The sequence below is a fragment of the Thauera butanivorans genome (assembly GCF_048398245.1).
Lineage (GTDB): Bacteria > Pseudomonadota > Gammaproteobacteria > Burkholderiales > Rhodocyclaceae > Thauera > Thauera butanivorans.
On sequence record NZ_CP183038.1, the window covers coordinates 2,780,385 to 2,836,829 of the forward strand.

A 56,445-nucleotide genomic window follows, 5' to 3' on the forward strand; every position below is an offset into this window, starting at 1 on the left:
GCCGCCGGATGCCGCCCGGCTCGAAGACGAACTGGACGCCGCCCTCGAAGCCGCCGACACGGCCGAGGAAGCGCGCGGCGCGCTGGAAGCCGAAGCCGCGCGCCTGAAGATCCGCATCGCCGAACTGGAAAAGGCGGTCGCCCTCGGCGGCGACCAGCGCCTGGCCGATGCGCTGGCCGAAATCGAGCGCCTGGCGCTGGCGCTGGAGGCTGCGCGGAAGGAGATCGAGACGCTGAGATCGGACCAGCGCAACGCCGCCGTGCTCGCCAATGCACTCGAAGCCACCAGCGCGCAGATCGACAAGTTGAAAGCCGATCTCGACGCCGCGCGCGCCGAGATCGAGCGCCTGAAGACGGCCGCCTCGCCAATCGACGAGACGGTGAAGCGGCGCATCGACGAGCTTTCCGGGATGCTCGACGACGAACGCGCCCGATCCGCCGCGCTGAACAGGGAAGGCTCCACGCTTGCCGCCCAGTTGAAGGCCTCGCAACTGCAAATCGCCCAGCTCGAGGCCGAACTGAGGGAGGCCAGGATCAGGCTGGAAACGGCAGGCGGTACCGATGCCGATCTGAAGGCCGCGCGCGAGGAAATCGACAAGCTGAAGGCGGACATCGAAGCCGCGCTCAGGACGCAGGACAGCACCGGTGCCGAACTCGCCGATGCGCGCACCCGGCTCGAAGCCAGCCTCGAACGCGAAGCCAGGGGCAGTACGCGCATCGCCGAAATGCAGGCCGCGCTCGACAAGGCGGCAAGCGACAACAAGGCCCTGGGCGCCGAACGCACGGCACTGGAAGGCCGGGCGACCAAAGCGGAAGCGGAAGCCGAGAAGCTGAAGCTGGAGGCCGCGCGCGCGCCCGACCTGCAAACCATGCTGTCGCTCGAAATCCTCGCCCGGACGCGCGGCGCGGACGAAGCCGGCATCAAGGCCGCCGCCGCTGCCGACGCGCTGATCGGCGCCGACGGCAGCGCGCGCCTGGCCGCGGTGCAGATCGTCGGCCTGGCCGAACGCCGCACCGAGCGGGCGCTGTGGCCGAGCATGCAGGCCATCGCCAGGGCCGATGTCGCGCACTTCGAGAAGCTCCGCGAGCACCTGTTCAAGAGCGGCGGCGACGTCGATCTGCCGAAGTTCTTCGTCGCCGAAGGCAAGAACTACGGACTGGCCGCGGCCCAGATCAGGCTGTGGGAGTCGCTGATCGGCTGACGGCAAGGAGAAGCACATCATGGCCACCACGTCCTTCCTGCCGCCCGGCCTGCTCGCCGCACTGGCTTCGCGCCCGGCGCTGACGCTGCTGCCGCGCGTGCCGCCGTCCATCCGCCTGCACGAACCGGAACGGCGCGCCGGCGACCCGCGCCGGCTGAACCTCTTTGCCGGCCGCGCGCTCGGCGAGCGCGAGTTCGAGCGCCTGCAGGCCTATGTCGACGACCGCATCGCGCCGCTGCTGGCGAGCCTCGCGCCCGGCATCGTCGAAGGCCTGGCCACGGCCTTTTCCGGCAGCGGCGCGGACACCCGCGTGCGCGTGCAGCCGGGCCTGGCGGTCGGCGCCGCGGGGCAGTTGATCCGCCTCTTCCATCCGCTCGACCAGGCCTGGACCGACCTCGCCGCGCAGGCCGAACGCGACCAGGACAGCCCACTGCGCGACGGCCTCTTTCTGCTGACGATACGCAGCGCGGTCGAGCCCATCGACGACAGGGCCGCGCAGGAGCCCTGCACCCGTACCGAAGCCGACCCGCTCGCCGAGCGGCGCATCGAGACCGTGAGCCTGCTGGGCCTGCAGCGCGTCTCCGGCAGCCCGCGGCTGATGGCGATGCCGCAGGCGCGCGCGGCCAACCGCATCGGCGTCCGCCTGCTGCGCGAAGCGCCGTTCCGCGCCGACAGCGGCGCGGTGCCGCTGGGGCTGGTCAAGATCGTCGACCGGCTGCCGGTGTGGTTCGACCCGCTCGCCGGCCGGCTGCTGGCCGGACCGGACGCTGCCGCGCACACGCTGCTCGCGCACACGGTCGCGGCCCTCGAAGCCTGGCAGCGCGCCCACGCCGCGCCGCTGCCGGACGTGCCGACACAGACCCTCGCCGAGCTGCTGGGCCTCGACTACCTACCGGCCGCCGGACCGCTGCCCGCCGCGCTGCTGCGCGATCCGGCGGCCAGGGCGCCGTCGCTGGCCTTCCTGCCGGCCGACCTGCAGGTCGAGCTTGCGCCGGTGCCGGCGGGCACCATCGAAGGCGTGGTCACGGACGAACTTCCGCGCGGCAGCGTCGACCTGATCCACGGCCTGGGCGAGCGCATCCGCCTGCTGCTGGCGATTCCCGACCTCGACTACCGCCGCGACCTGTTCGACCTGCCGCAGCGCGACACCCGGCTGGAAGACGAGTTGTTCCGCCGCGCGGAAACGGCCACCCGCGCATACGAGGCATGGAAGCAGCAGTGGTACGCGCTGTTCCACGGCCTTTCCGCCGCGCAGTTGAAGGCCCTGCGCGCGCCGGGGCTGATCGCCTCGCCGCCGCCCGATCCCGGGCACTACCGCAACAAGCTCGTCAGCGACCGCGCCGGCAGTCTGCCGCCCGAAGAACTGCCCGAGCCCTATGCCAGCCACCTCGCCGAACCGCATCCCGCGCCGGAAGACTACGGCAGCGTCGCCTCCGCCGCGCCCGACGGCGACGGCCTGCTGTTCCAGCGCGAAAAGCTGCGCGACGACATCCGCCATCTGGAAGCCGCGCTGGACCAGAGTTTCCGCCTGCTCGAAGAGGTCAATGACTTCCTCGGCCTGCAGCGCCAGCAGCTCGATGCACTGACGGTGTCCTTCAGCGCGCTCGCCGGCGGCGTGGCCGGCGACGGCCTGGGCGCGCAACTGGTGCGCTGGACGACGACGGCCCGGTTCACCCCCGTGGTCAGGACGGAGAATCCGAAATGAGCGAACTCTTCAACAGCTTCGCCAGCGGAACGGTGAACGTCAACGAACAGAAGCTTGCAACGACACCGCAGACGGGCGCCTTCACCACCAACGCCCTGCTCTCCGGCGTCCTGCAGCAGGAAAGCCTGCTCTCGGCCGGCACGCTCGCCGCGCTCGGCACGCTGCCGCTGCAATTCTCCCAGCCGAAGGAACCGCTCACCGAGCCGGTCTTCAACAAGGCCCCCTCCACCGGCAAGGGCGTGCTGTCGCACGTCAATCCGATCAAGGACAGCTTCCTGAACGTGCAGCGCGAGCTGCTCGATCTGCGCGACAAGGCCGACACCCGCCGGAACCAGGCGAAGTCGCTGATCGACCGCGTCTGCGACTTCCTCGACGACCACCTGCAGCCGGCCGAACTGCGCCGCCTCGGCGTCATCGCCGACGACAGGGAGGCGCCCGCCTTCCGCCTGCGCATCGCCCCGGACCTGCACTCTGCCGCGGGCCTGCTGCTGCGCCCCCGGCTCGACCGCGCACTCGCCAAGCCGGGAGAGGCCGGGCTCGACGGCACGCCGCACAACGACGAATCGGCGCTGTTCTCGGCCGGCAAGACCATCGCCGACGACATCGCCAAGATCGAGGCGCTGCGCGGCGCGTTGATCACGCTGCGCCGCCGCCACCAGCAGACCGTCGAAGACCTGCGCGCCCGGCTCGCCGCGCTGGAAGCCGACATCCCCGGCGAGGTCCGCCAGCTCGACGTGCGCGAACGCGAACGCGCCGAAGCGCTCGACGACCATGCCGTCGCGCAGCGCCTGCTGGCCGAGCACTGGCGCGAGATCGAGGCCGCCCATGCCGAGCGCCGCCGCATCATCGAAAGCCATGTCGGCCTGTTCTACGTCAAGGTGCGCGAAACCCCGCTCGGCCGCACGCTGCCCGATCCGCTGGACCTGCGCCCGTCCAGCCCCGACGACCTGGTGCCCGGCTGCGCCAATCGCGAGACTGCCCTGCCCGCCGCGCTGTCGCCCTTCATGGAGGCGGTCTACGCCATCCCGGCCGGCGACTGGGCGGGCCTGCGCCCGCTCGGCCACCTGCTGCCGGGGCGGGAGATCCTCGCCGGCCTGGTCGACGCGCGCCGGCACAAGCTCGCGCTGCAGTTGAACCGCACGGTGGTAGCCGCCGCCTTCGCCACGCCGGTGCTCGCCGGACTGGCGCAGCAGAACGATGCGCTGGTGCGCGAAGTCGCGATGCGCCCCTTCGATGCCGCCGCGCTGACGGACCTGCAGCGCCAGGGCAGCGCGATCCTCGCGCTCGACGACCTGCTCGCCATTCCGTCGCCGCTGCTGCGCGAGCCGGCGCGGGCGCTGCACCAGCGCCTCGACGCCGCCGCCGGCTGCCTGCTCGCCCGCCTGCGCGCCATTTCGCCGTCCATCCGCCTCGACTGGGCGACGGCCGCCGAGGCCAACCGCCTGGCGGTCGACAGCCCGGAACGCTGGCCCGGCCTCGCCAGCGCCGAGGAGCGCGACTTCAACGGCGTGCGCACGCTGGTCGAACTCGTCGCCTGGTGGTTCCGCCAGCTCGACGCCGATGCCTCCGCCGCCGCGCGCAGCGCGATGCGCAACCTCGTGTGCGCCTGCCTGCTGCTCGCCGCCAGCGACGACCCGCAGCAACTCGTCCAGGGCAGCATCAAGACCCTCCCCGGCCGCTTCCGCCTCGGCGACGCGCTGCGCCTGACGCTGAACCGCGAGGCCGCACCGGGCACGCTGCTGCAGCTCTTCGACGACAGCCAGCGCGTCATCGCCACGCTGCGCGTCGACGATCACGACGGCCAGGGCACGCTGGCCTCGGTCGCCAGCATCCTCGATCCGCGCCTGGAACGGGAGCCGGCCGCGATCCTGAGCACGGCGCTGCGCATCAGCGGAGCCGACCGGGGCTGAGCGCATGAACGCCGCCGACCTCCGCCTCGGCCGCGTCGTGCTGCGCGGCACGGCCAGTACCGTCGCCCGCGCCCGCGCGGAGTTGCCGGCCGCGCTGGCGCGCAGCCGCTGGCCGGCAGCCGGCGACGATGCGATCCTGGTCGTGCGCCGCGTCGCCGTCAGCGGCACGCTGCCGGAACTGCCGGCGCGCGCCGCCGCGGCCACCGCGCAGATCGCCCGCCGCGCCGCCGATCCGTGGAGCCCGGCGGCCGACGGCGCCGAGGCGGTGCGCTTTCGCGATGCGCTCGACTACCGCGCCTGCCTCGCCCGCGATCTGCTCGCCGGCACCGCCGCGCGGCGCTGGCTGTGGCGCCATCGCGCCGCGCTGCCCGGCCTGCGGCCCGCAGGCGCGCTCGCCGCCCTGCTCGCGGAGGACGCACTGGCGCTGCCCGCGCTGCTCGACCACCCCGGCCTGCGCGCGGCACTGCCTGCGCTGTGGCGCGCGCTCGATGCGCCGGCCGCCCGCGTGCTGCTGCATGCCATCGGCACCGCGACCGGCTGGAGCGGCGCGATCGCCGCCGCGCTCGATCCCCCGCCGGGCAGACGCCGGGCGGCACATCAGGACGGGCCGGATCGGGACGCATCCGGGCGGGAACGGCCTGAATCGTCCGCACCGCATTCCTCGACGGCCAGCCCGGATGCGGACGTGACCGCCCATGCTCCGCCGCCCGCACCCCCTGTTTCTCCTGCCGGCGACGGCATCGCGGGCGCGCCCGACGGCACACCCCAGCCTTCAGCCCCCTACTGGCACGCGATGCCGGGCGCCCAACAGGCCATCGCCGGCCTGCCGCCAAACGATCCGCGCGCCGTGCTGCAGGCCGTGCTCGGGCTGTGGGCCGGCACACCAGCCATGCTGGGCGCTGCCAGCGCGGGCCAGGGTCTGCGCGATGCCGCGCACGCGCTGGTTCGTGCCACGCCCTCGGCACTGACCGCGGCCACGCCGGCGCCCCGCACGGCTCCAGCCGCTCCGTCCGCCACAGCGACGGCAAGGCCGGCCCGATCCCGCCCTGCGGACGAAGCGGCGGCTGCACCATCCGCCGCCCCCGCGCCGGAGCCGCCTCCGCTTTCCTCCAGCGCGGCATCGGCGATGCCGCTTCCGCCCGCCACAGAGCATGACTTCCTGACCCGCGGCGGCGGCCTCTTCTTCCTGCTCAACGTGCTGAACCTGCCCGCGCTGCGCGGCTGGCGGGCGGCGCTCGCCGAGCCACAGGCCGGCTGGCGCGAACTGGCACGCCTCGCCGTGCGCATCGGCGCCCCGACCGACCCGCCGCTGGCGGCCTTCCTGGCGGATGCTGGCGGCCTGGATATCGATACCGGCCCGGCCGCCGCGCTCGCCGCCCTTGGCACGGGCCACGATGCCGCCACGGTCGACGCCGCGGCCCGCCGTTTCCACGGCGATGCCGCGCTCGCCGCGTTGCGCGCCGAGCGCCCCGCCCGGGTACGCGCAACGGCCAGCCGCGTCGACATCCACCTCGGCCTTGCCGACGCCAGCCTCGACATCCGCCGCGCCGGCCTGGACATCGACCCCGGCTGGCTGCCCTGGCTCGGCCGCGTCGTGCGCTTCCATTACGACCGCGGAGGCTTCATGCCATGAACGCGCCCGCCCTGCACAACGCCCAGGCCGCGACGCCGCCCGACGCTGCGCGCCTGTCGCGCGCCTTCGTCCATGCCGGGATCGCCGAGTTCGCGCGGCTCAGCCTCGGCGCCCCGTCGGCGGTGTTCGACGCGCTGGCCGCGAGCCAGGCCGGCGACGAGCTCGCGACCCTGCTCGGCACGCCGCGCGACGACTGGCATGCCGCCTGCCTCGCGCTCGCGCGCACCGCGCCCGAGCTGCGCGGCCCGCTCGGCCGCCTGCTGGCCGACCTGAAGCTGCAGCTCCACGAATGGTTCGCGCTGGCGCTGTGCGGCGAGAACGAATCGAGCCATCTGCTGAACCTCGCGCTGGCGGAGCTGCAGGCGCCCGGCGCGCTGCGGCCCGGCCTGCATCTCGTCGCCGCGGCCAGCGCAGCGCTGTTCGGCGCCTCGCTGGCGCCGCTCGCGCTCCCCAACCACCGGCTGGTGCGCGCCGGCGTGCTCGACATCGTCGGCGACGGCCCGCTGCCCACGCGCACGCTGGCGGTCGCGCCCGAGCTGTGGGCGCTGCTGTGCGGCGACACCAGCGCCTGGCGCGACACCGCGCCGCTGCCGGCCAGCGACGTGGTGCTACCGCACAACTTCCGCGAACGCCTGCCCGCGCTCGCGGCCATGCTGCGCAGCGGCGTCGGCCGCCACGTCGTGTTCCGCGGCGCCCGCGCGGCCGGCCTTGCCGCCGCCGCGCGGCTGGCCGCCACCGTGGGCCGCCCGCCGCTGCAGCTGGAGGCCGCGGCCTGGGTTCGCCAGCCCGCGCTGGCGGCCGCCTGCCGCTATGCCGGCTGGCTGCCGGTGCTGACGCTCGAACTCGGCCCCGGCGAGCGCCACGCGTTGCCGGCCCATCCCGCGCTCGCGGTGCCGCTGCTGATCGTCACCGGGCGCGACGGCGCGGTGGAAGGCGAAGCCCTGGTCGAGATCGACCTGCCGCCGCTGTCGGCGCAGGAGCGCCGCGATGCCTGGCACGCCGCACTCGCGGCCGGAGACGGACGGCCCGGCGATGCCCGGCCTGACCCGCGGCTGGACGCGCAGCTGGACCAGTTCGCCGGCCACGCGCTGCTCGACGGCCCCACCGTGCACAGCCTCGCCGAGCGCATCCGCCTCGACACCGGCGTGCGCGGCGAAGCACCCACGCTCGCCCACCTGCGCCGCGCGCGCACCGGCTTCGGCAGCGAGCGCCTGCGCCAGCTCGCCCAGCCGGTGGCGCGCGAAGTCGGCGCGGACGAGCTGGTGCTGCCGGACGAGCTGCTCGAACGCTTCGATGCGCTGATCGCGCGCTGCCGCCAGCGCGAAGCGCTCGCCGAAGGACTGGGCGCGAGCCTCGCCGAACCCGCGCCGGGCGTGCGCGCGCTGTTCTGCGGCGAGAGCGGCGCCGGCAAGACGCTGGCCGCGAGCCGGCTGGCGACCGTGCTCGGCGCGCCGCTGTTCCGGGTCGACCTGTCCGCGGTGATGAACAAGTACATCGGCGAATCCGAGAAGAACCTGGGCCGCCTGCTCGACGAGGCCGCCGCGCTGGACGTGATCCTGCTGATCGACGAGGCCGATGCGCTGTTCGGCCGCCGCGGCGAAGGCAAGGAGACCGGCGAGCGCTACGCCAACATGCTGACCAACTTCCTGCTCACCCGCATCGAGCAGCACTCCGGCATCGTCGTGCTCACCAGCAACAACCGCGGCCGCATCGATGCCGCCTTCACCCGCCGCTTCGACGCCATCATCGAATTCCCGCCGCCGGGCGTGGCCGAACGCCTGCGCATCTGGCATTCGCACCTCGGCCGCCGCGCCCCCGACGCCGCGCTGTGCCGCCAGCTCGCGAGCTATTGCACCCTGCCCGGCGGCCACATTCGCAACGCGGTACTGCAGGCCGCGGCGCTCGACCCGGCCGGCGCCGGCAAGGGCGAGCCGCCGCCGATCTCCGCCGGGCACCTGGTCGGCGCGCTGATCGACGAATACCGCAAGATCGGCCGCAGCCCACCGCCGCAACTGCTGCATGCGAGGGGAGCATCATGAGCCGCCTGACACCCGGCCTGCGGCGCAAGCCCGCGCCCGCGCCCGACGGCAAGGCGCCGGACGCCACGGCCGGATCGCCGGCGGCCGGCAAGAACATGCCCGCCGCGGGCGCGCCCGGCGGCAGCGCCATGAAGCCGCAGGGCGGGCAGGCTGCCAACGCTGCCTCCGGCGAAGCGGCGAAGACGGCTCCGGGCACGCCGGGCTACCTGCAGGCCAAGCTGGCGGTGAGCCATCCGCAGGATGCCGAGGAACAGGAGGCGGACAAGCTCGCCGGCGAAGTGCGCCGCGCGCTGCGCCCGCCCGCGGGCGGCACGCAGGCCTGCGCGGCCTGCAGCGGCGCAGCGCCGCGCGGCAGCCTGGAACCGGCGATCACGCCGCCGAAGAAGGACGTGCTGTCGCCGAAGCTGTGGCGTTCAGCGGCGGCCGGGGAAGCGGGCAAGGCAGGCGCACCGGATGCCGACAAGGCTGTCGGCGAAGCTGCCGGCACGCCGCAGGCAGGCAGCGGCGGCGCCGATCCGCTCGCCGGCAGGACCGCGCCGGCCGGCACCGAGCAGCGCATCGCCGCGCGCCGCGGCCAGGGCACGGCGCTGGACCCCGATCTGCGCGCCCGGCTGGAAGCCCAGCTCGGCCGCGACCTGTCGGCCGTCCGCATCCACACCGATACCGAAGCCGATGCGATGTGCGTGGAAATGCACGCCCGCGCCTTCACGGTCGGCAACGACGTCTATTTCTCGGCCGGCAGCTATGCGCCAAGCAGCGACGCCGGGCTGGAACTGCTGGCCCACGAACTCGCCCACGTCGGCCAGCAGGCAGACGCCGGCGGCCCGCAGAGCGCCGCGCCCAAGCTGCAGCGCGACTGGTGGGACGACCTGTTCGGCGGCAGCGGCGGGCCGGCCGACCCGATGGCGGCGTGCAGGAATGAACTCGAAGAGGCCGAGGACTGGGCCAGGGCCGGGCCTTATCCGGCCGCGCCACGGACCATCATCGGCGCCGGCGGCCGTGGTGGTTTCGATGCGCAGTACACGACGGACCCGGCCGAAGGCAACGGAACGCTCGACATCACGCAGGGCGTTGCAATCGAGTTCAAGGACACGCTCGTCGTCAGTGGCGGCGCCATCGCCCCGCATCCGGACCTGCCGGCCACACCTGCCATTGCCGCGCTGGCCGCCCGTCTGAACGCGATTCCCATTCCCCTGCTACGCAGTGCCGTGCTCGCTTCCTACCAATGGACGCCGGCGGAACGCGCGCCGTGGATCGATGAACTGAAAACCATGATCGAAACGAGCTGGGGCGGTCGCCACAGCTTCTTCCTGAACAAGCCGCGCTGGAACTGGCTGGGTGCCGACGTGCGGGTCACGCTCGACATCGGCGCACGGGCAAAAGCAGCCGGCGATCACATGCTGACCGAGACGTACAAGATGCCGACTGGCGAGAGCCTGCGTACCTACGACATCGCGCACCAGGTCAGCCACGGCAGCGGTGCCGACGCCCACGATCAGACGATGCGGCTCGCCAGTACCACGACCGGCCCGAAAGAAGTCGACCTGCTGCGGGAGTCCGTCCAGTTCGGCGACAATTCCGACGTGCTCACGCCGGCGGCAAGCGCCGCGCTCGATGCCTTCATCAGGAGATTCAACGGCGCCACTGCCAATGCGGCGCACCAGGAAGTGCGGGTCGAGATCGTCGGCCATGCCAGCGCCTCGGGCAGCGAGTCATACAACATGGCCTTGTCGCAGCGTCGCGCACAAGCCGTGCGCGACTATCTCGCCAGCAACGGATTTGCGAATACGGCCTCACGCGTCACGCTCGACCCGCGGGGCGAAACCGAAGCCGATCAGAGCCAGCCCCGGCTCGGAAGCGACCGACGCGTCGATCTGATCGTCGACGGCGGCGAGCGCATGATCACCGCGGCCCACGAATGGGGCCACGCCTTCGGCCTCGGCGATGAATACGTCACCGGCGGTAGCAACATCGGCGACCCGGTCGCCCATGACGATCTGGTCAAGGCGATGACCGATGCAAGCGGCAGTCCCTTGCCGGGAGCAATCAGGGAGCACAACGCCGGCATCATGTCCCTGGGCAACGAGGTCAGGCCGCAGCACTACGCCACCTTCCACAACGCGCTGAGCACCATCACCGCACAGTCGCCCTGGTCGCTGGGCCTGCACAAGCCGAAATGGCAGGTGGCGATGGAATGCGGCGCGCCGTCGCCGCCGGGCGACTGGCCGACGCCGGCGCCGCGCGCGCCCGGCGGCATTCCCGGCGCACAACCGGGCAGCGGCGATGGAAGCGCCGTCGCCTAGATTCGCCCGCCGGCCGAGCGAACGGCCGGCGCCGGGCCCGCAGGCCCTTGCCCGCAGCGGCGGCACGGCGAGGGCGGCGGCCTCATCTCCGCACCCGGCCGCCGCGCCCGCGCCGCCGTCGACCCTGCCCGCCTACGCCGCGCGCCCCACGCGCCTCAGCCAGCCCGGCGAGGCCATCGAACGCGAAGCCGAAGGCCACGCCGACGCGGCCGCGCCCGCCAGCACGCCGGACCCCACGCCGACCGCGGCCCCCGCGCCGCCGCCATCGGCCGCCAGCGCCGGCAGCGACGCAAATCCGTCCCCGCCGGCACATGCAGCCGCCGCTGCCGCGGCCGGCACATCCTCCCCTTCGGCCCCGCCCGGAGCGGCCCTGCCCGCCTATGCCGCCGGCCGCGTCGAGGACCGCCGCGGGCGTGGCGAGCCGCTGCCCGAGGATGCGCGCGCACCGCTCGAAAGCCATTTCGGCCGCGACTTCGCCGACGTCCGCATCCACACCGATGCCGAGGCGGCGCGCCTGACGGCCGCATTGGGCGCACGCGCGTTCACGTCGGGGCGCGACATCCATGTCGCAGCCGACGCCTACGCACCGGACACGGCCGAAGGCCGCCATCTCCTCGCCCACGAACTCGCCCACGTCGTACAGCAGGATGGCCAGGCCGCTGCGGTGCTCGCGCGTGCGATCGAGCCCGAGATGCACACCCGCTACCACGAGAGCGCACGCACCGCCGCAGCCCTCGCGGCGCTTGAGCGGCTCGAAATCCCAGCGGTGAAGGCGCGCCATCTGCCGCTGTACAGCGGCCTCGCCGCGGCCGGCAATCTCAAGCGCGTGCGCGGTTACGGACGCGACGGCGCCGACCAGCGCTCGGTCTGGAACAGCCAGGCGCAGGTCGGCGCCGATGCGATCCGCGAACGCCTCGGCGAGCGCAACGTCCCGGTACCCGCCGATGCCGGCGGCCGCATCCGCCTCAAGCTGCACCGCGGCGCACCGCTCACGACGAAGCGTCTGTCCGAACTGCAGACCCTGCTGCGCATCCCGGGCTGGGACCGCAACGGCCGCAAGGTTCCGCAGTTCCAGGTCGATCACGTCGTCGAACTGCAGGTTTCGGGGCAGATGGGCTCGGGCGTCGGCAACAGCATCCAGAACATGGAGCTGCTGGACCAGCCGTCGAATTCGAGTTCCGGCGGCACGATACGCAGCGGAATCTACCGCAAGGTCGATGCCTTCCTCGATACTTTCGATCCCAGGCCGGACCGCAGCACTTTCCTGCGCCAGCACGACCTCGTGTTCACCGGCGTCGTCGCCACCGGCGCCGGCTCGGCCGCGGGCGCTTCGGCCTGGTGGACCAAGACCGAGATCGAAAGCGCCGAAGCGCTGGGCACCGCAAGCCCGCCGAGCCCGGCCGAGGACGGCGACACTCAGGGCTCGGCCGGGGAGTTCATCCTCACCTCCGGCCCCGGCGGCATCACCGTCGGCCGCTTCCGCCACAGCCCCGGCGCCGCGCCGGTGGTCGGCCGCACGCAGGCGCGCGCGCTGGCGGGTCTGGAAATCACCGCGATCAGCCTTGCCGACAACACCGGCAATCCGGAAGGGCCGATCGGCTCGATGGCGGCAAAGTGGGATCTGCCCCCCGACTGGCAGCCTGAAACCCCCGAGCTCACGGTCTCGCTGAACGGCGACGGCGAATACTGCGGCTACCCTTCCGCGCTGCCGGCGCTCAAGCTCGAATACAGCAAGCTCAGCCCGGTACTGTTCGAAAGCGTTTCGACCGAGGACGGCGAGCTTTCCGCCGAAGGCACGCTGACGCCGTCGATTCCGATCCTCGATGCGCCGATCACCGTGCGCCTGCGCGGGCGCGACCTGACTTTCTCGCTCGACTACGGCCCCGATCAGGTCAGCCTGCCGATCCCGCGCACCACCATCGACGACGCCTACGTCAACATCTTCTATTCGACCACGCGCGGCCTGGGTGCCGGCGGCCAGATCCTCTTCTCGATCGAAGGCGCGGGCAGCGGCGAGCTTGCCGCGTCGACGTCGACGACCGGCGGCCCCGTGTTCGAAGGCGGCTTCACCTTCGAGCCCTCCTTGTTCGACCGCGCCCGGGTGCGCGCATGGTGGCGCAACGGCCAGTTCGGCGCCGACGGCACCATAGGCATCGACACGCCGGACAAGATCCGCGGCATCGAAAGCGCGACCGCGACCGTCAGCGTCGACGAAGGCCGCTGGGCCTTCGCCGGCAGCGCGGCGCTTTCGGTGCCCGGCGTCGATGAGGCCTCGATCGCGATCACGCAGGGCGACAAGGGCCTGAACATCGCCGGCGACGTCCAGCTCGCGGCCAATCCGGCGATCCGCTCCGGCTCCATCCACGTCGAGTGCGAGCAGTCCGACGGCGGATGGAAAGTCTCGGCCAGCGGCACGGCGCAGCCGGCGATTCCGGGCGTCGATTCCGAACTCTCCGTCACCTACGACGACGGCGCCTTCGATGCCGGCTTCAGCGGCGCCTTCAGCCGCGGCATGCTGTCCGGCCAGATCAGCGCCGGCGCCACCAACCGCAGCATCGGCGAGGACGGCCAGCCCAGCGGCGATGCGGCACCCGGCGCGCCCATCATCGTGTACGGCAGCGGCTCGGCGACCGTGCGCATCGCACCGTGGCTGCAGGGGACGGCCGGCCTGCGGCTCGATCCGAACGGCGAGATCACCGTCTCGGGCGAAATCGCGCTGCCCGGCCAGCTCGAAATCTTCTCCAGGCTCGAATACGACAAGCGCCTGTTCGGCCTGTCGACGCAGATTCCGATCATCCCCGGCGTCGTCGCCGAAGTCGGCGGCAACCTGAGCGCGAACGCCAGCATCGGCCCGGGCGCGTTCGAGCGCTTGCGGGTCGGCATCGAGTACAACCCCGCGCACGAGGAAAACACCCACGTCACCGGCGACGCCCATCTCAAGGTGCCGGCGCAGGCCGGCCTCCGCCTGGGCGCCCGCGCCGGCGTCGGCCTCGGCATCACCGGCGCGAGCGCGACCGGCGGCCTGGAGATCGGCGGCACGCTGGGCATCTCGGGCGCCGCCGAGGCCGGCGTGCATATCGACTGGATGCCCTCGCAGGGCCTGGAGGTCGATGCCGAGGCGGCGCTCCACGCCCAGCCCAGCTTCCGCTTCGACGTGTCCGGCTACGTCGCCGTCACCGCGCTCGGCGCCAGCCTGTACGACGAGCGCATCGAACTCGCCGCCGTCGAGCTCGGCTCAGGCCTCGAATTCGGCGTGCGCTTCCCGATCACCTATCGCGAAGGCGAGCCTTTCGACCTTTCGCTCGACGATCTCGAATTCGAGATACCCGATGTCGATCCCGTCGCACTGGTCGACCAGCTCGGCGCGCAGCTTTTCTGACCCACCTGCCGCCTCGGCAGCAGCGCGCGGACCTCTCCGCGCCGGCGGCGATCGTCGATCAGGAACACCGGCACGAAGTCCGGGCAGGCATCAGCACGAAGAAGGAGCCGAGCCGGCCGCCCAGGATGATCGGCACGAAAGCCGGCGGAATGTCGACAGACATGATGAAACGATCAGAGCGTCGCCTGCGCCACCGCATGCTCCCAGCGCGCCATCAGCGCCTCGGCCTGGTCGCGTGCCAGCGTGGGCAGGAAGCGCCGCTCGGCACGCCAGAGTTCGGACAGTTCTGCCGTGCCCGCGTACACGCCACTGGAAAGCCCCGCGAGATAAGCCGCGCCCAGCGCCGTCGTCTCCACCACCGCCGGGCGCACCACGGGAATGCCGAGCAGGTCGGCCTGGAACTGCATCAGCAGATCGTTCACGCAGGCGCCGCCATCGACACGCAGCTCACTGACCGGGCTGCCGCCCTGGGCCACGGCATCGCGGCTCATGGCCTGCAGCAAGGCCGCGCTCTGGTAGGCAATGGATTCGAGCGCCGCACGGGCAACGTGGGCCAGCGTGGTGCCGCGGGTCAGGCCCGTGATGGTGCCGCGCGCCTCGGGCTTCCAGTACGGCGCGCCCAGGCCGGTGAAGGCCGGCACCATCATCACGCCGCCCGAGTCGGGCACGCTTTCGGCGAGCGACTGCACCTCGCTGCTGGCCGAGATGGCACGCAGCCCGTCGCGCAGCCACTGCACCACGGCGCCACCGACGAACACGCTGCCTTCCATCGCGTACTCGGGTGTTCTGCCGGTTTGCGCGGCGCTGGTGCTCAGCAGACCGTTCTCGCTGCGCTGGAAGCTGCCGCCCGTGTGCATGAGCATGAAGCAGCCCGTGCCGTAGGTGTTCTTGGCCATGCCGGCGGTGAAGCAGGCCTGGCCGAACAACGCGCTCTGCTGGTCGCCCGCCACGCCGCCGATGGCGATCGCATCGCCGAGCAGTTCGGGCACGGTCCGGCCGAAATCGCTGCTGGAGGGCAGCACCTCGGGCATCAGCGCACGCGGAATGCGCAGCAGTGCGAGCAGTTCGTCGTCCCACTGGTTGCTGCGCACGTCGAACAGCATCGTGCGGCTGGCGTTGCTGACGTCCGTCACGTGGCGGCGCCCGCCGGTGAGCTGCCAGATCAGCCAGCTATCGACGGTGCCGAAGGCGAGCTCGCCGCGCTCGGCCGCCGCACGCGCGCCGGGCAGCTCGTCCAGCAGCCATTGCAATTTGGTGGCCGAGAAGTAGGCATCGATCAGCAAGCCGGTCTTCTGCTGGATGAGCTCGGCGCAGCCCTGTTCGCGCAAGGCGGTGCAGATCGGCTCGGAGCGCCTGTCCTGCCAGACGATGGCGTGGTGCACCGGCCGGCCGGTCCTGCGGTTCCACAGCACCGTGGTCTCGCGCTGGTTGGTGATGCCCAGGGCGCGCACGTCCCTGGCGCCGATACCGGCCAGCCGCAGCGCCTGCTGCGCGGTGGCGAGCTGGGTACGCCAGATTTCCATCGGGTCGTGTTCCACCCAGCCGGGGCGCGGATAGATCTGCGGCAGCTCCTGCTGCGCCTGGGCGACGATATGGCCGCGTTCGTCGAAGACGATGCCGCGCGAGCTGGAGGTTCCCTGGTCGAGAGCAAGCAGGTAGGTCATGGCCTTTGGCTCCTGAAGAGTCACCGCATCACCAGGCCGCCATCCACGAACAGCACCTGTCCCGTCATGAAGCTGCTGAGTTCCGAGGCCAGGAACAGCACCGGCCCGGCGACATCCTCGGGCCGCGCCAGGCGCTTCAGCGGCGTGGCTGCCATCAGCGACTCGCGAAACGACTCCCGGGTATTCTGCGTGCCCTGAGTAGGATAGACCAGGCCCGGCGCCACGCAGTTGACGCGGATGCCCACGGGCCCCAGCTCGCCGGCCAGATTGCGGCTGAAGGCCACCAGCGAGGCCTTGGCCGTGGTGTAGTCATGGTAAGGCACGACCGGGTGCTCGACGAGGTTGGTGACGATATTGACGATGCTGCCCCGCGCGCGCCGGCGCATCAGCGGCAGCACCGCGCGGCAGACCTTGAAGGCTGCGCCCACGGCGCCGTCGAACTGGGCCTGGTAATCGCGCCAGTCCAGGTCGTCGAAGCGGCTGCGGCGCTCAGGGTCGAAGGCATAGGGCTTGAAGGCGTTGTTGACCACGACATCGATCCCCCCGGCCTCGCGTGCGATGTCTTCGGCCATGGCCTGTACGGCGGACTCCGAGCCGACGTCGGCCTTGACCGCCCAGGCGTCGCCGCCGGCGGCCTGGCAGGCCGCCACGGTCCGGGCTGCCGCCTCCTCGTTGGCCAGGTAGTTGACGGCCACCGTCGCCCCCTCGCGCGCGAACGCGGTGGCGATGGCCGCGCCTATGCCGCGGCCCGCTCCCGTGACCAGCACCACCTTGCCGCGCAGGCTCAGTCCAGATGGCTGGTCCATCTCAGGCCTCCGGCAGCAGGCTGGTATCGACCACTTCCGCCACCTCGATCCGGCGCTGCACCAGGCCGAGCGCACGATAGGCGTCGGCCCCCTTTTGCAGCGCCTCCAGGTCGAAGCTGCCCAGGCCCTTGCCCTCCACTGTCGGCAGCGAGGCCGCGTTGCGCAGGCGGATCACGTCGAGGTTGATGTCGCGCTGCGTGCCGTCGATGGCGTACTTGCCGGCCAGCGTCGCGGCCTCCTCGGGGTTGGCGATCATCCAGGCGGCGCTGTCGCGGTAGCCTTTCAGGAAGGCCTTGAGCAGATCCGGCTGCTGGCGCAGCGTGCCCTCGCGCACCACGAACATGTCGCTGGAGATGTTCAGATGGTCGCGCACGTGCATCACGTCGACCTCGGCCAGCCCCCTGCGCAGGCCCACGGCCAGGCCCGTGTCGGTGGCGGCCGTGGCATCGACCTGGCCCTGCATCAGCGGCGCGAAGTTCAGCAGGCCGGTGACGACGATGCTCACGTCCGACTCCTCGAGGCCAGCCTGGTGCAGCATCACCAGCAGGTTCAGGCGTGTGCCGCTGGACAGGCTGTAGACGCCGATCTTCTTGCCCTTGAGGTCGGCCGGCTTGCGGATGCCTGCCGACTTGAGCGAGACCACGTTGAACACGTTCTGCGGATAGATATCGTAGATGGCGACCAGCTTCTCGCCCTTGTCCAGCGCCATGAACAACGACCCGGGGTCGGTGAAGGCCACGTCGGCCTGGCCGCTGAGCAGGTTGCGGATGGCGTCGCCGCCGCCCGCGCCGGGCAGGTAGGCCAGTTCCACGCCCCGGGCCTTGAAAAAGCCGTGCTCGGGCTCGGCGAGGATGTTGGTGATCTCGCTGATGGGCTTGCTCCAGCCCGCCAGGCGGATCCTGCCCTGGACCGGAGCCGCCGAGCCGACGCCGGCAAGCATCAGGCCGGCGAGGCCTGCAGTGGCGCCGAGCAGGCGGCGGCGGGAGATGAACGGAAGCTGGACCGGTGTATGCATGGCAGTTGCCCGTGGCAGTCAGGAGTTGCCGCGCGAACGCGGAGGGGACGAAGCGGACAGGGACGAAGCGGGAAAGGCGTGGGCACGCAGCAGCCTGCGCTCCAACAGAAGGCAGCCCTGGTACAGCAGCAGGCCGATGACGGCGATGAGCACCAGCGCCGCGAACATCAGGGTGGTGTCCATCATGCCCTGGGCGGCGATGACCACGGCGCCCAGGCCTTGGCTCGAACCCATGAACTCGGCCACGACGACGCCGACCAGCGCCAGCACCACGGCCACGCGCAGCCCCGCAAGGATGGCGGGCAGGCCCATGGGCAGCTTCAGCCGCAGCAGTGTCTGCAAGCGCGTGGCGCCCAGCATGCGAAACAGCTGCAGCCGCTGGGCATCGGTCTGGCGCAGGCCGGTCAGCGTGTTCTCCATCAGCGGAAAGAAGCAGATCAGCGCCGTGATCAGCACCGTGGGCAGCATGCCGAAGCCGAACCACAGCACGAACAGCGGCGCCAGCGCCAGCTTGGGCACGACCTGGCTGACCACCACATAGGGCTTGAGCACGCGCTCCAGCAATTCGGATTCGGCCAGCGCCATGCCCGCGAGCAGCCCCACGATGCTGCCGGCCGCCAGCCCGAGGAACAGGGCCTGCAGCGTCGCCCGGACGTGCGGCCAGAAATAGCCCGAAGCCAGGCCCGACCACAAGGCCTGGACCACCGCCGACGGCGCGGGCAGCACCAGCGCCGACAGCCCCCATTGCCGCACCACCAGCTCCCACAGGCCCAGCAGGACCAGGAACAGTGCGGCCGCCATCAGCCGTGCCTGCATCGGCGTCGGGTTCATGTGCCGGCCCCGTCCATGGCAGCGCGCACGCGGGCGCAGTAGTCGTTGAAAGCCGGGCCGTGGCGCATGGCCTGCGTGCGCGGCGCGGGCAGCGTGATCGTCCAGTTTTCCACGATGCGCCCGCCATGCATCAGCGCGATGCGGTCGCCCAGGTAGACGGCCTCGTTGATGTCGTGGGTGACGAACAGCACCGTCGTGCCGCGCTCGCGGCAGGTGCGCAGCAGATCGTCCTGCAGTTCGGCGCGCGTGATCGCGTCCAGCGCCGCAAACGGTTCGTCGAGCAGCAGCAACGGCGGTTCGAGGACCAGCGCCCGCGCAAGCGCCACCCGGCTTTGCTGGCCCCCCGAAAGCTGGCGCGGGTGATGCTGCGCATGACTGGCGAGCCCCAGTTGGTCCAGCAATCGCAGCGCGCGCTGCGCATCCTGCGGCGTGGGCCGGCGTTGCAGCGATACGGGCAGCAGCACGTTGTCCAGCGCACTCAACCAATCCAGCAGCGTGGGCGCCTGGAACATGAAGCCCACCTGCGGCCCGGGTGCGGCCAGTTCGCCGCCGCGCAGCACGATGCGCCCCGACTGCGGCTTCAGCAGGCCCGCAGCCAGCTTGAGCAGCGTGGTCTTGCCGCAGCCGCTGCGGCCCAGCAGGCAGTGGAACTCGCCGGCCTGCATGCGCCAGTCCACACCGTCGACCACCGGGGCGCGACCGGGATAGGTGAACACCACCTTCTCGATGTCCAGAAACGCCACGGTCGCGCCTTCAGTCCGCATACGGGGCGAAGGGCTGCGCCGCCGCCTCGGCCGATTGTTCGATCTCGGTCATGCGCACCAGGTCGATCAGGTTGAAGCGCCCATCGTGATGCCAGCCGGCCTCGGGCATGCTCATGGCGCCGATGGCGCTGATGCGCGTGACGCCGGCCGCGCCCAGCAGACCGGCCAGCCGGTACAGCTCCTCGGGCGAGGCCGCGATGCCGGCGGTCTGCAGGAACGCGCGCTGCTTTGCGACCACCGGCACCACCTCATCGAGGCGATCCACGCCGACCACGGTTATCGTGCGGTACAGCGCAGTCGGCGCCAGCGCTTGCAGGCTGTCGCCGTAGGCCACGCTCCAGGGCGCATCCACAGGCCCGATCAGCACCTGATCGTCGCTGCCCCACTCCACGGCCTGCTGCCATTTGGCGACGGCGGCGCCTTCCGCCAGATCCAGGGGCCGGCGTGCAAAGCGCTGCTGCAGATTCGCCAGCTCGGCCGCGAGGTAGTCGGCGAAGGCGCGTGGCGGCACCGGCGCGCCGCGCTCCACATAGAACACATGGGGCGAGTAGCAGCCCTGCTGGTCGTAGCGCATCACGTCCCAGGCCGCCAGCCGCGCGACGGCGGGCGCCTTGAGCGCATCGAGCGCCGCTGCGCCGACCAGGCCGAAGCCCAGCTTGTGGCCGTGCGGCAGAAAGCGCGCGGTCATCGGCAGGCGCTGGTGCAGCGCGGCCAGCGTGTCGTTGCCGCCATAGGCCAGCACCGTGTCGGCCTGGGCGTAGAGCGCATCGACTTCCTCGCCCCCGGCGCCACGCCACCACACCACGGCCAGGCAATCGGCCAGCGGCGGATGCACCTCGGCCAGCAGCCGCGCGAACCAGCCCGCGAACAGCGGCTCGGCACTCGCCAGCTTGCCGATGCCGGGGGCCTTGACCAGCAGGCCGCAGACCAGGCTCCACAGCGACAGCGCAGGCACGTTGCCGGCCCAGACATGCACGAGCAGATCGGGACCGAAGGCGCGCACCGCGCCGCCCTTGGGCGCGGGCTGGAAACCGTCGAGGACGGCGGGGTTGGCGAAATCCTCGGCCACGAAGCGGCGCAGCTGTGGCGCGCGGAAGGTCTTGAAGTAGCCCGTCAGCCCCAGCCGCAGCATGTCCGCGTCGTAGCCGCTGACCACGGGCAGCCAGGCCTCGGCCTCGCGGCGGAACGGATCGTTGCGGTCCAGCAGACGGGCGATCGCGCGATCGATCACGTCGATGATTTCGGCCACCGGCATCGTCCTCAGATGCCGGTCCGCCGCCCCGCGCACGCGCTGTGCCAGTGCCTGCATCTGCGCGGCCGTCAGCATGGGCACGGAGACTTCGAGCCGCAAACCATCGCGCTCGAAAGGCAGCACGTGCCACTGCACCTCGTCGTCGCGCAGGCCAGGCAGATGGCCCGCCGTGATCCGCTCCACCTTCATGCGGCCGCCGCCTTCACGAATTCCTCGACGGCCAGCGAGCAGCCCTTGGCCACCGCGCCCTCGGCGCGCCCCAGCAGCAGGAAGCCGCCCTCGGCCCATTGCCCCACGTCCTCGGTCAGGATGGTCGTGACCGAGTTGTAGTTGGCCAGATCGCAGTGCACGAGGATGCCACGCTCGCCAGGCGCCACGCTGCGGCCCGTGACGGGCTCGACCAGGCGCGAGCGGATCCAGTGCGGCCCCGACTTGACCGAGGGCAGCACGGCATTGCCGTCGTCGTAGAACTGCGTGCTCAGTTCCGTCATGCCGTACATGTTGATGCAGTGCGTGCGCGGCACGCCGAGCAGCTCTTCCAGCCCGGCGTAGAAATCTTCCAGCGGCAGCTCGCGCGACTGGCCCTTGTAGCCGCCCGTGTCGAGGATGCGGCTGCCGGCAGGCAGCCGGAAACCGCGCCCCTGCTCGCGCAGCGCATCCATCACATGCACCAGGCTGAAACTGGCGCCCAACAGCGCATAGGCTCGTCCCGTCCGCTCGGCCTGCTCCAGCGCGGCGCACAGGCCCGGCAGATCCAGGCCCTCGGGCGTCAGGAAACAACGGCTGTCCGCGGCGCCGAATTCGGATCTGGCCAGCGCCAGGTAATGCGCGAGCGAGGAATTGGGCATGGCCTGCTCGTCGGGAAACAGGATGCCCATGGACAGACGCTGCGCCCCGCTCATGAAACGCCGCGCGAAGTTGCGCGTCATCGACAGGTCATAGACATCCAGCCTGGGATGGAAATGCCGCCCGCGCGCCGCGCGGCCCGTGGTGCCGCTGGTCATGAACACGCGCTCGGTTGGCAAGGCCGGTTCGCTGCGCAGCTCCATGGCCTTGAACGCATCGATTGGCACGGCCGGGATGTCGCTCCAGGTCTTCACCTTGCGCAGCGTGGCGCCGCGCCGCTGGCAGAAGCTGCGGAACAGCGCGTTGTTTTCGTACTGGTAGGCAAACAGCCGCAGCGCGAGTTGGTCGAACTGTTTGTCGGTGCAGCCATCCATCGCGATGAAAGCAAGCAGGTCTGCAAGCAACGAAGCGGCCTTGTCCATGGAATTTCCTTCGAGAGCGGGGACGTGATGCTCCGAAGTGCCCCGAGCCCGCCATATCAATGCACGGTCTGTCAGGGCCAAGCTCTTCTTCCGCCGGCATGATCCGGTTCAAGTTCTCGGGTATGGATCTCAGCACTGGCGTGCACCCCGGAGCGGGAACCATGTTACCGCATGGTGCCGGCGACATGCTGAACAAACGCTGTTTCCGGGACTCGAACAGGCCAATGGATATTGGCAAACATAAACTTACAGCCCCATGGATCTGCAATGTGGACACTGTCCATTTGAAATCCTAGGATGTGAACGCCGTCCACACTACAGCCGTCACCACCCGCGCCCGCCTCGCCTCTCACATCCAGGTTTGCCTGTGGTTTGGCGCCCGAGACCATGAACGAGTTGAAAAAACTCGACGCCGCTACCGCGCAGGCAAGCTCCGGCGAGTGCTCAGCCGGCGCCTCCGTATCCTCCCCCCAACCGACCGGAGCTCCCCATGAAAGCCAATCCCGTTGTCTGGTTCGAGATTTACGTTCAGGACATGGCGCGTGCGCGCAAATTCTACGAAACGGTGTTCCAGTGCACGCTGGAGCCGCTGGCTGCGCCTGAACAGGCCGCATCTAAGCCGGCCGCGCCCGAGTGCGAAACCGGCGGCATGGAAATGCTGAGCTTTCCCATGGACATGGATGCCCCCGGTACTGGCGGCATGCTGGTCCGCATGGACGAGGTCTCGTCCGGCGGCGGGGGCACGCTGGTTTACTTCGGCTGCGAAGACTGCGCCGTCGAACAGTCGCGCGTCGAAGCCGCCGGCGGCCAGGTACACAAGCCCAAGTTCGCCATCGGCCCCTACGGCTTCTGCGCACTGGTGGTGGATACCGAGGGCAACTGCATCGGCCTGCATTCCATGCAATGAGCCAGAAGGAGACACGAACATGAGCACCGGAACCGTCCACCTCCACCGCGTCCTGCGCACCACGCCCGACAAGGTGTACCGCGCCTTCACGCACGGCGCGGCCCTGGCCAAGTGGCTGCCACCCTACGGCTTCGTCTGCCACGTCCATCAATTCGATGGCAAGGTCGGCGGCAGCTTCAAGATGTCGTTCGAGAACTTCTCGACCGGCCACAGCCATTCATTCGGCGGCGAGTACCTGAAGCTGGTCCCCGGCGAATTCGTCGAATACACCGACCGCTTCGACGATCCCGGCCTGCCCGGCGAAATGCGGGTGACCGTGAAGCTGCGCGCGGTATCCTGCGGGACCGAGGTCAGCATCGAGCAGGCCGGCATTCCCGAGCTCATCCCGGCCGAGATGTGCTACCTCGGCTGGCAGGAATCCCTGCTGCAGCTTGCCACGCTCGTCGAGCCCGACATTCCCGACTAGCCACGCATGGGTCCGCATCGGTGGGTGGAATGAAAGTCCAGTGTCTGGATATCCCGTGTCTGAAGCAACATCGCTTCAGCGCGCGCATCTGGAATCCCCACTCCTTCAACCGCCTGGCGGCCTGCTCCATCCTGGACAAAGGGGGCATTGCCGTTTTGGCTCAGACAGGTCTGGCGTCGAACAGCACTACGTATGATTGGCACGTTCATGCTGCATCGGATCAGTAGAGAGGCAGGCGATGATTTTCGTGTTCGAGATTCACATCAAACCCGGCTACACGGCAGAAGCGTATGCAGATGCGTGGGTCCGCGCGAGTGAAATCATCCAGCGTGCGCCGGGCGCCCGCGGTACGCGGCTGCATCGCAAGATCGGCGCTCCAGACGTACTCCTCGCGATCGCAAGCTGGGAATCGAAGGCCATGCGGGACGCAATGGAGGGAAGTCCGTCACACGACGCCAAGCGCATCATCAAGGAACAGGCCGAGTTCGTCGACGTACGCGTCGTCGGCGAGTTCGAGGATGCGGAGTGGGTCGTCTTGCCAGAGGGGCGCGTCAGCGAGTGACGGTACGCGCCAATGACCGGCGCACAGCCGAGGACGCCCAACCTTCGATAATTACAACATATCCAAATTCTCACCCCTTCGGTACAGCCGCGCGGGAAGACGGTCGGGCGCACCCACCACGAAAAATTCTGGGGCATCGTTCCAGAACCATAAAAGAATGGTATGAGCAGTACGAATCGTACAAGTGATATGGCTGAGAATTTGGTTTCTGCACCCATCCTCAGCATCATTCAGATTTCTAGGACAGCAGAATTTCAACCCGGGGACTCTTGGAAAATACGGTGAGTTCATGACCTCTGATGTCCCTTCCTTGCAAATGCGAATGGTGTTCACGCAACTGTTACGGCACGGGGCGAAGCCCGAAAGCCCGGCGGCGCGTGGTGCCGGCACGCCCTGTACGATTTCCGATACGCCATATATAATTAGCCGCCATACTATATGGCAACATCAATCATGGTCTTGGAACAGAAGTACCAGGCGCTGCTGCAGGAAGCGCAGCGGCGGCAACTCCCCGACGTGGCAGGCATCCGCCTATGCTTCCAAACCCTGTCCCTGGCATCGGCGATCGACCGCGATTGCGCGGCGCTGCTGGCCCCACATGGTCTCTCCGAAGGCCGCTTCGTCCTGCTCTTTCTACTCGATGCTGCCAGCGAAGGGCTGGCCCCGAACGCGTTGGCCGAACAGGCAGGCGTCACCCGCGCAACCGTTACGGGCCTGCTCGACGGCCTGGAACGCGAAGCCCTGATCGAACGCCGCGCCGACGCCAGTGATCGCCGCGCCTTGCGCATCCGACTGACCCGCAAAGGCAAACAGACCGCCAAGAAGGTCTTCGACCAGCACGGCCGCTGGATCGCCGGCCTGTTCGGCAATCTGTCCCCCTCGGAACGCGAGCAACTGGCCTGCTTGCTCGACAAGGTTGCGGAGAACATCGGCACGTCCTGGCGGGGAATGCCCCAATGAACGCGACGGCACCACGCAAAGGCGCAACCCGCGCCGCCGATATTCCTGCCGACGTGCTGGATGCCCTGTCGCGCGGCGAACTGCAAAGCGCCACATTGGCCGAGGGACTGGCACTCGACCAGGCCCGGCTTCTGCGTACGGTCTTCCCGCAACTGTCCCAGCAAGTTTTGAGGCGCACGGATACCGCCTGCCAGCTTGGCATTCTCAAGCGCATGGCCGGCGTCGGAGCCGCACTGCTGGAGGAATTGGGCAACGATGGCATCGCACAATGCCAAGGCCATGCTTCGGACACCGTACGTGGCTGGGCCTGCTTCATGATTGGCGCACAACCGGGACTGGCGCTGCCGAGCCGGTTAGCCGCCATCCGCCCCTTGGCCGATGACACGCATTTCGGCGTGCGCGAATGGGCCTGGATGGCCGTTCGGCCCCACTTGGCCGAGGAACTGGATGATGCCATCGCGCATTTGACGAAGTGGACGACAGAACCCTCCGAACGCTTGCGCCGCTTCGCCAGCGAAGCCTTGCGACCGCGCGGCGTGTGGTGCGCCCACATTGCCGCGCTCAAGCGGCAACCGGAACGGGCGTTGCCCATTCTCTCGCCGTTGCGTGGCGACCTATCCATCTATGTGCAGGACTCGGTGGCCAACTGGCTCAACGACGCTGGCAAGGATCGTCCCGGCTGGGTGCGCGAGCTATGCGCGCAATGGCTGCAAGGCCATCCCACCGCAGCCACTCATCGCATCTGCCAGCGCGCCCTGCGCAACCTGAAGTGAAGGAGCACACTGCCATGTCGCACTATCTCGTCGAACTCTATACGCCCAATGCCGCATGGCGCGCATTGCCAGTCGAAAACCGGCAGCAGTTTCTGGATGGCATTCAGGCTGCAATGGGCGAACTGTCCAACCCTTCCTTGCAAAGCTCGGCCAGTACGGCGGCGGTGAGGATACAGGCGTAACGCTGCGAACGGTTCTCATGCGGCGCGTCCGCGAAGATGGACGGGGCGACTCGGTGAATCTGGTCATCGGTCAGCGGGTAATCGCTGCGCAGCGACGGCGAACGGGAAACGAAGCGGGATGCGACTTGCATGGCCTTGCTCCTGACGAAAAGGGTTTGCTGTTCAAACCGCACACCGGATTCCTGGATTCGGAAGCCCAGCCTTTCGGCTGTTCGGTGCGGTTGGCACGAGGAACCCGGGTGGCCCTGTTGCCACCGTCTTTCAAGACGGCTGGACATAGCAACGGCCGCCCTCGTGTGCCGAACCGCACGCAAGTGAAGCGCGCAGGCCCGAAAGCTAAAATTGATGGCGATTCAGGCGAGTGTCTTTTCACGGCATCCGCTATCCAGAAGAAAAATGGCGGGTACGACATGGATACCGATCTCCAGACGATGACGCGAGAACAGCTCATCGAAGAAGCGAAGAAACTGCGCGCTGGCATCCGCACGCACCGGGACACCTCTGGTCATGACCTGTGCTGGTATCACCCGCACCTGTGGGCATTGCTACCTGAAAAAGTCGATCACGTCCCGAGCGTGCCCGACTGGCCGCAGTTCATGCGCGGTTGCGTGAAGTACCGTGAATCGCTTGATGCTCAATGCCCAGGCGCGCCACGCAGCCAGCGGGAATTCGGTGAGTAGGTTGTTGGCGCACCGAATGACCGCATGTCCGCACTCCGTCCCATGATGCACAGCGATCCGACCCAGGCGTTCTGGCGCGACCCGGCCCTGCCCTTCGCCGAAAGTCGCCGGGCGTGCCAGAGCCGTGCCTGTTACAAGCCGCACCACCATCCAAGCTTCTCCATCGGCGCGGTCGATGGCGGCCAAAGTGTCTTCACCGGCGTGGCCGAAGGCCCGGTCGCGCTGCACCCCGGCACGCTGGTGTTCGTGCCGGCCGAGCGCGTGCATGCCTGCAACCCTGCGCCCGACACGGCCTGGAGCTACCAGATGCTGCATCTGGATACGGAATGGCTGCGAGCCATCCGCCGGGAATACGCCCAAACCGATGCGATCGACGCCGAACCCGTGCGCATCGTCACCGAGTCTTCGGCCTACATGCGCTTCTGTCGGCTCAACGCGCTGTTGTTCTCCGAGGCGGATACGCGCGACAAGGAAGCCGCGCTGATCGAGTTCATCGGCGATTGCGACACCGAACAGGGCTTGCGCATCGAAGCCCCGAGCATCCCGTCGCGTCTGGCCGAACAGATTCAGCCGGCGCTGGACGGCCTGCGCGCCACACCCGCGGCCGGTATTGCGCTGGAAGAACTGGCACGGCTGACAGGCATGAGCCGTTATCAGGTAATTCGAGCCTTCCGCGCCGTCACCGGCATGACCCCGCACGCCTGGCAGTTGAACCTGCGCGTCAACCTGGCCAGGGAACGGATGCGGCAGGGAGACAGCCTCTCGGACGTGGCCCAGCACCTGGGTTTCGCCGACCAGGCGCATTTCCAGCGCGTGTTCAAGGCCCATGCGGGCGTGACGCCCGGCCGCTTCCGCGCGTAGCGGCGAAAGCCAGGGCGGCTGCAATTTCCTTCAATACAGAAGTTGCGGCACTCGGCACACTGTGCGGGAAAAACTCGCACGTGTGCCCTTGAATGCAGCAGTTCCTGATGATTGCAGCAGCGCATTTCCTGGCGCTGCTGTCCCCCGGCCCGGATTTCTTCCTGATCGCCCGAACTTCGCTGTCCGCCGGCTGGCGCATCGCCAGCGGTGCTTGCGTCGGCATTGCGCTGGCCAATGGCGTCTTCATTGTCGCCGCATTCGCCGGCATGGCCGCGCTACGGCCGGACAGCGCCTGGTTCGTCGTGCTGCAACTGGCCGGCTGTGGCTACCTGGTTTATCTCGGCGTTCTGTTCATTCGCTACGCGGGCAGTAGCGAACTGAAGGTGTCGGCCTCTGGCCACACCGCCGCGCCCCCCCATCCGCTCGTTGCCTGGCGGCGCGCGGCCGGCATGGGCTTCCTCTCCGGCATCCTCAACCCGAAGAATGCGCTGTTCTATGCAAGCCTGGCCGCGATGCTGACCGGCCCGCACGCCAGTGCCGGCTGGAAGACGTTCTACGGCACCTGGATGTTCAGCGCCGTACTGCTGTGGGACGTGCTGATCGCTGTCCTGATCGGCAATCCCGCCGTGCTGCGCCGCTTCGCGCGGGCGTTGCCGTGGCTGGAACGTATTTCCGGCATCGTGCTGATCCTGCTCGCCCTGGGCGTCATCACGGCTCTACTGCTGCGTTGAAGCAGAAAAATGGCGTATCGCCTCGAAGGGCAACACGCTTGTCCTCCGCCCCCCACTCCAAGGCAGCGCTCACGCCACGCCGGCAAGCCGCACTGGCCGGCGCCGAAACCGCCCATGACGGCCCGGTCATCATCACCGACCGGGGCAAGCCCGTGCATGTGCTGCTGTCTTACGACGAGTACCTGCACATCATCGGCCAGCAGGAAAGCATCGTCGATCAGCTCGGTCTGCCGCCGGGCATCGAGGACGTGGAAGTGGAATTTCCCCGCTCGCGCGAGCTGGCGCAGCCTGCGGATTTCACCTGAATGCTGCTGCTCGATACCAACGTCGTCTCGGAGTTGCGCAAGGTTCGTGTCGGCAAGGCCGACCCGCATGTCGCGGCCTGGAGCCGGACGGTGCCCGGCGCGAGCCTCTATCTTTCGGTCATCGTCGTGCAGGAACTGGAGATCGGCACCTTGCAGATCGAACGCCGCGACCCGGCCCAGGGTGCCTTGCTTCGCGCCTGGCTGGAGGAGCATGTGCCGCCCGGCTTCGCCAACCGGATTCTGCCGGTCGATACGGTCGTTGCCCGCCGCAGCACCGCGCTGCACGTACCCGACCCGCGCCCTTATCGGGACGGCCTGATCGCCGCCACCGCGCTGGTACACGGCATGACGCTGGTGACGCGCAACGTGGCCGACTTCACGCCGACGGGCGTGGCCTTGTTCAATCCCTGGGAGCCGGCGGCCTGAGGCCGGCCACGAACCGGCTGCGACTGGCTGGTTTTTGCTGTTGCCTGACAGGAGGCGCATATGCCCACGCTACCAACCTCTCCCGTGGTGCCCGACAGCGAACACTGGCTGCACAGCGCTGCGGCGGCCGCCGGCCTGCGCGAAGCATTGGCGTGGGCGCAGTCCCATCCCGCCAGCGACGAGGCTGCCGACAGCCTGCTCCAGCACCTGCGCGATAAGCAAGGCTGAGTGCGTAGTGAAAATGGGCAGTAATGGCTGCGTTTGCCATTCCTCTGCCATATCAAGCCGTCTTGGCGAACAGCGCCACGTCCGGTAGTCCTTTGAAGTGCGCATCGCAAGTAAGCAGCTCAGCGCCCTGACGCCGTGCCGTCGCGTAGACGATGGCATCGGCGGTAGCCAGCTTGTGTTCGCGGTGCAGCTCCGCCGCGAGCAGGGCGATGGTGGTGTCCAGTGGCACGACGACACACTTCTGCGTGTAGGCGATCACTTGGTCGGCCTGTTCTTCGCCGAGTTCGCGCACCAGCCACTTCGACAGTTCAAGCTGCACGATGGTCGGCACGATGCACTGCGGCTTGTCCGGAAACTGCTTGCCCAGCCTCTTGCCGAGCGCGCTGCCAGTGAGCCATTCGATCCAGGCCGAGGTATCGACCACGCGCAACGGTGCCGTCATCAGTAGCGCCGCCTTCTCAGTAACGGTCTTGGCGGTCGCGGTAGTCGTCGGTGCGTGCGCCCTTGGCGATGCCGGCCAACTGCTCCAGCTCGGGCACGGGCATCACCAGCACGCCCTTGCCTTTGGGGATGAACACGAATTCCTGCCCGGCTTCCCAGTGCTGTTCTTCGCGCACGGCCTTGGGAATGGAGATCTGGAACTTGCTGGATAAGGTGGCGGTAGCGGCCATTTTCGTACCCTAAAAACGTCGATCACGATCTGGTAAGAATATACCGCTTCGCCCCAGGAGAGCTGACTCCTTGGAAAGACCCGATTCCAGGAGCCTCTTGGGAGCCAAGCGGACGGAAGCCGGGTCAGGTTTCGGAAAGCACCGGCATAGGATGAACTCACGTAAGTTCTTGATAAACCTGCAACAACGGACTGTGGCGTAGTCCAGCGAAGTTCGGTGCTGGAGTCATGCTGAAATAAAAAAACCTGCAACCCGGACGGCCCATGGTGTCGATTTTCCGCTTCACCCGTTCCATCATCGCGCCCGCGAGTCGGGATCCGCCTGCTGAAGAATATCCTCGATCACACGAGCAGTCTGCAAGAGACGTTTTACCGCCTCCCTTGTGAACTCATAGACACTTTCATCCACGCCTTCACGAGCGGCACTCCAAAGGCCGTCATCCGTCCGACACAGCCTTCCAGACTCCCGCAACTTGTCGAGCTTTCGGCGAACAGTCTCTTTTGGCAATCCCGAAACCTGTACGATGTCGGCCAGACGCACGGCACGCCCCCCATCCGGCAAAAACCCATCAGATGCCAACAAATCAGAGGGGGGACTACCGGGCCGCATCGCGTGGGCCACACCGAGATGTGCGACGAGCCCCCATAGCATCGCGCTCTCGAGATCCATCTTGAGCAGATGAATGAGTCGCCGCATATGATCGACCAAGTGACGATTGCTCGCGAACGCAAGCATTACAAAAGCCCTGTCAAACCTCTCATCAAAATCATCCATCATTTTCTTCTCCGTGGCCTTCACCTACGACAGGCTCACTCCGCCGAGCGCCATGCAAGAATGACGGCATCCTCAACATCTGATATCATGCAGAAACTGCGATTCCGATGAAGCACTGAATGAATCACTTTCAGCGACGCTGAATCAGCCGCAAGCATGATTCGCCGCCGGATTCATCGATACGCTGGCGCCTTTCATCCGAAGCACGGTTCTGCGCAGGCCTTTCCGGGCCAGACGCGCCTTGATCGCCTCGAAGATCCTGCGTGCCAGTCCGTGTGTTTCCAGCAGACGGCGAAGCTTCAACAGCGTCGTCGCATCCGGAACCGCTTTCCGAGCCAGATCGATGGCGCGGATCGCCTTACTGTCGTAGGGCGCATCCTCTCACACCCTGAGACGCTCGAGCCGTCGCATCACATAGAGTTTCAGAATTGAGTATATTTTCTACGGCGTGCGCGGGAGTCCCGTAACGGCGGGCATCGCATCCAGTTTCGCCTCACGACGTCGACTCCAAGTCGGCCAGCGTCGAGCGCTCCAGTTCGATGCCCTCGCGGGCCTCACCGATCTCAGAGCAGCTTCATCTTCATTGCCGCCTCGCGCAGTTCGCCGCGGAAATCCGGGTGGGCGATGCCGATCAGCGCCTCGGCGCGCTGTCTGGCGGTCTTGCCGCGCAGCTCGGCGACACCGTATCCGGTGACGACGTAGTTGATGTCGTTCTTGCTGGTGGTGACGTGGGTGCCGGGCGACAGCACCGGCGCGATGCGCGACACGGTGCCGTCCTTCGCCGTCGACGGCAGCACGATGAAAGCCTTGCCGCCCTTCGAGCGGTTGGCGGCGCGGACGAAATCCACCTGGCCGCCGGTACCGGAATAGGGCACGTGGCCCAGCGATTCGGAGCCGCACTGGCCGATCAGGTCGATCTGCAAGGTGGCGTTGATGGCGCACAGCTTGTCGTTGCGCGCGGCCAGATACGGGTCGTTGGTGAAATCGACCGGATGCATCTCGATCGCCGGGTTGCGATGCAGCGCGCGGTACAGGCGCTGCGAGCCGAGTGCGAAGGTGGCGACCAGCTTGCCGGGCATGAAGGTCTTGCGGCGGTTGGTGACGGCGCCCGATTCGATCAGCGACAGGATGCCGTCGCCGATCATCTCGGTGTGGATGCCGAGGTCGCGCTTGTGCTGGAGCTGCATGACCACCGCGTCGGGGATGCCGCCGTAGCCGATCTGCAGCGTCGAGCCGTCGTCGATGAGGTCGGCGACATACTTGCCGATCGCTTCCTGCACCGGGCCGATCTGCGGCAGGCCGACTTCGAACAGCGGCTCGTCGCTTTCGACCAGGCCGGCGACCTGCGAGACGTGGATGTGGCAGTCGCCGTTGGCGAAGGGCACGTTCGGATTGACTTCCAGCAGCACGACGCGGGCGCGGCGGATCGCCGCCATGGTGTAGTCGGGCGCCAGCGACAGGCTGAAGTAGCCGTGCTCGTCCATCGGCGAAGCCATCGACACGACGACGTCGGCCGGCGTCAGGCCGCGGTCGATGAGCATCGGCAGCTCGGAGAAATAGGCCGGGACGTAGTCCACCCAGCCGGCCTGGCCGCCGGCGCGGGTGGCGCCGCCGAAGAAGTAGGCATCGTGGCAGATGTTGGCGCGCGTCTCCGGATCGAGGTAGGCGAACTTGCGCAGCGGCAGGATCTGGCTGACGGTGACGTCATGCAGCGTGTGGCGCCGCTCGGACAGCGCGTGCAGCAAGGCAGGCGGTTCGCCGACGCCGGTCGGCACGACGATGGTGTCGCCGTCGCGAATCACGCCCACGGCATCGGCCGCATTCATACGCTTGCTCTCATAAAGCGCCCTTTGACTACTCATCACCACACTCCTCAACAGCACGGATATGCTTCATAAACTCAAGAAAAAAATGACGGCTCGTCGTTGCACATGGCAACCAGGCGCCGGAACGAACTTCACCAAAAAAGACGTTCTGTATCGCTGCAGACCGGATCAAGGGCATTCTGATCACCCCGAGGCGGATTCATGCGCCATGCGATGAAAAAGACCTCGAAGAATCCTGCGCCCAACTCCACGACTTGCTGGCGTTCTCGTAGCCAGGCGCCTCACTTCGCCACTGGGCACGAGCGGGCCGCATTCTCACCGACCGACTCGGCGAGACACTGCAGGGTTCTCAGAACCTCAATACTCGCCTCCTCCATCTCTGCGACTGCAGCAACGGCCCCTTCCGGATCGCCTTCCACGATTCGAGCCAGTGCAGTTGCGCCACTCTGATGCACCTTTGCATGGGGTTGCTCCAGATGACGGTAGGCCGGCAACTGCTCGAACCGTCGCCCTTCCGCGCGATACCAACGTCCAAGACGGCAATCATTGTGGGTGGCCAGCGATTCGGCTCTCGCCTCAGGGACGCCCGCGATTGCCTGATACACGTCAAGCTTGAAAACCAAATGATCCAGTTTTGCCAACTCGACAAAGCTCTGCAATGCGGCTTGGCGCATCACGTCGGCAAGTTCGCGCGTCAGTCCACATAGTTCATCCATGTTGAAACGTGCATCGGCCCCTTCGCTCGAAACGGATGCGGCCGAATGCGAAAGATCGCCGATCACGAGTGCGACATGCTTCGTTTCCTCTTGAATAACGCCCACAATCTCTGAAATATCATTCGTTGCCCCTGCGGTTCGCTCGGCGAGCTTGCGCACCTCATCCGCAACCACCGCAAAACCCCTTCCTTGGTCGCCCGCCCGCGCAGCTTCAATCGCTGCGTTTAACGCCAGGAGGTTCGTCTGATCGGCGATCTCCCGGATAAGGCGAACGATTCCGCCGATCTGGGCAGCACGCGTTGCAAGCTTATTCACCGATTCCACTGTTCGGCCCGACTCGTTCGCCAAGCACTGAAGATGATCCGTGACTCGGACGATTGCCTTACTGCTCTCATCGGCTGCATGCGTCGAGCGAACTGCGACTGACTCCTCGTCAGACAGCTTGCCGGCAAGAACGGAGAATGATTGCTGCACCGAACTCAAGGTCTCGGAGTAAACACGCAAGTTCCCGAAAAGCGCATTACCAAGATCGTTCTGCCGGCCCATCGCCGAGCACTCCGACAGACTTCGAGCAAGCTCCTGCTCCAAGTGTGAAACCTGGTCGCGCTCCACCGCAAGAGCGCGCTCCAGATTGCATTGGACGTCTGCGTACGACTCGCTCGCCCGCCTCTTCGGTCACCATGCCATATCCACCACTCCCTTCTTTCCTCAGATCCATGAAGCGCGCTGAATCCACTCGTAAGTAGCCCACCGCGCCTGCCCACGATCATGCTCTTCCAAACCTCGCCTCACCTGCGAGCTCTCGCCAGAAAACGCTACAGTTCTTCCCCCGCTCCTTGGCCGCGTACATGGCCTCATCCGCCCTGCACAGCAATTCCGTTGCCGAGTCGGCATCGTCAGGGAAAAGCGCAATCCCAATACTGCAACTCACCTGAACGACATTCCCGCCGTCCAGCGATATGGGGGCAGTGATTCTTCGGATTATTCGTTCACAGAGCCCGATATCTCCAGTGCCGCCGGCGGCGATGTCATGAGCCACGATTGCAAACTCATCGCCCCCCAAGCGCGCGACGACATCACCTTCACGAAGCATCTGCGAAAGCCGTTTCCCGACCTCACGCAGAACCGCGTCTCCCGCAGCATGCCCATACGTATCGTTGACCGGTTTGAACTCATCGAGATCGAGCAAAAGCACCATTCCTCCTGCCAGATGGGCGCTTGCCTCCTTTGACGCAAGCGATCGTGCCAACCAGTCGTAGAGATAGCGCCTGTTCGGCAGATTGGTCAGTTCGTCCCGCAACGCCTGTCGTTCGAGGAGATCCAGCGCCTTGTGATGATCAATCGCAAGAACTGCCAGCTCCACACCCATGCTCGCGATCTGGATTTCATCCGGCGACGGCATCCCCGGCGCCAACTTGTAGATCGCAAATGCACCCAATACCCAGCCATCCTCCCTGATCGCCGGTAACGACCAACAGGCTCGCAAGCCACAAGGCAACGCGAGCTCACGGAATGGCGCCCAGTTCGGATGCGTAGCAATGTCGTCGACGAAAACCGGAGATCCCATTGACATCGCAGCGCCGCACGATCCGACGTCCGGCCCTATCCTCAGCCCGATAAGAGCGGCGTTGTAATGAGCCGGAAGGCTCGGTGCAACAGACCGCACGACCGTCCGTCCATCACGGTCCAGTATCAGTACGGAGCATCGCGACCCCGGCGTTTGCCCCTCAACGAAGTGGCACAGATCCTCGAGCGCGGCGTCCAGTCCTTCGCGCCTGGCGACCTGGCGGAGAACTCCGATTTGCCCCGCAAGCCGCTCGTTCTCCATCTCGGCTGCCAGCCGATATCGCCTGAGCATCTCCGCGAGAACACTCAATCTGCAATGCAGAAAATCGAACTCCGATGGGCATTCAGGCTTCACGGCTGCACTCCCTTCGAGTTCGGGAAACATCTCATCGACCGTGCCCAGAAGTTTTCTGAGTTCACGCGTGAAGTACGAGCTCACAAGAAACCATATTCCCAGTGACAAGAGCACAGCCACCGCCAGCGCTCCCACCGCAATCAAGCCGAGCTGTCGAATAGGCCGATCGGCGAAAGATGACAGCGGGGGGAAAAAGGCATGCAACACCGCCGCATCGTGGCGAAAACTCTCATATTGTCCGCCAAGAATCAGCGATCGTGCAGCCGTCGTTTCCACGGTGATGCGTTCCCAATCATTCTGGATCTGCGCCGGATCAATATCCAGTTGCCCGAATGTGTCGGATTTTTCGATCACCCGGCCAACTCGATCCAGCAGAACCCAGGCGCCAACCGAACGATTGAGGACTTCCGCGACCGCTCCTCTCATTGATTGCGCGTCCAATACCGCAAATCCGGCCCGCAGCCGTTCATTCAGATCGTTTCCCATCGAGCGCACCACGATGACCATTCCCGCCCTGTCTGGAACATCACGGACAACCGTCGCCTGGTCTTGCGTGATCTCTGCGATCACCTCCGCTGCTGCAGGACTGGGCTCATCCCCGGCGATCACTCGCAGCCTGCCATCTGCTTCCATCACTCCCAAAGTCAGATAGCGGGCATCCGTGATAAGCAGGTTTTCATCAGGATCTCCAGCGGCTCGAAAATCAGCGTTTTGCGCATAGCGCTCACCCACCTTATCGAGAAACGAGATCACTCGTACGACAATCTTCTCTTCCTGTGCGGCAATCGCATCCCTTAAACGCACAAGCCGATGCTCTCTTATTTCGTTTCGCAGCATTTCCTGCTGTGCCCAGATGATGGTCGTCACAGCCCCCCCGGGGATTACGATACAGCCGACGAGCACCAGGAGTAGCTTTGCCCTCAGTGTTCTAAATCTAGATTCTATCGCCAAAGCCACAACCCAATTCCGTACAATATTGCACTTTCAAGGAAACCCCATACTCCAGCAGTTCGTTCGAACGCACCTTCGGATTATCGTTCAAGCGGCTGGATCCTGGCCAAGAAAGATACGTTGAATGTGACTTTTGACTCAACCTCCCAGCCCGGAAAAATACACCCGACCAATTTTCCTCTCGCTTTCATCGATCGTCGACACCGTTATCGTCTGGTGATCTCCCCCCCTCGCCATACCTAAAGCCGCTTCAATACGTCCGCCGATGACACCCAATCCTTCAGAGAATCGAGATCCATCGGTTTTGCAAAGTAATAGCCTTGCCCCTGATCACATCCCATCTGATGCAGCATGTCACTGACCGCCTTCGTCTCGACCCCCTCTGCAATCGTTGAAAGTCCGAAACTGCGTGCCAGCCGGATGATTCCATCAACCAGCGTCCTGTCATTGACATCAGAATCGATGTTCGTGACGAATGATTTATCGAGCTTCAAAGCTCTTACCGGAAGCTTCTTAAGATAAGACAGGCTTGAGAAGCCTGTGCCGAAATCGTCAATCGACAAGGACACCCCCAGCTCGGCAAGATCATTCAAAGTCCTGAGGATTTCATCGGTTCCTTCAATCAGGGTCGATTCAGTCAACTCCAGTTCAAGACGATCACACGGAAATCCCGTTTCATCGAGCACTTCACGAACGAAGTCCACGAATCCAGGCATTCGAAACTGGATGGGCGAGAGATTCACGGACAGTCTTTCCAGGCCACACCCCCCTGCTCTCCACCCGACAAAATCCGAACATGCACGCCGGAGTACCCACGCCCCCAGCTCCACTATGCAGCCGGTTTCTTCGGCAATGGGGACGAACCTTGCAGGCGAGACGCTTCCAAGCGTTGGACTGTGCCAGCGCAGAAGGGCCTCCACGCCAACAAATGCACCGGACGACAGGCCGATTTTCGGCTGATAGTGAATGTTGAGCTCGCCGCGTACGATGGCGCTCCTCAGCTCTTCACTCAGGACGCACCGCTCCGAGTGCAATGCATGCAGATCAATATCGAAAAAGGCATATCTGCTCCGGCCGTGTCTTTTCGCTTCAAATAGAGCAAAATCAACCTGCATCAGAAGAAGCTCGAGCTCTTCATTATGACGAGATGAGACCGTCACACCAGCTGACATCGTCACGCGTGTCTGTCGAATCCCAAGATCAATGGGTTCGCTGACCGCCTCCAGGATTGCGCGAACGACGGCCTCTGCCGTACCACCGAGGTTTTCCTCGGTCAAGCACACGAGAAACTCATCTCCGCCAGCCCTTCCAAGCAACTGATCATCGCCGATGACCTGGCGAATTCTGCGACCGACTTCCCGGATGACTGCGTCGCCAGCGGAATGCCCCAACGCGTCATTCACTGCTTTAAAGTTGTCGACATCCAGGTACATGAGAACGTGACGCAGCGACCGGTCCTGACGTCCACTCGTGAGGCTGCAGTAATCTTTCTTGAAGCCTTCCCTATTGGGCAGGCCAGTGACCGTGTCGTTGTAGGCCAGATACTCGATACGCTGCCTTGCCACCCTCTCTCCGGTAATGTCTCTGACGAACCCGTAATAGAGACGCTCCGAAAACTCGCCAACCTCATCTTCTGTTGCCACCCCACAGATGCTCACTTCGATATCGCGCAGATGGCCGTCTTTTCTAGAAAGGCGGCTTTCGAAACGAACAGCGTTGCCGCCGCCCGACCTAAGCCTGTCCACAACGGACAGGCCATCGAGCGGAACATCTATGTCTCGCACAGACTTTCTCAACAGTTCGTCGCGTGAATACCCGGTCAGATCCTGCGCGGCCTGGTTAACCTCGATGAATTGCCCACTCTCTGCAAGCAGAAAGAATGCATCCATTGATCCGCCGATTACGACCTCGAACCTCTTCTCTGCGAGGTAGCGGCCCGTTATGTCGTGCGCAATCCCTCCCATTCCCGCGACCGCGCCGCTTATTTCCTTGATCGGAAAATAATTCACCTCATAGACATATCTGACACCGCAGGCGCTCTCGACGACTTCGACCAGTTTCCGAGGTTCTTGGGTGAGGACGATTTCAAGATTGCGCGAATGAAGCGTTTCTCCACCCATGTTCTTGAAGACGTCACTGGCGTCATGCCCGATTATCTTCTCTTCCGGAAGGCCGACCAGACGCTTGAACGCATCGTTGACGAATTTGTATCGTCCATTTATGTCTGTGACATAGATCACGGAGAACGAGCTATCAATGACAGTTTGATACAGACGAACGCTCTGCATCAGCGCCATGTGACAACTCGATTGCCCTCCCATGTCTGATTGGCCCACTATATTTTTTTGACTACCGTCAGTCATCAATTGGAACGCTCGTGAGTAAAGGAAAGGAGGCCAACCAGCTCCGCACCTAGCCAGAAGTAGAGTCTCCTGGATTCAGTCGAAAAATCTATCGATCAAGAAATTCGCTTAATCATTAAAGGCCAACTCCATTTTTACATCATTCTCAATTTTTCAATATACGCCGTGGCCCGATATGAGCCTCAAGCGCCCGTATTAGTGCAAAATGGCTCAAATTGAGCCTCAATAATCGAGAGTTGAATGGGACTTTGAGAAAAGTCAAAGGTTGCCGAAATGAATACAACGATCCTACTAATGTCGGATCGCGGTGATGGGCGAACTCACCGGATCTCCATCTGACCTTCTCTTACTGGTGCTGCGACGCTGAGGGGTTGCACTCTCCTCGACCAATCAATCTCGATTGCATGGCCCGTAGCCAGGGGGCGGTCCGTTTGCTCCTCTGGGCGTCGGCCTTCCTGGAATACGTAGGCGGTTTCAAGTTTGAGGTGCAACACTTGATTTCATGCTGATGACTTCCCGCGCAAATACTTCAGCTGGGGTTTCGAACTGGAGACACTTGCGCGGCCTGTCGTTGATCTGCCTTGCAATTGCATTGAGATAGCCTTGCGAGATCGGAGCCAAATCCAGCCCCTTGGGCAGGTATTCACGAATCAGTCCGTTGGTGTTTTCGTTGGTGGGCCTCTGCCACGGACTGTGCGGATCGGCGAAATAGACGTCGATCTTCAAACGGCGAGCCAACTCTTCGTGCTTGGCCATCTCCTTGCCTTGATCGTAGGTCAGCGTTTTGCGCACGCATGCTGGAACGTGGCGAAACCTGGCAGTGAAGGCTTCCAGCACGGATTGAGCAGAACAATCAGGCAATCTAGTCATGATCAGGTAACGGCTCTTGCGTTCGACCAATGTGCCAACCGCGCTGCGATTACCCGCGCCCTTGATCAGATCGCCTTCCCAGTGCCCAGGAATGAGTCGAGCCGCCACTTCAATCGGCCTCAGGTGGATCGAAGTCATGTTCGGCAACTGACCGCGCCGATCCTGACCACGAGCACGGGGCATGCGCGTCTTGTGAGCAAAGCGCAATTGGGCAATGAGCTCTTTGCGCAGTTCGCCTCGGGGCAAGGCGTAGATCGCGCAGTAAATCGTCTCGTGGGAAACATGAAAGCCAGGGTCGTCTGGATGCATACGCCGCAGTCTGCCTGCAATTTGCTCAGGCGACCAACCTTGCGCCATCAGTGCTCGTACCCGAGCAAACAACTTCGAATCAGTCTGGAGCTTGATCGAGCCGCGGCGCCGGCGAGCCTGCGATTGATGTCGCGCTCGAAGCGCATCGTAGCTCTTGCCAACCGTGTTGCGAGCCAGTTCGCGCGTCACCGTCGAAGCAGGGCGATTGAGCAGTCGGGCAATTGCCCGACTGCTCAATCCTTCATTACGACACCGATGGATTACGTTACGCTCTTCCATGCTCAGATGCTTGTAGATTCTTACCATGCGCACACCCTATCAAAATAAGGGTGTTGCACTTCAGTCTAGAGCCCGCCGTATGTAATGTGGACATTTCCCGCGGCTACGGCCGGTGCGGAGTGGCAATCTTTTAGGCTCTGACTATGGATGAATTCGAAGCCCGGTTTCGGCGATCCTTCGGCGTGGTGGCATTCACCTGCAATCGCTACATCGTTGATCACATGCGACGGCTCAATAACAGCAGGATCGGACTCGAACTTGAGACTGCGCTTATCTGGGGCATCATTGCGCACCTCAGCATTGCTCGATCGATACGCCCGGGCTTTCCTTCCGACGACGTGATCAACGAAAAAGGGATGTTTGTTGGTGAGTTGCATCCCGTGCGTGTCGCGGACATCGTCCAGATCTCCGGAGTACCCAAGGAGACCGTTCGACGAAAACTCGAGAAGCTGAGAACGCTTGGAAAGGTGGAGAGAACCGGGCTGGGCAGGTGGGTCGTCTCACGAAACGCCGTGGACCAGGAAACCTTCGATCTGACTCGGGAAGCCGTCAAAAGTCTTCTGGCAACGGCGAGGCAAATCGAGTCATTGCTCGCGCATGTGAAGCTGCCTCCCCACGACGAATCTGGGTCGTGAGTGCGTCACAAGGTCTCTGATGAAGCGCCTCCCGCTTTCGCGGTCTGGCGCATCCACCTTCATCATGCGTTTTGATCGGGTGCTCGTGACTGCCTGAAAGGGTAGGCACTACTGGATCGGCCTTGCGATGAACGGAGATACCCCTTGACGCACAAATCCGTTCGCCCCGAGCTTGTCGAAGTTCATTGCCTGAAAAATCAATGATTTCGACAAGCCCAGGCCGAACGGTCATGAACCATTCGGCGCTTCCTCAGCTTCGAATCTGCGCTGGAGCAGTGCTCGATCCACCGCCCAGCGCCTGGTAAAGCTGGACGATCGACTGTTGCAGCGCGCGACTGGTCTGCGACTGCGACAGTTCGCTGTCGAAGAGCTGGCGTTCTGCGTCGATGACTTCGAAATAGCTGGAGATCCCCGCAAGATAGCGTGCATTGGTGACCCGCAAGCGTTCGCGGTTGGCCTGCACGACCCTGCTCATGGCCTCGCGTTGTTCGCTCAGGCGCTCGAATGCGACAAGGGCATCGCTGACCTCGCGGAAAGCCTGGCGGATGGTGGCCTTGTACTGTTCGACCAGGATGCGCTGCTGCGCTTCCGCCGCAGCCACCCCTGAACGCAGTCGGCCGGCATCGAACAGCGGCAGGCCGAACGAGGGCTGCAGGGACCAGGCGTAGCGGTTGCCGTCGAAGAGTTCGCCGAGATCGGTACTGGCGAAGCCGAGCAGTGTGGTGAGGGTGATCCGGGGCAGGAAGGCCTTGCGTGCGGCGTCCAGATTGGCGCCGGCGGCACGTAGCGCCTCCTCCGCCGCCCGGATGTCGGGGCGACGCTGCAACAGCGCCGACGGCAGGCCTGCGTCGAGGCGTACGGGCGTGTCCAGCGCGTCGAGCCGTGCGCTGCGAAGAATCGGCCCGGGATTGCGGCCGAGCAGCAGCGCGAGCGCATTCTCGGCCTGCGCGATGCGGCGTGCCTGGTCGGCGAGCGCCTGCTCCGAGCCGGCGAGCACGGATTCCGCCTGGCGCACATCCAGGATGGAAGATACGCCTTCGTCGAACCGCGCACGCGTCAGGCGCAGCGCCTTGCGCCGGCCCTCGATCGTGCGGCGGGTGATCTCGCGCTGCGCATCGAGGTCGAGCAGCTCGAGATACAGCGAGGCGACCTGTGCGATCAGGCTCGCGCGCACGCCGTCGGCCTGGGCCGCGCTGGCGAGCACCTCGCGACGGGCAGCCTCGGAACGCGCGGCCAGGCGCCCCCACAGATCGATTTCCCAGGCGGGTATCGAGAGCGCGACCGAACCGGACTCGCCCACACGGTTCCCGCTCGGATCGATACCCGGCATGCGTTCCCGGGTCCCGGCGCCGGTGGCGTTGACGGCCGGGAACCGTGCGGCATGCTCGATGCCGTACTGGGCGCGGGCGAGTTCGATGCGCTCGATGGCGATACGCAACGTCGCGTTCGCAACCAGGGCCTCCTCGATCAGTGCCTGCAGTTCGGGGATGGGCAGCAGGACGTTCCATGGGAGGCTCGCGAGATCGGCCGTATCGTCGTGGCCGTCACGTTCTGTCGTCAGCCGCCAGTGCTCGGGCACCTCAACGCTTGGGCGGACGAAGTCCGATGGTTGGCACCCGCCCACCAGGGCAGCCACCACCAACGGACATCCCAGGCGGCCAAACCTCGCAAGCGCGATATCCAGCAGGCCGGTACGCAGGGTGCTGCGGCTCATCGTGCCTCCTCCCGTCCGGATTCCGGCCTTGCCGGGTACGCAAGCTCTTCACCTCGTATGCGGAAGAAGCTCGCGTACAGTAGCGGCACCACGACCAGGGTCAGCCCGGTCGCGAAGATCAGGCCGAACATGATCGTCACCGCCATGCTGCGGAAGAAGGGGTCGACCAGCAGCGGTGCCACGCCGAGCACCGTGGTTGCGGCACCGAGAAAAACCGGGCGGGCGCGGCTGGCCGAAGCGTCGAGCACCGCAAGCAGGCGTGGCTTGCCCTCGCGGATCTCGACGTCGATCTGATCCACCAGCACGATCGCGTTCTTGATCAGCATGCCCGTCAGGCTCAGGAAGCCGAGAATGGCCATGAACTCGAACGGCGCCTGGAACACCAGCAGTCCGATCGCCACCCCCACGACCGCCAGTGGCACGGTGAGCCAGATCACCGCGGTCTGGCGCAGGCCATTGAACATCACGATCACCGCCACCACCATCGCCGCGAAGCCGAACGGCGCGGCCGCGGCCAATCCGGCGTTGGCCTCGGTGGCGGCCTTGTACTCGCCGTGCCATTCCAGCGCGTAGCCCGGTGGCAACTCGATGGCCTCGATCTTCGGCCGAAGGCGCGCGAACAGCGGTGCGGACAACTGCCCCGCGGGCGGGTCGCACTGTGCCTTGATGGTCGGAAAGCGGTTCTCGCGCCGGATCAGCGCATCCTCCCACACCGTGTCGATACGCTCGACGAACTGGCTCACCGGGACGTACTTGCCGGCGGTGGCGCTGAACACCTGGGCGTTGCCGAGGTCTTCGATGCCTCGGCGCTCGTCGGCCGGCGCACGTGCGAGGATGGGGATCAGGCGCTCGTCCTCGCGATAGACGCCGATCTGCTGACCGACGTAGGTGCGCTCGAGTGCCGCGGCGATATCCGAGGGCAGCACGCCGGCGCGTTGCGCGGCCTCGACCGAGAAGCGCGGGCGCACCACCGGCACCGCCTGGCGCCAGTCGTCCTGGATGGCGACGGCTTCCGGGTCCGTGGCCATGATGGCCTTGGCCTCCTCGGCCAGCCGGCGCAGCACGGCAGGGTCGGGGCCGCGGAAGGCCGCTTCGATCTTCTTCCCGCCACCGCGGCCGAGCATGAACTTCCACACCTTGACGCTGGCCTCCGGAAAGGCGTTCTCGAGTTCGGGCTGCAGACGTTCGATCAGGCCGGCGATGTCCTCGAAGCGCTCGACATCGACCAGGAGCTGGCCGTAGGCGGGGTTCGGGTCTTCCGGGCTGTAAGTCAACATGAAGCGCAACGCCCCCTGACCGACGAAGCTTGTGACGTGGGTGACACCCGGTGCGTCGCGCACCGTCTCCTCCGCCTTGGCCACCATGGCCGCGGTGGCGTGGATGTCGGTCCCTTGTGGCAGCGCCAGGTCGACCACGAACTGGGGCCGCGCGGAGTCGGGCATGAAACCGGGCGGAACGAAGCCGAAGGCCACCACGCCGGCCGCCAGCAGCCCAGCCAGCACCACGCCGCTGGCGGCACGGTGGGCGAGCACGCTCTGCAGCACGCGGCGGTAGCCACGCAGCAACCGCCCCTCTGCGGCGCCGGCATCCACCTTGGTCTTCAGGAAAGCCGCGCACAGGAGCGGGGTCAGCGTGATCGCGAACAGCCACGACAGCAGCATCGAATACAGGATGACCCAGAACAGCGACCCGGCGTATTCACCCATGTCGGTGGGCGACAGGCCGATCGCGCTGAAGGCGAGGATGCCGACCACGGTGCCCCCGAGCAGTGGCCACACCGTGGCGCGCACCACTGCGCCCGCGGCCGATGCAAGCGGTTCGCCCTTCTGCAGCCGGACCAGGATGCCGTCGGTGACCACGATGGCGTTGTCGACCAGCATGCCGAGCGCGATGATCAGCGCGCCGAGCGAGATGCGCTGCATGGCGATGCCGTCCATCAGCATCGCGATCAGGGTACCCGCTACGGTGAGCACGAGGACCGCACCGATGATGAGTCCGCTGCGCAGCCCCATGAAGAGCAACAGCACCACGACCACGATCGCGACCGCAGCCACGAGGTTCTCGACGAAGCCCGACACTGCGGCGCGCACCGCGTCCGACTGGACGGAAACGACGTTCAGCTCCATGCCGATCGGGCGCTGGCCTTCAAGCTCGGCCAGGCGCCGCTTCACCGCGTCGCCCATCTCGACCACGTTGCCGCCGAGCACGTTGGAAATGCCCAGCCCGATCGCCGGACGACCATCGTGGCGCATCAGCACCGCGGGCGGATCGACGTATTCGCGATGGATGCTGGCCACGTCTCGAAGGCGCAGCAGGCCGCTGTTGGCGTCGCCCGCGACCACCAGGTCGCCGAGCGTCTCGACCGCAAGGACGCTCTCGGCCGGCTGGATCTGCAATCGCAGTGGGCCTGCATTGACGGCGCCCGCGGGCACGATCAGGTTCTGCGCGCGCAACGAGGCATAGATCCGGTCGAGCGGCACGCCCAGCTGAGCGGCACGGGCGCTGGAAACCTCGACGTAGATCGCTTCCTTGCGCTCGCCCAGCAGCGCAACCTGTGCCACACCCGGCACCAGCACCAGTTCACGGCGCAGGAAATCGACGTAGTTCCAGAGCTGGCGCGGGCTGTAGCCGTCGCCCGTGACGGCATAGAACAGCGCGAAGACATCGCCGAAGTCGCCCTTGACCACGGGCTCGGCCGCACCTGGCGGCAAGGCGCGGGCGGCGTCGGCAATCTTGCTGCGCAGCTTGTCCCACACCTGGTCGAGCTCGGCCTGGGTGCGCGAGAAGGCCAGCTTGGCCTCGACCTTGACCAGCGACTCGCCGGCGCGCGATACCGAGGTCACTTCTTCGACCTCCTGCATCTGTTGCACCGCGCCTTCGATCAGGTCGGTGATCTCCTCGGCGACCTGTGCCGGCGAAGCGCCCGGATAGGCCGTGACCACCACCGCCTGGCGGATGACGAACTCCGGATCCTCGAAGCGCCCCAGGCGCTCGTACGACAGCCACCCGCCCACCAGGACGAGTAGCACCACCACCCAGGCGACAACCGATTTTCGGAGCGTATATTCGGCAATGTTCATTGGCGGCGATCCGCTGTCGTCATCGCTAGAGCCCGGACCCGCATCCCTTCACGTAGCCCTCCCACGCCGGCCGCAACGATACGCTGGCCGCGCTCAAGACCGGATCGCACGACGATCCGGGCCCCACGGATGTCGCCAGTCTCGATCGGCCTGCGCTCTACGCGGCCGCCCTCATCGACGACCCAGACGCCTGGCGCACCTTGTGCATCAGGCGCAACGGCGGACAGCGGGACCGCCACCGCCGCTTCCGTGCTTGACATGGCCTCCCTCCGCATAGCCGGCTGGACGTTCACCGCCATGCCGGGCAAAAGATTCAGACCCTTCGGAATCGACTTCACCGAAAGTACGGCGACATAAGTCTGAGTCAATGGATCGGCGTCCGCAGCGAAGGACTTGAGCTCGAGCGCCAACGACTGCTCGGCGTCATCGTCGAAGAAGGCGATGGCCTCCTGATGAGATTGCATTCTCCGCACCAAGCGCTCCGGGACATTGATCACCACTTCCAGCTCACGCAGGTCCTGCAGTTCGGCAATAGGCTGCTTAGCCTGCACATTGGTGAAAGTTTCAATGCGACGGCGGGTAATCACGCCATCGAAGGGCGCCCGGATGACGGTGTCCGCAAGATCCTGCTCTGCGGCAGCCAGATTGGTTCGGGCCGCTTCGAGCCGGGCGCGACGGTCGTCAACCTCCGCACGCGCAACAGCCAACTCCTCTTCCCAGAGCCGCTGGTAGCGCGCAAGATCAACCGTTGCCCGCTCGAACTCGGCACGTGCTGCATCCAACCTGGCCTTGTACACACCATCGTCCAAGCGCGCGACCACGTCACCAGCTTTGACCTGCCGCCCTTCTTCCAGCCTGAAGCGTTCCACCGATCCGGGCACGTCGAACGATAATTCCGCACGCTTGGCTGCGCGGAGACGCCCCGGCAAACGAAGCGTGTCGTACAAGATCTGTCGATCGACGGTCACTATGAGTGCAGGCCTCACTGCCTCGGGGATCCCGGTTGGCGGTGGTGCGTCACCACATCCGCCGGTCATTACGGCCAGGATCGCTCCTGCCCATAGAACGAAATTTTTGGAATGTCGCATGTCATTAATGGCCGCCCAAAACCGGCTGCCAGGTTACTCCCGCCAAAAAAGAGCCACTCGTTAGCGACGGGAGCGATGTTTATAAGATTCCGTGACCGATCGACGATCAACTTGCATTTGCAACAGGACAGATCAGAGTCGGAAACAGGCGGAAAATGAACCCCATCCCGCGCAATGGGCCTTCGCAACACATGACAAATTGCAAGGTTCCACGCCATGCCGGTTAACCGGCAGCAACGATGAGCGCTCAGTCATTTCACGCTCATCGCAGTCGCACGAATTCGTCGAACCGGAAGAATAAACACTTCCCGGCCCGATATGCAGCCTTCCGGCCCATTTTGGGCCCGTCAATAGCCATGATCGAAGGTCCCGACATTCTGCGCAATCAAACCGCCCCGCCTTTCCAGCCAGATCGAACGCCTCCCTCTGGGATTTCCCTGCAATCAAAATTCAGTCCATCAATACGTACATAGATTCATTTATGAGCCGTCTCAATTTGGGCCGATGCCAGACTAAAATTACTTTCAAGCGATTATCCTCTGTGCCGTCCTCCCGGTTGGCAATGGAACCACAGCCTCGATCCAATCCGGAATCTCTTCTCAACGGCCAATCCTCGACACTGACGCCACATTCGAATCCATCATGGGAAAAGTCGCACTCCATCTTCTATGCGTGATCCTGATCTCGGCTTCTGCACATGCTTCGCCGCCCTCCTCACCGCCGGAATCGAACGAGTCCGATGAGATTGCGCGCATTCGAGATCAGTTCTCGACGCTTGATCGGCGCCGCATGGAGCTGGTTCGCAGCCGCATAGAGCTCTCCTCCGAAAAGAGCGCCCCCTTCGACGCGGCGTACCGGGAATACATCGACACCGTCGCTCTACTACGCTCGGCCCAACTACGAATCCTCGAAAATTACGCTGACCAGTTCAATAACGACTTTGACCAAGCCGGCACTCCATTGAAGATGATCTGCGGATCGCTTTCTCTCGATTCAAAGCGGATCGAAGCCAGGAGGCGCTTGCTCCGGGACCTTGCCCCTCATTTGACTACCAAGCAACTGCACCTCCTCACAAGATTGGAGGCTGAGATCGACGCCGAGATGACGCTAGGCATCATCCGACAGGTGCCGGATCCGTATCGAGGCTAGTAGTCGACCTCGCTCCCTAACTTAATTCAACACGATCAGGACATACAGATGGCTCTCTGCATCAGAAAAACAATCCACTATCGCATGGTCGCATCGCTTTTGCTCATGGCCTTTGCCATGCCAGCATCCGTTCTCGCAGACGATCGCAATCCAGCATACCGTTTGGGCGCGTTCTCAGGCGCAATGAAGTATTGTGAAGAACGATACGATGAGAAAAGTGTGCGGTACGGCCTGGCCCGACTTCGTGTCGCCAAGGAAGTAGATAATTTTTCTGGAAAGGAGAAACTGGTTGCACTGACTGGCCGAGACCGTGCATACAACCGCGGTCAGTTTCTCGGGAACCGGCTGAACCGCAACGAGTGCCGCGCCCTGTTGAGGACGGGGGAGTGGAAGAGGTTCTTCGCAGACTGACCCTATTTTCCGGTGAGGCGCGAACCTTTGACCATGCATTCGGCAAGACAGGATGAACCAATGCCGTCGAATCGAGCGGATAAACTGACCTATCTTTTCCTCGCGTGGCTCATCGCCCTGATCTCGACTGCCACCGCGGTGTTTCTCGGCGAAATCATGGGGCAGCCTCCGTGTGATCTTTGCTGGTATCAGCGCATTGCGATGTTTCCATTGGCTGTCATCCTCGGGATCGCAAATTTCCGCGATGACGCAACTGCATGGATCTATGCGTTGCCGCTCGCAGTGGCTGGTTCCGTATTGGCACTGGTGCACACGACGACATATCTCAGCGCCCTTCCCGAGGTGATTGAAGTGGCACGCACCATGGGCCCCTCATGCACCGACCGTAGCATGCAAGTCATGGGCATTCCCCTACCCTTGCTTTCTCTCGCATCGTTCCTATCCATGACTGCGCTGCTCACAACTGTTTCCATAAAGGATCACTCATGACCAGGAGACGAATGCTGCTAGCCACTGCATTTGCAGTAAGCGCTGTGTTTCTCATCGCCACGGCAACGTTCCATATGTTGTCGTCAGGCACCTCCAACACAAAGGAGCCTCCGGGGAGCGCGCTGGAGCGATCGCATTCACATGCGATCGGGCCTGAGGACGCCAGAGTCTCCATTGTCGAGTTTTTCTCCCCTTCATGCAGCACCTGTGCATTCATTCACCCCTACGTCAAGGAAATCGTCGACCGGGCCCCTGAAGACATTCGATTGGTGTATCGCTACGTCGTTTTCGACGAGCAAGGAGAATACGCCGCACGGATCATCGAATCAGCGAGATCCCAAGGGCTGTACGACGCGGTTCTCGCTGCGGTTCTCGAGACCCAGCCTGAGTGGCGGCAAGATCCGGCGATGGCCGCCGCATGGCGAGCGGCTGAGATGGCAGGCCTTGACATTGACAAGGCAAAGGGCGAACTCTACTCGGAATCAATCAATGAAACGCTTCGCACGGATCTGGAGGACGCGAGAAATCTTGATATACATGCAACTCCGAGCTTCTTCGTAAACGGCCGGCCTCTTGCTGCTCTAAGCGTGGAGGCACTGCAAGCGCTTGTGCAAACTGAGCTGGAGGACGCCGCAAGCAGGCGGTAATCCCCCTGCAAGGCCTCCGGCCAGGCGCGAGAACGGTGTCACGCCGGTGCCTGCGGCAATCCAGACCTGATCCCGTTCTTCCTGTCCGGCCGGTTGGAAGGTTGAAGCAAGCATACGATCCTCCGGCCTGCACCGCCTGCCCCGATCGAAAGCGTTGCGCGACCCCCTGGGTGAGTCGCCCAGCGCCTTGACCTGGAAGATGACGCAGCGATCGCCCCGATCAGGGCCGGCAATCGCGATGGCTCTCGAAAACTCAGTCGAGCCGGTACTTATCGTGACAGGCCTTGCAGGTGGCTCCTGTTTCACCAAATGCCTTTTGCACGGCTGCTTTGTCGCCCTTTGCGGCGGCGTTCGCCAGGTTCGCGGCAGCGGCATTGAAATCGGTGGCGAGCTTGCCGAGATCCGCCATATTCTGAAACGCTTCAGGCTTCACGCGCGTTTTGCGATCACCAATGTCGCTCTCAGTCCCTGGGCCGTAAAGGGCCCCCATCCCCGAACCAGCGATGGCAGCAACCGCGCTGGCCGCCGCCTGAACCTGTTGAACGTTGAATTCACCATCCAGGTTGGCTTTGATCTTGCCCATGTTCCAGGCCATAAAGCTATAACCGGCTTGCCGATATTTTATCTGATCCTCGGGTTTGACCTGGGCGGAGACCGTGCCGACCAGAGAGAGGGCAAGGATGCCGAACGCAACAAGTTTCTTCATTATTCACCTCGTTTAAAAAAAGAACAGTCAAGCGCTGCTGCAATTGCGCCGGCGCTTGAACTCTGACATGGAGGATCCACTTGCGGAGCCGACAAGGATGCACACAAGCGAGTCCCTCCTGATCGGCGGCCTGAAGATCCACTGGCGCCTATATGGTACCAACCTCATCTTCAATCACGGGGGAAACACGATTTCGGCCTGTGCGCTTCGCGTCATACAGGGCTGAATCGGCTTTCTTCAAGGTGTTCTCGAGATCCTCTACCGCACGGCAGGAGCCATAGCCGAAGCTCATGCTGACGGCGAGGGACTGTCCATCCGTGCCACGGTACTGGGTCTCCGAAATCACACGGCGGAGATTTTCGCACACCCGGTATGCCTGGGCTTCGGTGGTTGACGGCAGCAATAGAAGAAACTCTTCTCCGCCCCAACGTCCGCAAACATCATACTTTCGTATATTCAAGACGAAGCGCCGGGCAACCTCCATCAGCACCGCATCGCCAGTATTGTGGCCGAATGTATCGTTGACGGCCTTGAAATGATCAATATCTGCCAGTACAACCGAGAAGAGCTGGTCTTGATGACGACCCAGCTTCAGCGCCTCTTCGTGAAGGCGCCTTTGCATGTAGCGGCGGTTATACAAGCCTGTCAGCGGATCGTGCGTGGACTGTTGGCGCAGTTCTTCATGCTGGCGGCGCATGATTTGCTGATAGCGGTCGCTGATGCGTAGCAGGCGTTCAAGTTGGTGCAGCTGTTTCTCGTAGCGTTGGCAGTATGACATGCCACGCTCATGCTCGGCCCCTTGATAGCGATCGGCAATGTGCGTGATTCGTTCCAGCTGGCGAAGCAGATCGCGATGCCTCTCCATCAATACGCCTAATGCATGATGGAGCGGGTGCCCCTGCCATGCCGGATCGGCCAGGAGCCCATCGATATCCACTTCAAGTTCCTGCATATCTGCCATCACGCTTAGCTCTGCCGCTTGAGGACCACGAAAGGGAAAGTACAGTCCTCCCGAAACTCTTCGGCCAGTTCGGCCACGCGCTCGTTCTCGGCATCGTAATACCAAATCAAGCTGACCTTCTTACCAGCTCGATGAGCCGATTCCATGTCATCAAAGAGATCCATCAGCATACGGATGCTGCTCGTATTTATATAGAGAAGCGAGAGCTCAAGTATCAGCGGTGACTCCGAAATTGCTACATAGCCGTTAATCCAGTTGAGAAGCGGTTCAAAGAACTCGAACGCATCTTCCGGATAAGAGTCACCACACAGACTGACGCGTCCCGACTGCCAGTCGGTCTGGATCGATGGAGTTGAGGTGGTTCCAGGTAGATGGATGTCCTGCATACGTTTAATGATCTTCAAAGAATGACCTGCAGGCTGAAGAAGCCCCAATTTTCGTCAAGCCGGTTGAAAGATGCGACCAACGGTTGGCTAGCCTTGCGCGCCATATCGATCAGTCCCAGACCTGCCCCAGTGCTGGCGCCGGGAGCGCGCGGCTGACGCATCTGATTCTTCCACAGCGCCTTGAGTTCGAGCTTGTCAAGACGCGCTAACTCATGAATACGCCGGAATAACTCTTCGCCATCAGCCATCTCCACCACGTTCCCCGCATTGATGATGTAACGATTCTGCTCACGGGAGATCGTTATCGTTCCGCTGGCACGCTCATCGGAAAGCCCCTTTTTTTTCGAGTAATGGCGGATGTTCTGCGTAAGCTCAATATAGATGGTGAACACATCCGTCACTTCCGTTGGAGTGGCTGACAATGCCTCGAGGTGTTTCCGCAATGCCAATCCAATCTCTTCGATCAACGAAGCGGAAAACAATCCGTTGAACGCCAGCAGGATGTAGTGCTGCTCGAACAGGTTACGCAGTAAAAGGAGATTTTGTGGGTGCATCGTGTCGTCTATTCATCAGTTATGGGTGCGTGGTTGGCGTGGTCGCAAGCGGGTATCCCAACGTTCGGCAAGGCCGAGAACCCGATCACACAGATATCGTCAAGTTGTGTCTCCCCTCCCTGCCAGTTACTCAGGCACGAAACGAGAGCTGTATTTCGAGCCGGCCATGGCAGTGTATGGAGCACCCCTAGCAGTTCAACAAAGCGGCTGGCACCGAATCCATAACGCCTCTCCCCCCCGATCTGATCCAGTGCGCCATCCGAAGTCAGATAGCAGTCCAGTCCGAGTGCCGGCAAGGCCAGGTTCTGGTAAATCTCCTGGCGCTTTCCGCCCAAAGCGCGTTTAGAGCCCTTATGAACCCTGACTGATCCGTCACTGGCGACGCAGAAGAGCCCAATGCCCGCGCCAGAGTAGATGAGGCTGGCCTGAGCCGGATCGATGCGAACCAAAGCTGCCTCCATGCTGGTGGGAACACGTTGGCGACTGGCCAGTTGTTCGGCAAATGGCGCACGCACGATCTTGTTCATCATATTGAGGATTGCTGCTGGATCGTGACTGCCTACGCGGTCAATAGCAGCCTGGAAAGCACCATGCGCTACCATGGTCATCATTGCGCCGGTTACGCCATGACCTGCACAATCGATGAGCCCGATCAGCCAACCGTCCGAATCGCGATGGAAGAGATACAAGTCGCCGCTGACAATATCCTTGGGTCGCCATAGCACCAGGAACTTGCCGTGGCTGACTTCGGCCAAGGCTGCCTGTTGCAACATGGCATCTTGAATCATCCGGGCACAATGTATGTTGTCCTGCTGACGTGTCAGTACCTCCGTCAATGCTCTCGTCCGTTCTTTCACAACGGCTTCCAGGTTCTCCGTATGGTGCCGGACCCGTCTCGCCATGCGATTGAACGCTCCGGCCAGTTCGCCGATCTCGTCGTGTCGATACAGTTGCAGCTTGATGTCGTACTGACCCCGCTCCATCTCCTGCACTCCCTGGCTCAAGGCAAGAAGCGGTTTGAGGACCAGAAAGTGAGCACCGTAGTACATCAAAACCATCGCCAGAACCAGCAGACCACCGAGCACCGACAAGGCCCCCAGCAGGAGATTGGAATCAGCGAACGCTCCTGTATGGGCTTCCACTGCGCTAACGACGAACCAGTCCAGCTCGGGCAACCACGTAATACCCAGCAACTGGCGCCTGCCCTCGAGCACAACGTCCAATGTCTCCACGTCGCTTTGATTGTTACGTAGCAACTGCATTGCCGCGGACACCCGCTGCTGGTCATTCAGTCCCGACAGCAGCTTGAACAGGGTGTGCGTCGGTACCTTATCCGTTATGGCCTGGTGTTCAATCTGTTCGGGATCGGGGTGGGCCTGAATCGCGCCATTGCCTGCTATCAGCATTGAAGTCACCCCGGACGTCTCGCGACGGGCAAAACGCTGCAGGAAGTGTGCCAGATCATAGCCAGTGCCGACAAACCCAAGTGGCGTGCCGTCTGAATCCGTTACGAGAACGTTGATCCAGACCTTCGTGGCGCCCACTTGCTGATTGGTGTTGATGTTGAAGTTATAAGGTGTTCGTCTTGCGATACTGGCAAAGAACCACGCGTCAGCCGCCACGTCCCGCCGCATGGTGCCGCGCGGATTCGCCGAGAACGCCAGATCGTTGTCATTGAGGTAGAAATGCCGGGTTTCTGCTGCGCCGACAAACAGAACATGCTCACCGAACAGGCGCCTGAACGACTCTGCTTCGACAAAGAACGCATCCTTATCAATCCCGTTGCCTTCGTCGCGCAGGAACCGGCGGGTTACATCGCTATCCGCAAGCTTCTTCGACAAGGCCAACTCTCGGGCAACAGGCAGCATGAATTGCGCCTTGCTCAGGAGCACATGATTTCGAACCACGTTGCCCCCGTAGCTTTCGCGGGTCAGTTCAATGAAGATCCAGCTGGTAGCGAAGGCGGCAATCAACAGTACAACGGCCAGCGTACCCAAAAGGATGGCAGCCTTGCTTCGAAGACCGAAACGCAGGGCCGCAGACATGATGTGCCGGAGGGCTGAGCGGATACATCCGATTAAAGATATCAGATTGGGCGTGCTGCCGGACTGCAAAGGATCGATCCTTACGTAAGAACAACAACATCCTTGAACATTTATCTACAGCCATTCCTCGCAATATATGGCCCCCCACGTATCGGCGCAGCATTGCCGACTTTGGCGAGCTGCAGAAAACTAACAAACTAATCTTCGAAACACCAGATCTCAAGACCCGGTTCAGGCCGCATTCGCCCATTCCGGGTCGAGAGAAGAAAAAACCCTTGCTTCATAAGTCTTTCAAATGACCTTATTATGAAAACGGGCATTGATGCATTCACGCGAACCTGCCATCGAATCCGCTGAAGATTGCATCCTCATCTGCTGATCGAAGCCGTCGCGAGATCAAAGGCGTTCTGGCCATCCTGGTCACCCCGCCGTTCCCAGTTTCATTTGACATTGCAGGTAATTCGGCATGCCGATCAGGCGCAGTTGCTGTTCGAGCCAGCGAATGTGGTTTTCCTCGGTATCGAGCAGCAGGGGCATCAGCTTCTCGCGCGTGACGAAATCCCCCTCCTGTTCGCACAGTGCGACAATCTCGCGCAGTTGCCGGATCACGGTGCTTGCGTGGTGGAATGCTTTCCGCGGCAGGGCGCCGATTTCGCCGGAACATTGGATCGTTCCCGCTGTCTCCCCGATTCGGCACCTCCAGCACAATCGCTCATACCTGCCGGCAGCCATCCCTCCACAGGCATTCCTCATGCACATCGTTCCGTCTGCCCGGAGCCGGCCTCGATGACAACTTTGCTCAAGCAAACGCGCCTTGGCGCACTTTTCAAGCTTCGCCGCGACGAAGCCGTACCGGTGCTGCTGGCCGGCCTGTTCTTCTTCTGCGTGCTGACCGCCCTGATGGTGCTGCGCCCGGCGCGCGACGCGCTGGGCATGCAGCGCGGCATCGAGGCGGTGCGCTGGTTGTTCATGGGCACTGCGCTGGTGACGCTGCTGGCCAATCCGGTGTTCGGCTGGCTGGTCAGCCGCCTGCCGCGGCTGACGTTCATCGCCGCGACCTATGTCTTCTTCGCGCTGAGCCTGGTCGGCTTCCATCTGCTGCTGGTACTGGCGCCGGAAGCGGTCGGCATCACCAGCGGGCAGGTGTTCTACGTCTGGTTCAGCGTCTTCAACCTGTTCGCGACGATGCTGTTCTGGGCGCTGATGGCGGACCGCTTCACGCTGGAGCAGAGCAAGCGCTTTTTCGCGCTGATTTCGGTGGGGGGCACGCTGGGCGCGATCTTCGGCCCCTGGCTGGCTTCGGTGCTGGCGCGTCCTCTCGGCACGCCGGCGCTGCTGCTGGTGTCGGCCGGCTTCCTGATGCTGGCGCTGGGCGCGGCATGGGCGGTAGCGCGCAGCCAACGATCCGGGGCCGCAAGTGACGGCGCAGACGGCTCCGGGCAGGCGGAACGGCCGGAACATGCGATCATCGGCGGCAGCGCATGGCAGGGACTGAAAGCGGTGTTCGCCTCGCGCTACCTGCTCGGCATCGCGGTCTACGTGATCATCATGGCGGTGGTCGCCACCCTGCTCTACTTCACCCGCCTGCAGATGGTGGCGGCGCTCGGCGGCGACATGGACCAGCGCACGGCGCTGTTCGCCCGCATCGACCTGATCACCCAGCTCACGACGCTGGTGCTGCAGGCGCTGATCGCCGGCCGTGTCATGGAACGCTTCGGCGTCCACCTGACGCTGATGCTGCTGCCGCTGACGGTGGTGCTGGGCTTCGTCGGCCTGGCCATCGTCGGCACGCTGGCGGCGCTGATCGTGTTCGAAGCGACGTTTCGCGCCGTGCAGCGCGCGCTGACGCGGCCGGCACGCGAGACGCTGTACACGGTCGTCAGCCGCGAGGACAAGTACAAGTCGAAGGCCTTCATCGACACTTTCGGCTACCGCGGCGGCGACGTGGCCGGCGCCCAGGTCGAGGGTCTGCTCGGGCGGCTGGGCATGGGCCTGGCCGGCCTGGCGAGCGTGGCGATTCCGCTGACGCTGGCCTGGGCGGCACTGGGGCTGTGGCTGGGACGCGCCCAGCAGCGCCTGGCCGCGGAACGCGAAGCAAGCCTTCCTCCAGTCCCGGCCGCAGCGCCGGGAGAACCTTCCACGACAAGGAGTCCAACACCATGATCACACGACGAGACTGCCTCAAGCTTTCCGCCGCTGCGGGCCTGGCCCTGGCCACCCATCCCCGGTTGCTGATGGCTGCCGAGGGCAAGCGCAGCCTGATCACGCGAACGATTCCCGGCACCAGCGAGCAGTTGCCGGCCGTCGGCCTGGGCAGTTCGGCATCTTTCTCCCGCATTGCCGGCGAAGGCAAGGTCGAGCAAGTGCGCGAGGTGCTGGAAGCCTTCGTGCGCGAAGGCGGCACGGTTTTCGATACTGCACCCAGCTACGGCGCCGCCGAGGAAGTGGCCGCCAGGATCGCCCAGGAGACCGGGCTGAACCGGAAGCTGTTCTGGGCCACCAAGGTGAACGTGGCCGGGCGCGGCGGCGGCAAGGCCGATCCGGCCGCGGCCCGCGCCCAGATCGAGCAGTCGCTGGCGCGGCTGGGAAAGGAGCAGATGGATCTGATCAATGTGCACAACCTGGGCGACGTGCCCACCCAGCTCGGCCTGCTCAAGGAGTACCGCGACGCCGGGCGCGTACGCTACATCGGCGTGACGACCACCTTCCCGGGCCAGTACGAGGAGCTGGAACGCATCATGCGCAGCGAGCCGCTGAACTTCATCGGCGTGGACTACGCGATCGACAACCGGGTGATGGAAGAACGCATCTTCCCGCTGGCGCAGGAGCGCGGCATCGGCGTGCTGGCCTACCAGCCTTTCGGCCGCTCGCGGCTGTGGCAGAAGGTGGACGGCCATGTGCTGCCGGACTGGGCGGCCGAATACGACATCGCCTCATGGGGCCAGTTTTTCCTGAAATACGTGATCTCCCACCCCGCGGTCACGGTGGCCACACCGGCGACCAGCCAGGCACGCAACGCCATCGACAATCTCGGTGCGGCAAGCGGCCG

50 protein-coding genes, 2 pseudogenes and 1 riboswitch (2 of these 53 running past the window's edge) are annotated in these 56,445 nt (G+C 64.8%); of the genes and pseudogenes, 26 read left to right on the plus strand and 26 right to left on the minus strand.

Features of this window, described 5'->3' with window-relative positions:
* The 7 genes in view from ACNQFN_RS13500 to ACNQFN_RS13530 are tightly spaced (at most 19 nt apart) and all read left to right on the plus strand, a layout consistent with a single transcriptional unit that may run on beyond the window.
* On the plus strand, positions 1-1,201 hold the 3' portion of the coding sequence (locus ACNQFN_RS13500; RefSeq protein WP_418646763.1) for a methyltransferase type 11. Its footprint begins 1,313 nt before the window's first position; 1,201 of the gene's 2,514 nt are visible here — the last part of the coding sequence; its start codon lies beyond the left edge, outside the window; its stop codon occupies positions 1,199-1,201.
* A 19-nt stretch (positions 1,202-1,220) separates the two neighbouring features.
* Positions 1,221-2,906 carry a hypothetical protein gene (locus ACNQFN_RS13505; RefSeq protein ID WP_418646764.1) on the plus strand — a complete coding sequence of 562 codons (1,686 nt, stop codon included), beginning with the start codon at positions 1,221-1,223 and terminating at the stop codon, positions 2,904-2,906.
* Entirely contained in the window at positions 2,903-4,816 is a 1,914-nt protein-coding gene (locus ACNQFN_RS13510; protein WP_418646765.1) for a hypothetical protein, read from the plus strand. Before ACNQFN_RS13505 ends, ACNQFN_RS13510 begins: the two co-directional genes overlap by 4 nt.
* A gap of 4 nt (positions 4,817-4,820) precedes the next feature.
* Positions 4,821-6,449, plus strand: coding sequence for a hypothetical protein (locus tag ACNQFN_RS13515; RefSeq protein WP_418646766.1), 1,629 nt, complete (start codon positions 4,821-4,823; stop codon positions 6,447-6,449).
* Positions 6,446-8,488 (plus strand): ATP-binding protein, encoded by a 2,043-nt coding sequence (locus ACNQFN_RS13520; RefSeq protein ID WP_418646767.1) that lies wholly within the window; start codon positions 6,446-6,448, stop codon positions 8,486-8,488. Before ACNQFN_RS13515 ends, ACNQFN_RS13520 begins: the two co-directional genes overlap by 4 nt.
* Positions 8,485-10,791 (plus strand): eCIS core domain-containing protein, encoded by a 2,307-nt coding sequence (locus tag ACNQFN_RS13525; protein WP_418646768.1) that lies wholly within the window; start codon positions 8,485-8,487, stop codon positions 10,789-10,791. Before ACNQFN_RS13520 ends, ACNQFN_RS13525 begins: the two co-directional genes overlap by 4 nt.
* Positions 10,772-14,170 (plus strand): eCIS core domain-containing protein, encoded by a 3,399-nt coding sequence (locus ACNQFN_RS13530; RefSeq protein ID WP_418646769.1) that lies wholly within the window; start codon positions 10,772-10,774, stop codon positions 14,168-14,170. Before ACNQFN_RS13525 ends, ACNQFN_RS13530 begins: the two co-directional genes overlap by 20 nt.
* A gap of 173 nt (positions 14,171-14,343) precedes the next feature.
* On the opposite strand, the gene glpK is transcribed toward ACNQFN_RS13530, so the two are convergent.
* The 7 genes from glpK to ACNQFN_RS13565 are packed head-to-tail and all read right to left on the minus strand — an operon-like array spanning position 14,344 to position 21,770.
* Positions 14,344-15,834, minus strand: coding sequence for a glycerol kinase GlpK (glpK, locus tag ACNQFN_RS13535; RefSeq protein WP_068636669.1), 1,491 nt, complete (start codon positions 15,832-15,834; stop codon positions 14,344-14,346).
* 20 nt (positions 15,835-15,854) lie between these two features.
* Positions 15,855-16,640: an SDR family oxidoreductase gene (locus ACNQFN_RS13540; protein WP_068636670.1), complete on the minus strand. Its 786-nt coding sequence runs from the start codon at positions 16,638-16,640 to the stop codon at positions 15,855-15,857.
* 1 nt (position 16,641) lies between these two features.
* On the minus strand, positions 16,642-17,655 hold the full coding sequence (locus ACNQFN_RS13545; protein WP_418646770.1) for an ABC transporter substrate-binding protein: 1,014 nt from the start codon (positions 17,653-17,655) through the stop codon (positions 16,642-16,644).
* Positions 17,656-17,673: 18 nt separating this feature from the next.
* Positions 17,674-18,486 (minus strand): ABC transporter permease, encoded by an 813-nt coding sequence (locus tag ACNQFN_RS13550; protein WP_418646771.1) that lies wholly within the window; start codon positions 18,484-18,486, stop codon positions 17,674-17,676.
* Positions 18,483-19,229: an ABC transporter ATP-binding protein gene (locus ACNQFN_RS13555; protein WP_418646772.1), complete on the minus strand. Its 747-nt coding sequence runs from the start codon at positions 19,227-19,229 to the stop codon at positions 18,483-18,485. The genes ACNQFN_RS13550 and ACNQFN_RS13555 overlap by 4 nt, the downstream gene beginning before the upstream one ends.
* Positions 19,230-19,239: 10 nt before the next feature.
* Positions 19,240-20,691, minus strand: coding sequence for an acyl-CoA reductase (locus tag ACNQFN_RS13560; protein WP_418646773.1), 1,452 nt, complete (start codon positions 20,689-20,691; stop codon positions 19,240-19,242).
* A complete protein-coding gene (locus tag ACNQFN_RS13565; protein WP_418646774.1) occupies positions 20,688-21,770 on the minus strand; it encodes a hypothetical protein in 1,083 nt (360 codons plus the stop codon). The genes ACNQFN_RS13560 and ACNQFN_RS13565 overlap by 4 nt, the downstream gene beginning before the upstream one ends.
* 68 nt (positions 21,771-21,838) lie before the next feature.
* Positions 21,839-21,930: riboswitch (TPP riboswitch) on the minus strand.
* A 330-nt stretch (positions 21,931-22,260) separates the two neighbouring features.
* Here ACNQFN_RS13565 and ACNQFN_RS13570 point away from each other — a divergent pair.
* The 6 genes from ACNQFN_RS13570 (at position 22,261) to ACNQFN_RS13595 (ending at position 25,620) form a co-directional block, all read left to right on the plus strand.
* Positions 22,261-22,677: a VOC family protein gene (locus ACNQFN_RS13570; protein ID WP_068636675.1), complete on the plus strand. Its 417-nt coding sequence runs from the start codon at positions 22,261-22,263 to the stop codon at positions 22,675-22,677.
* Between the two features lie 19 nt (positions 22,678-22,696).
* Positions 22,697-23,143, plus strand: a complete 447-nt coding sequence (locus ACNQFN_RS13575; protein WP_418646775.1) for an SRPBCC family protein — start codon at positions 22,697-22,699, stop codon at positions 23,141-23,143.
* Between the two features lie 238 nt (positions 23,144-23,381).
* Positions 23,382-23,705, plus strand: a complete 324-nt coding sequence (locus ACNQFN_RS13580; protein ID WP_068636677.1) for an antibiotic biosynthesis monooxygenase family protein — start codon at positions 23,382-23,384, stop codon at positions 23,703-23,705.
* Positions 23,706-24,143: 438 nt separating this feature from the next.
* Positions 24,144-24,665: a MarR family winged helix-turn-helix transcriptional regulator gene (locus tag ACNQFN_RS13585; protein WP_418646776.1), complete on the plus strand. Its 522-nt coding sequence runs from the start codon at positions 24,144-24,146 to the stop codon at positions 24,663-24,665.
* Positions 24,662-25,438, plus strand: a complete 777-nt coding sequence (locus ACNQFN_RS13590) for a HEAT repeat domain-containing protein (protein WP_068636679.1) — start codon at positions 24,662-24,664, stop codon at positions 25,436-25,438. The genes ACNQFN_RS13585 and ACNQFN_RS13590 overlap by 4 nt, the downstream gene beginning before the upstream one ends.
* Positions 25,439-25,452: 14 nt before the next feature.
* Entirely contained in the window at positions 25,453-25,620 is a 168-nt protein-coding gene (locus tag ACNQFN_RS13595) for a DUF6616 family protein (protein ID WP_157659127.1), read from the plus strand.
* Here the strand turns inward: ACNQFN_RS13595 and ACNQFN_RS13600 are convergent.
* Positions 25,563-25,751 (minus strand): annotated as a pseudogene (locus ACNQFN_RS13600) (hypothetical protein); the annotation flags it as partial. The gene ACNQFN_RS13595 and the pseudogene ACNQFN_RS13600 sit on opposite strands and share 58 nt — an antisense overlap.
* Between ACNQFN_RS13600 and ACNQFN_RS13605 the strand changes: the two are divergent.
* The 6 genes from ACNQFN_RS13605 (at position 25,674) to ACNQFN_RS13630 (ending at position 28,851) form a co-directional block, all read left to right on the plus strand.
* Positions 25,674-26,300 (plus strand): hypothetical protein, encoded by a 627-nt coding sequence (locus ACNQFN_RS13605; protein ID WP_245650899.1) that lies wholly within the window; start codon positions 25,674-25,676, stop codon positions 26,298-26,300. The pseudogene ACNQFN_RS13600 and the gene ACNQFN_RS13605 sit on opposite strands and share 78 nt — an antisense overlap.
* Before the next feature lie 24 nt (positions 26,301-26,324).
* On the plus strand, positions 26,325-27,161 hold the full coding sequence (locus ACNQFN_RS13610; protein WP_068636682.1) for a helix-turn-helix transcriptional regulator: 837 nt from the start codon (positions 26,325-26,327) through the stop codon (positions 27,159-27,161).
* 107 nt (positions 27,162-27,268) lie between these two features.
* Positions 27,269-27,892: a LysE family translocator gene (locus ACNQFN_RS13615; RefSeq protein WP_217999600.1), complete on the plus strand. Its 624-nt coding sequence runs from the start codon at positions 27,269-27,271 to the stop codon at positions 27,890-27,892.
* Positions 27,893-27,930: 38 nt separating this feature from the next.
* Positions 27,931-28,197, plus strand: coding sequence for a type II toxin-antitoxin system Phd/YefM family antitoxin (locus ACNQFN_RS13620; protein ID WP_217999601.1), 267 nt, complete (start codon positions 27,931-27,933; stop codon positions 28,195-28,197).
* On the plus strand, positions 28,198-28,623 hold the full coding sequence (locus ACNQFN_RS13625; protein WP_418646777.1) for a type II toxin-antitoxin system VapC family toxin: 426 nt from the start codon (positions 28,198-28,200) through the stop codon (positions 28,621-28,623).
* A gap of 60 nt (positions 28,624-28,683) precedes the next feature.
* Positions 28,684-28,851 carry a hypothetical protein gene (locus tag ACNQFN_RS13630; RefSeq protein ID WP_418646778.1) on the plus strand — a complete coding sequence of 56 codons (168 nt, stop codon included), beginning with the start codon at positions 28,684-28,686 and terminating at the stop codon, positions 28,849-28,851.
* A gap of 52 nt (positions 28,852-28,903) precedes the next feature.
* Here the strand turns inward: ACNQFN_RS13630 and ACNQFN_RS13635 are convergent, their stop codons facing one another.
* From ACNQFN_RS13635 to ACNQFN_RS13675, 9 genes and pseudogenes are all read right to left on the minus strand, one after another.
* On the minus strand, positions 28,904-29,293 hold the full coding sequence (locus tag ACNQFN_RS13635) for a type II toxin-antitoxin system VapC family toxin (RefSeq protein WP_418646779.1): 390 nt from the start codon (positions 29,291-29,293) through the stop codon (positions 28,904-28,906).
* Positions 29,294-29,309: 16 nt separating this feature from the next.
* Entirely contained in the window at positions 29,310-29,522 is a 213-nt protein-coding gene (locus ACNQFN_RS13640) for an AbrB/MazE/SpoVT family DNA-binding domain-containing protein (protein WP_418646780.1), read from the minus strand.
* Positions 29,523-29,816: 294 nt separating this feature from the next.
* Positions 29,817-30,299 (minus strand): hypothetical protein, encoded by a 483-nt coding sequence (locus ACNQFN_RS13645; RefSeq protein ID WP_418646781.1) that lies wholly within the window; start codon positions 30,297-30,299, stop codon positions 29,817-29,819.
* A 213-nt stretch (positions 30,300-30,512) separates the two neighbouring features.
* Positions 30,513-30,677, minus strand: a pseudogene (locus ACNQFN_RS13650) (IS5/IS1182 family transposase); the annotation flags it as partial.
* A gap of 182 nt (positions 30,678-30,859) precedes the next feature.
* Positions 30,860-32,158, minus strand: a complete 1,299-nt coding sequence (locus ACNQFN_RS13655; RefSeq protein WP_418646782.1) for an acetyl-CoA hydrolase/transferase family protein — start codon at positions 32,156-32,158, stop codon at positions 30,860-30,862.
* Positions 32,159-32,403: 245 nt separating this feature from the next.
* Positions 32,404-33,384 (minus strand): methyl-accepting chemotaxis protein, encoded by a 981-nt coding sequence (locus tag ACNQFN_RS13660; RefSeq protein WP_418646783.1) that lies wholly within the window; start codon positions 33,382-33,384, stop codon positions 32,404-32,406.
* A 220-nt stretch (positions 33,385-33,604) separates the two neighbouring features.
* On the minus strand, positions 33,605-35,626 hold the full coding sequence (locus ACNQFN_RS13665; RefSeq protein ID WP_418646784.1) for a diguanylate cyclase domain-containing protein: 2,022 nt from the start codon (positions 35,624-35,626) through the stop codon (positions 33,605-33,607).
* A 323-nt stretch (positions 35,627-35,949) separates the two neighbouring features.
* The gene (locus ACNQFN_RS13670) at positions 35,950-38,007 is read right to left on the minus strand and encodes an EAL domain-containing protein (RefSeq protein ID WP_418646785.1); all 2,058 of its coding nucleotides are present in this window, start codon (positions 38,005-38,007) and stop codon (positions 35,950-35,952) included.
* Between the two features lie 540 nt (positions 38,008-38,547).
* On the minus strand, positions 38,548-39,558 hold the full coding sequence (locus tag ACNQFN_RS13675; protein ID WP_418646786.1) for an IS30 family transposase: 1,011 nt from the start codon (positions 39,556-39,558) through the stop codon (positions 38,548-38,550).
* A 116-nt stretch (positions 39,559-39,674) separates the two neighbouring features.
* Here ACNQFN_RS13675 and ACNQFN_RS13680 point away from each other — a divergent pair, with 116 nt between their 5' ends.
* On the plus strand, positions 39,675-40,166 hold the full coding sequence (locus ACNQFN_RS13680; protein ID WP_068638174.1) for a hypothetical protein: 492 nt from the start codon (positions 39,675-39,677) through the stop codon (positions 40,164-40,166).
* A gap of 250 nt (positions 40,167-40,416) precedes the next feature.
* Here the strand turns inward: ACNQFN_RS13680 and ACNQFN_RS13685 are convergent, their stop codons facing one another.
* Genes ACNQFN_RS13685 through ACNQFN_RS13695 form a run of 3 tightly spaced genes read right to left on the minus strand, consistent with a single transcriptional unit; the run spans position 40,417 to position 46,048 of the window.
* Positions 40,417-41,880 carry an efflux transporter outer membrane subunit gene (locus ACNQFN_RS13685; RefSeq protein WP_083953677.1) on the minus strand — a complete coding sequence of 488 codons (1,464 nt, stop codon included), beginning with the start codon at positions 41,878-41,880 and terminating at the stop codon, positions 40,417-40,419.
* Positions 41,877-44,960, minus strand: a complete 3,084-nt coding sequence (locus ACNQFN_RS13690) for an efflux RND transporter permease subunit (RefSeq protein WP_418646787.1) — start codon at positions 44,958-44,960, stop codon at positions 41,877-41,879. Before ACNQFN_RS13690 ends, ACNQFN_RS13685 begins: the two co-directional genes overlap by 4 nt.
* Complete coding sequence (locus tag ACNQFN_RS13695) at positions 44,957-46,048, minus strand: efflux RND transporter periplasmic adaptor subunit (protein ID WP_418646788.1); 1,092 nt, start codon at positions 46,046-46,048, stop codon at positions 44,957-44,959. Before ACNQFN_RS13695 ends, ACNQFN_RS13690 begins: the two co-directional genes overlap by 4 nt.
* A 642-nt stretch (positions 46,049-46,690) precedes the next feature.
* Here ACNQFN_RS13695 and ACNQFN_RS13700 point away from each other — a divergent pair.
* From ACNQFN_RS13700 to ACNQFN_RS13715, 4 genes are read left to right on the plus strand one after another with little or no spacing between them, the layout of a single operon-like run.
* Entirely contained in the window at positions 46,691-47,197 is a 507-nt protein-coding gene (locus ACNQFN_RS13700; RefSeq protein WP_157659182.1) for a hypothetical protein, read from the plus strand.
* A 48-nt stretch (positions 47,198-47,245) separates the two neighbouring features.
* The gene (locus ACNQFN_RS13705; RefSeq protein ID WP_418646789.1) at positions 47,246-47,608 is read left to right on the plus strand and encodes a hypothetical protein; all 363 of its coding nucleotides are present in this window, start codon (positions 47,246-47,248) and stop codon (positions 47,606-47,608) included.
* A gap of 60 nt (positions 47,609-47,668) precedes the next feature.
* A complete protein-coding gene (locus ACNQFN_RS13710; RefSeq protein ID WP_174524548.1) occupies positions 47,669-48,097 on the plus strand; it encodes a disulfide bond formation protein B in 429 nt (142 codons plus the stop codon).
* Between the two features lie 11 nt (positions 48,098-48,108).
* Positions 48,109-48,744, plus strand: coding sequence for a DsbA family protein (locus ACNQFN_RS13715; protein ID WP_068638162.1), 636 nt, complete (start codon positions 48,109-48,111; stop codon positions 48,742-48,744).
* A gap of 253 nt (positions 48,745-48,997) precedes the next feature.
* Here the strand turns inward: ACNQFN_RS13715 and ACNQFN_RS13720 are convergent, their stop codons facing one another.
* The 6 genes from ACNQFN_RS13720 to ACNQFN_RS13745 form a co-directional block, all read right to left on the minus strand.
* Positions 48,998-49,450: a c-type cytochrome gene (locus tag ACNQFN_RS13720; RefSeq protein WP_418646790.1), complete on the minus strand. Its 453-nt coding sequence runs from the start codon at positions 49,448-49,450 to the stop codon at positions 48,998-49,000.
* A 148-nt stretch (positions 49,451-49,598) separates the two neighbouring features.
* Positions 49,599-50,411: a biofilm regulation diguanylate cyclase SiaD gene (siaD, locus tag ACNQFN_RS13725; RefSeq protein ID WP_157659181.1), complete on the minus strand. Its 813-nt coding sequence runs from the start codon at positions 50,409-50,411 to the stop codon at positions 49,599-49,601.
* A 5-nt stretch (positions 50,412-50,416) separates the two neighbouring features.
* Entirely contained in the window at positions 50,417-50,797 is a 381-nt protein-coding gene (gene siaC / locus ACNQFN_RS13730) for a biofilm regulation phosphoprotein SiaC (RefSeq protein ID WP_068638156.1), read from the minus strand.
* Positions 50,798-50,811: 14 nt separating this feature from the next.
* The gene (gene siaB / locus ACNQFN_RS13735; protein ID WP_068638154.1) at positions 50,812-51,351 is read right to left on the minus strand and encodes a biofilm regulation protein kinase SiaB; all 540 of its coding nucleotides are present in this window, start codon (positions 51,349-51,351) and stop codon (positions 50,812-50,814) included.
* An 8-nt stretch (positions 51,352-51,359) separates the two neighbouring features.
* A complete protein-coding gene (locus tag ACNQFN_RS13740; RefSeq protein WP_418646791.1) occupies positions 51,360-53,396 on the minus strand; it encodes a SpoIIE family protein phosphatase in 2,037 nt (678 codons plus the stop codon).
* A gap of 420 nt (positions 53,397-53,816) precedes the next feature.
* Complete coding sequence (locus tag ACNQFN_RS13745) at positions 53,817-54,155, minus strand: ferritin-like domain-containing protein (protein ID WP_418646792.1); 339 nt, start codon at positions 54,153-54,155, stop codon at positions 53,817-53,819.
* A 27-nt stretch (positions 54,156-54,182) separates the two neighbouring features.
* Between ACNQFN_RS13745 and ACNQFN_RS13750 the strand changes: the two genes are divergently transcribed.
* Together ACNQFN_RS13750 and ACNQFN_RS13755 are read left to right on the plus strand one after the other, a co-directional pair.
* A complete protein-coding gene (locus ACNQFN_RS13750; RefSeq protein ID WP_418646793.1) occupies positions 54,183-55,559 on the plus strand; it encodes an NTP/NDP exchange transporter in 1,377 nt (458 codons plus the stop codon).
* A protein-coding gene (locus ACNQFN_RS13755; RefSeq protein WP_068638148.1) for an aldo/keto reductase crosses the window boundary here: on the plus strand, positions 55,556-56,445 show its 5' portion. Its footprint extends 55 nt past the window's final position; 890 of the gene's 945 nt are visible here — the first part of the coding sequence; the start codon lies at positions 55,556-55,558; its stop codon lies beyond the right edge, outside the window. Before ACNQFN_RS13750 ends, ACNQFN_RS13755 begins: the two co-directional genes overlap by 4 nt.

Excerpts from the sequence above, each read along its gene's own strand:
- ACNQFN_RS13610 (WP_068636682.1), top strand. The coding sequence starts at position 26,325 with ATGTCCGCACTCCGTCCCATGATGCACAGCGATCCGACCCAGGCGTTC.
- glpK (WP_068636669.1), bottom strand. The coding sequence starts at position 15,834 with ATGACCTACCTGCTTGCTCTCGACCAGGGAACCTCCAGCTCGCGCGGC.
- ACNQFN_RS13680 (WP_068638174.1), top strand. The coding sequence starts at position 39,675 with ATGGATGAATTCGAAGCCCGGTTTCGGCGATCCTTCGGCGTGGTGGCA.
- ACNQFN_RS13660 (WP_418646783.1), bottom strand. The coding sequence starts at position 33,384 with ATGGGCCGGCAGAACGATCTTGGTAATGCGCTTTTCGGGAACTTGCGT.
- ACNQFN_RS13700 (WP_157659182.1), top strand. The coding sequence starts at position 46,691 with ATGGGAAAAGTCGCACTCCATCTTCTATGCGTGATCCTGATCTCGGCT.
- ACNQFN_RS13625 (WP_418646777.1), top strand. The coding sequence starts at position 28,198 with ATGCTGCTGCTCGATACCAACGTCGTCTCGGAGTTGCGCAAGGTTCGT.
- ACNQFN_RS13720 (WP_418646790.1), bottom strand. The coding sequence starts at position 49,450 with ATGAAGAAACTTGTTGCGTTCGGCATCCTTGCCCTCTCTCTGGTCGGC.
- ACNQFN_RS13705 (WP_418646789.1), top strand. The coding sequence starts at position 47,246 with ATGGCTCTCTGCATCAGAAAAACAATCCACTATCGCATGGTCGCATCG.
- ACNQFN_RS13655 (WP_418646782.1), bottom strand. The coding sequence starts at position 32,158 with ATGAGTAGTCAAAGGGCGCTTTATGAGAGCAAGCGTATGAATGCGGCC.
- siaD (WP_157659181.1), bottom strand. The coding sequence starts at position 50,411 with ATGGCAGATATGCAGGAACTTGAAGTGGATATCGATGGGCTCCTGGCC.
- ACNQFN_RS13740 (WP_418646791.1), bottom strand. The coding sequence starts at position 53,396 with ATGTCTGCGGCCCTGCGTTTCGGTCTTCGAAGCAAGGCTGCCATCCTT.
- ACNQFN_RS13670 (WP_418646785.1), bottom strand. The coding sequence starts at position 38,007 with ATGGCGCTGATGCAGAGCGTTCGTCTGTATCAAACTGTCATTGATAGC.
- siaC (WP_068638156.1), bottom strand. The coding sequence starts at position 50,797 with ATGCAGGACATCCATCTACCTGGAACCACCTCAACTCCATCGATCCAG.
- ACNQFN_RS13560 (WP_418646773.1), bottom strand. The coding sequence starts at position 20,691 with ATGAAGGTGGAGCGGATCACGGCGGGCCATCTGCCTGGCCTGCGCGAC.
- ACNQFN_RS13710 (WP_174524548.1), top strand. The coding sequence starts at position 47,669 with ATGCCGTCGAATCGAGCGGATAAACTGACCTATCTTTTCCTCGCGTGG.
- siaB (WP_068638154.1), bottom strand. The coding sequence starts at position 51,351 with ATGCACCCACAAAATCTCCTTTTACTGCGTAACCTGTTCGAGCAGCAC.
- ACNQFN_RS13580 (WP_068636677.1), top strand. The coding sequence starts at position 23,382 with ATGATTTTCGTGTTCGAGATTCACATCAAACCCGGCTACACGGCAGAA.
- ACNQFN_RS13615 (WP_217999600.1), top strand. The coding sequence starts at position 27,269 with ATGATTGCAGCAGCGCATTTCCTGGCGCTGCTGTCCCCCGGCCCGGAT.
- ACNQFN_RS13505 (WP_418646764.1), top strand. The coding sequence starts at position 1,221 with ATGGCCACCACGTCCTTCCTGCCGCCCGGCCTGCTCGCCGCACTGGCT.
- ACNQFN_RS13515 (WP_418646766.1), top strand. The coding sequence starts at position 4,821 with ATGAACGCCGCCGACCTCCGCCTCGGCCGCGTCGTGCTGCGCGGCACG.
- ACNQFN_RS13635 (WP_418646779.1), bottom strand. The coding sequence starts at position 29,293 with ATGACGGCACCGTTGCGCGTGGTCGATACCTCGGCCTGGATCGAATGG.
- ACNQFN_RS13715 (WP_068638162.1), top strand. The coding sequence starts at position 48,109 with ATGCTGCTAGCCACTGCATTTGCAGTAAGCGCTGTGTTTCTCATCGCC.
- ACNQFN_RS13570 (WP_068636675.1), top strand. The coding sequence starts at position 22,261 with ATGAAAGCCAATCCCGTTGTCTGGTTCGAGATTTACGTTCAGGACATG.
- ACNQFN_RS13585 (WP_418646776.1), top strand. The coding sequence starts at position 24,144 with ATGGCAACATCAATCATGGTCTTGGAACAGAAGTACCAGGCGCTGCTG.
- ACNQFN_RS13640 (WP_418646780.1), bottom strand. The coding sequence starts at position 29,522 with ATGGCCGCTACCGCCACCTTATCCAGCAAGTTCCAGATCTCCATTCCC.
- ACNQFN_RS13750 (WP_418646793.1), top strand. The coding sequence starts at position 54,183 with ATGACAACTTTGCTCAAGCAAACGCGCCTTGGCGCACTTTTCAAGCTT.
- ACNQFN_RS13550 (WP_418646771.1), bottom strand. The coding sequence starts at position 18,486 with ATGAACCCGACGCCGATGCAGGCACGGCTGATGGCGGCCGCACTGTTC.
- ACNQFN_RS13690 (WP_418646787.1), bottom strand. The coding sequence starts at position 44,960 with ATGAACATTGCCGAATATACGCTCCGAAAATCGGTTGTCGCCTGGGTG.
- ACNQFN_RS13525 (WP_418646768.1), top strand. The coding sequence starts at position 8,485 with ATGAGCCGCCTGACACCCGGCCTGCGGCGCAAGCCCGCGCCCGCGCCC.
- ACNQFN_RS13685 (WP_083953677.1), bottom strand. The coding sequence starts at position 41,880 with ATGAGCCGCAGCACCCTGCGTACCGGCCTGCTGGATATCGCGCTTGCG.
- ACNQFN_RS13590 (WP_068636679.1), top strand. The coding sequence starts at position 24,662 with ATGAACGCGACGGCACCACGCAAAGGCGCAACCCGCGCCGCCGATATT.
- ACNQFN_RS13745 (WP_418646792.1), bottom strand. The coding sequence starts at position 54,155 with ATGTGCATGAGGAATGCCTGTGGAGGGATGGCTGCCGGCAGGTATGAG.
- ACNQFN_RS13695 (WP_418646788.1), bottom strand. The coding sequence starts at position 46,048 with ATGCGACATTCCAAAAATTTCGTTCTATGGGCAGGAGCGATCCTGGCC.
- ACNQFN_RS13675 (WP_418646786.1), bottom strand. The coding sequence starts at position 39,558 with ATGGTAAGAATCTACAAGCATCTGAGCATGGAAGAGCGTAACGTAATC.
- ACNQFN_RS13540 (WP_068636670.1), bottom strand. The coding sequence starts at position 16,640 with ATGGACCAGCCATCTGGACTGAGCCTGCGCGGCAAGGTGGTGCTGGTC.
- ACNQFN_RS13565 (WP_418646774.1), bottom strand. The coding sequence starts at position 21,770 with ATGGACAAGGCCGCTTCGTTGCTTGCAGACCTGCTTGCTTTCATCGCG.
- ACNQFN_RS13520 (WP_418646767.1), top strand. The coding sequence starts at position 6,446 with ATGAACGCGCCCGCCCTGCACAACGCCCAGGCCGCGACGCCGCCCGAC.
- ACNQFN_RS13630 (WP_418646778.1), top strand. The coding sequence starts at position 28,684 with ATGCCCACGCTACCAACCTCTCCCGTGGTGCCCGACAGCGAACACTGG.
- ACNQFN_RS13545 (WP_418646770.1), bottom strand. The coding sequence starts at position 17,655 with ATGCATACACCGGTCCAGCTTCCGTTCATCTCCCGCCGCCGCCTGCTC.
- ACNQFN_RS13510 (WP_418646765.1), top strand. The coding sequence starts at position 2,903 with ATGAGCGAACTCTTCAACAGCTTCGCCAGCGGAACGGTGAACGTCAAC.
- ACNQFN_RS13530 (WP_418646769.1), top strand. The coding sequence starts at position 10,772 with ATGGAAGCGCCGTCGCCTAGATTCGCCCGCCGGCCGAGCGAACGGCCG.
- ACNQFN_RS13595 (WP_157659127.1), top strand. The coding sequence starts at position 25,453 with ATGTCGCACTATCTCGTCGAACTCTATACGCCCAATGCCGCATGGCGC.
- ACNQFN_RS13575 (WP_418646775.1), top strand. The coding sequence starts at position 22,697 with ATGAGCACCGGAACCGTCCACCTCCACCGCGTCCTGCGCACCACGCCC.
- ACNQFN_RS13645 (WP_418646781.1), bottom strand. The coding sequence starts at position 30,299 with ATGATGGATGATTTTGATGAGAGGTTTGACAGGGCTTTTGTAATGCTT.